This is a genomic window from Plasticicumulans acidivorans (assembly GCF_003182095.1).
GTDB classification, from domain to species: Bacteria; Pseudomonadota; Gammaproteobacteria; order Competibacterales; family Competibacteraceae; genus Plasticicumulans; species Plasticicumulans acidivorans.
In genome coordinates this window covers 114,462-170,941 of sequence record NZ_QGTJ01000004.1, presented here as the reverse complement: position 1 = coordinate 170,941, position 56,480 = coordinate 114,462, and the positions used below count along the sequence as shown (strand labels likewise).

Annotated in this window: 55 protein-coding genes (2 of these 55 cut by a window edge); 36 read left to right on the top strand and 19 right to left on the bottom strand. The window is 67.4% G+C overall.

The window, feature by feature from the left end; all coding sequences use genetic code 11:
• The 7 genes from C7443_RS08590 to C7443_RS08560 form a co-directional block, all read right to left on the bottom strand.
• Positions 1-1,363 carry the 5' portion of a propionate--CoA ligase gene (locus C7443_RS08590; protein ID WP_110018187.1) on the bottom strand. Its footprint begins 530 nt before the window's first position, so only the first 1,363 of its 1,893 coding nucleotides appear in the window; its start codon is at positions 1,361-1,363; its stop codon lies beyond the left edge, outside the window.
• Positions 1,364-1,817: 454 nt separating this feature from the next.
• Positions 1,818-2,801, bottom strand: a complete 984-nt coding sequence (locus C7443_RS08585) for a malate dehydrogenase (protein ID WP_110018186.1) — start codon at positions 2,799-2,801, stop codon at positions 1,818-1,820.
• A gap of 216 nt (positions 2,802-3,017) precedes the next feature.
• Positions 3,018-3,872 carry a posphoenolpyruvate synthetase regulatory kinase/phosphorylase PpsR gene (ppsR, locus tag C7443_RS08580; RefSeq protein ID WP_110018185.1) on the bottom strand — a complete coding sequence of 285 codons (855 nt, stop codon included), beginning with the start codon at positions 3,870-3,872 and terminating at the stop codon, positions 3,018-3,020.
• A 72-nt stretch (positions 3,873-3,944) separates the two neighbouring features.
• The gene (locus tag C7443_RS08575; protein WP_110018184.1) at positions 3,945-7,517 is read right to left on the bottom strand and encodes a P-loop NTPase fold protein; all 3,573 of its coding nucleotides are present in this window, start codon (positions 7,515-7,517) and stop codon (positions 3,945-3,947) included.
• A gap of 50 nt (positions 7,518-7,567) precedes the next feature.
• Positions 7,568-7,966: a VOC family protein gene (locus tag C7443_RS08570; protein ID WP_110018183.1), complete on the bottom strand. Its 399-nt coding sequence runs from the start codon at positions 7,964-7,966 to the stop codon at positions 7,568-7,570.
• Positions 7,967-8,019: 53 nt separating this feature from the next.
• A complete protein-coding gene (gene greB, locus C7443_RS08565; protein WP_110018182.1) occupies positions 8,020-8,529 on the bottom strand; it encodes a transcription elongation factor GreB in 510 nt (169 codons plus the stop codon).
• 6 nt (positions 8,530-8,535) lie between these two features.
• A complete protein-coding gene (locus C7443_RS08560) occupies positions 8,536-9,873 on the bottom strand; it encodes a glutamine synthetase family protein (RefSeq protein WP_110018181.1) in 1,338 nt (445 codons plus the stop codon).
• 209 nt (positions 9,874-10,082) lie between these two features.
• Here C7443_RS08560 and C7443_RS08555 point away from each other — a divergent pair, with 209 nt between their 5' ends.
• Entirely contained in the window at positions 10,083-11,366 is a 1,284-nt protein-coding gene (locus C7443_RS08555) for an NAD(P)/FAD-dependent oxidoreductase (protein WP_110018180.1), read from the top strand.
• A gap of 18 nt (positions 11,367-11,384) precedes the next feature.
• On the opposite strand, the gene C7443_RS08550 is transcribed toward C7443_RS08555, so the two are convergent.
• Positions 11,385-11,573 (bottom strand): hypothetical protein, encoded by a 189-nt coding sequence (locus tag C7443_RS08550; protein WP_110018179.1) that lies wholly within the window; start codon positions 11,571-11,573, stop codon positions 11,385-11,387.
• A 122-nt stretch (positions 11,574-11,695) separates the two neighbouring features.
• Between C7443_RS08550 and modA the strand changes: the two genes are divergently transcribed.
• Positions 11,696-12,472, top strand: coding sequence for a molybdate ABC transporter substrate-binding protein (gene modA, locus C7443_RS08545; RefSeq protein ID WP_110018178.1), 777 nt, complete (start codon positions 11,696-11,698; stop codon positions 12,470-12,472).
• Between the two features lie 94 nt (positions 12,473-12,566).
• A complete protein-coding gene (locus C7443_RS08540) occupies positions 12,567-13,637 on the top strand; it encodes a 3-deoxy-7-phosphoheptulonate synthase (RefSeq protein WP_211346184.1) in 1,071 nt (356 codons plus the stop codon).
• 12 nt (positions 13,638-13,649) lie between these two features.
• On the opposite strand, the gene murU is transcribed toward C7443_RS08540, so the two are convergent.
• Both murU and C7443_RS08530 read right to left on the bottom strand, forming a co-directional pair.
• Complete coding sequence (gene murU / locus C7443_RS08535; RefSeq protein ID WP_110018177.1) at positions 13,650-14,321, bottom strand: N-acetylmuramate alpha-1-phosphate uridylyltransferase MurU; 672 nt, start codon at positions 14,319-14,321, stop codon at positions 13,650-13,652.
• On the bottom strand, positions 14,318-15,316 hold the full coding sequence (locus C7443_RS08530) for an aminoglycoside phosphotransferase family protein (RefSeq protein ID WP_246004598.1): 999 nt from the start codon (positions 15,314-15,316) through the stop codon (positions 14,318-14,320). The genes murU and C7443_RS08530 overlap by 4 nt, the downstream gene beginning before the upstream one ends.
• A 103-nt stretch (positions 15,317-15,419) precedes the next feature.
• Between C7443_RS08530 and C7443_RS08525 the strand changes: the two genes are divergently transcribed.
• The 12 genes from C7443_RS08525 (at position 15,420) to C7443_RS08470 (ending at position 26,217) form a co-directional block, all read left to right on the top strand.
• Complete coding sequence (locus C7443_RS08525) at positions 15,420-17,717, top strand: LPS-assembly protein LptD (protein ID WP_146213269.1); 2,298 nt, start codon at positions 15,420-15,422, stop codon at positions 17,715-17,717.
• Between the two features lie 11 nt (positions 17,718-17,728).
• Positions 17,729-18,754: a peptidylprolyl isomerase gene (locus C7443_RS08520; RefSeq protein ID WP_170123549.1), complete on the top strand. Its 1,026-nt coding sequence runs from the start codon at positions 17,729-17,731 to the stop codon at positions 18,752-18,754.
• A gap of 16 nt (positions 18,755-18,770) precedes the next feature.
• Positions 18,771-19,766 (top strand): 4-hydroxythreonine-4-phosphate dehydrogenase PdxA, encoded by a 996-nt coding sequence (pdxA, locus tag C7443_RS08515; RefSeq protein WP_110018174.1) that lies wholly within the window; start codon positions 18,771-18,773, stop codon positions 19,764-19,766.
• A 14-nt stretch (positions 19,767-19,780) separates the two neighbouring features.
• Positions 19,781-20,590 (top strand): 16S rRNA (adenine(1518)-N(6)/adenine(1519)-N(6))-dimethyltransferase RsmA, encoded by an 810-nt coding sequence (rsmA, locus tag C7443_RS08510; RefSeq protein WP_110018173.1) that lies wholly within the window; start codon positions 19,781-19,783, stop codon positions 20,588-20,590.
• Between the two features lie 29 nt (positions 20,591-20,619).
• The gene (tal, locus tag C7443_RS08505) at positions 20,620-21,726 is read left to right on the top strand and encodes a transaldolase (RefSeq protein WP_110018172.1); all 1,107 of its coding nucleotides are present in this window, start codon (positions 20,620-20,622) and stop codon (positions 21,724-21,726) included.
• Between the two features lie 2 nt (positions 21,727-21,728).
• Positions 21,729-22,115, top strand: coding sequence for a Co2+/Mg2+ efflux protein ApaG (gene apaG / locus C7443_RS08500; protein WP_110018171.1), 387 nt, complete (start codon positions 21,729-21,731; stop codon positions 22,113-22,115).
• A gap of 4 nt (positions 22,116-22,119) precedes the next feature.
• Entirely contained in the window at positions 22,120-22,749 is a 630-nt protein-coding gene (locus C7443_RS08495) for a class I SAM-dependent methyltransferase (protein WP_110018170.1), read from the top strand.
• A gap of 56 nt (positions 22,750-22,805) precedes the next feature.
• Positions 22,806-23,654 (top strand): symmetrical bis(5'-nucleosyl)-tetraphosphatase, encoded by an 849-nt coding sequence (locus C7443_RS08490; RefSeq protein ID WP_110018169.1) that lies wholly within the window; start codon positions 22,806-22,808, stop codon positions 23,652-23,654.
• Between the two features lie 20 nt (positions 23,655-23,674).
• A complete protein-coding gene (locus C7443_RS08485) occupies positions 23,675-23,968 on the top strand; it encodes an Lrp/AsnC family transcriptional regulator (RefSeq protein WP_425467074.1) in 294 nt (97 codons plus the stop codon).
• A 16-nt stretch (positions 23,969-23,984) separates the two neighbouring features.
• Positions 23,985-24,470: a dihydrofolate reductase gene (locus tag C7443_RS08480; protein ID WP_110018167.1), complete on the top strand. Its 486-nt coding sequence runs from the start codon at positions 23,985-23,987 to the stop codon at positions 24,468-24,470.
• 487 nt (positions 24,471-24,957) lie between these two features.
• On the top strand, positions 24,958-25,737 hold the full coding sequence (locus tag C7443_RS08475) for a DUF2092 domain-containing protein (protein WP_110018166.1): 780 nt from the start codon (positions 24,958-24,960) through the stop codon (positions 25,735-25,737).
• Positions 25,738-25,749: 12 nt separating this feature from the next.
• Complete coding sequence (locus tag C7443_RS08470) at positions 25,750-26,217, top strand: hypothetical protein (protein ID WP_110018165.1); 468 nt, start codon at positions 25,750-25,752, stop codon at positions 26,215-26,217.
• Positions 26,218-26,341: 124 nt separating this feature from the next.
• Here C7443_RS08470 and C7443_RS08465 read toward each other — a convergent pair whose 3' ends face one another.
• Complete coding sequence (locus tag C7443_RS08465) at positions 26,342-27,136, bottom strand: thymidylate synthase (protein WP_110018164.1); 795 nt, start codon at positions 27,134-27,136, stop codon at positions 26,342-26,344.
• Positions 27,137-27,145: 9 nt separating this feature from the next.
• Positions 27,146-28,354, bottom strand: coding sequence for a class I SAM-dependent rRNA methyltransferase (locus tag C7443_RS08460; protein WP_110018163.1), 1,209 nt, complete (start codon positions 28,352-28,354; stop codon positions 27,146-27,148).
• Between the two features lie 153 nt (positions 28,355-28,507).
• Here C7443_RS08460 and C7443_RS08455 point away from each other — a divergent pair, with 153 nt between their 5' ends.
• Positions 28,508-29,074: an FHA domain-containing protein gene (locus C7443_RS08455; RefSeq protein ID WP_110018162.1), complete on the top strand. Its 567-nt coding sequence runs from the start codon at positions 28,508-28,510 to the stop codon at positions 29,072-29,074.
• A 12-nt stretch (positions 29,075-29,086) separates the two neighbouring features.
• On the top strand, positions 29,087-31,153 hold the full coding sequence (locus C7443_RS08450; RefSeq protein ID WP_110018161.1) for a thioredoxin domain-containing protein: 2,067 nt from the start codon (positions 29,087-29,089) through the stop codon (positions 31,151-31,153).
• Positions 31,154-31,166: 13 nt separating this feature from the next.
• Here C7443_RS08450 and C7443_RS08445 read toward each other — a convergent pair whose 3' ends face one another.
• The 6 genes from C7443_RS08445 to C7443_RS08420 all read right to left on the bottom strand — a co-directional run bounded on the left by C7443_RS08445 (position 31,167) and on the right by C7443_RS08420 (position 40,412).
• Positions 31,167-31,622, bottom strand: coding sequence for a chemotaxis protein CheW (locus C7443_RS08445; protein ID WP_110018160.1), 456 nt, complete (start codon positions 31,620-31,622; stop codon positions 31,167-31,169).
• Positions 31,619-36,904 (bottom strand): hybrid sensor histidine kinase/response regulator, encoded by a 5,286-nt coding sequence (locus C7443_RS08440; RefSeq protein ID WP_110018159.1) that lies wholly within the window; start codon positions 36,902-36,904, stop codon positions 31,619-31,621. Before C7443_RS08440 ends, C7443_RS08445 begins: the two co-directional genes overlap by 4 nt.
• 27 nt (positions 36,905-36,931) lie before the next feature.
• Positions 36,932-38,989 (bottom strand): methyl-accepting chemotaxis protein, encoded by a 2,058-nt coding sequence (locus tag C7443_RS08435; protein WP_110018158.1) that lies wholly within the window; start codon positions 38,987-38,989, stop codon positions 36,932-36,934.
• A gap of 67 nt (positions 38,990-39,056) precedes the next feature.
• Positions 39,057-39,596, bottom strand: coding sequence for a chemotaxis protein CheW (locus tag C7443_RS08430; protein WP_110018157.1), 540 nt, complete (start codon positions 39,594-39,596; stop codon positions 39,057-39,059).
• 14 nt (positions 39,597-39,610) lie between these two features.
• The gene (locus C7443_RS08425) at positions 39,611-39,982 is read right to left on the bottom strand and encodes a response regulator (protein ID WP_110018156.1); all 372 of its coding nucleotides are present in this window, start codon (positions 39,980-39,982) and stop codon (positions 39,611-39,613) included.
• A 70-nt stretch (positions 39,983-40,052) separates the two neighbouring features.
• A complete protein-coding gene (locus C7443_RS08420) occupies positions 40,053-40,412 on the bottom strand; it encodes a response regulator (RefSeq protein ID WP_110018353.1) in 360 nt (119 codons plus the stop codon).
• Positions 40,413-40,695: 283 nt separating this feature from the next.
• Here C7443_RS08420 and gshB point away from each other — a divergent pair, with 283 nt between their 5' ends.
• The 12 genes from gshB to C7443_RS08360 are packed head-to-tail and all read left to right on the top strand — an operon-like array spanning position 40,696 to position 50,368.
• Entirely contained in the window at positions 40,696-41,643 is a 948-nt protein-coding gene (gene gshB, locus C7443_RS08415) for a glutathione synthase (RefSeq protein WP_110018155.1), read from the top strand.
• The gene (locus tag C7443_RS08410) at positions 41,640-42,686 is read left to right on the top strand and encodes an FAD:protein FMN transferase (protein WP_110018154.1); all 1,047 of its coding nucleotides are present in this window, start codon (positions 41,640-41,642) and stop codon (positions 42,684-42,686) included. The genes gshB and C7443_RS08410 overlap by 4 nt, the downstream gene beginning before the upstream one ends.
• Complete coding sequence (locus C7443_RS08405) at positions 42,683-43,042, top strand: NusG domain II-containing protein (protein WP_110018153.1); 360 nt, start codon at positions 42,683-42,685, stop codon at positions 43,040-43,042. Before C7443_RS08410 ends, C7443_RS08405 begins: the two co-directional genes overlap by 4 nt.
• Positions 43,043-43,056: 14 nt before the next feature.
• On the top strand, positions 43,057-43,599 hold the full coding sequence (locus C7443_RS08400; RefSeq protein ID WP_342774218.1) for a Gx transporter family protein: 543 nt from the start codon (positions 43,057-43,059) through the stop codon (positions 43,597-43,599).
• The gene (locus tag C7443_RS08395; protein WP_110018152.1) at positions 43,596-44,486 is read left to right on the top strand and encodes an energy transducer TonB; all 891 of its coding nucleotides are present in this window, start codon (positions 43,596-43,598) and stop codon (positions 44,484-44,486) included. Before C7443_RS08400 ends, C7443_RS08395 begins: the two co-directional genes overlap by 4 nt.
• 44 nt (positions 44,487-44,530) lie before the next feature.
• Positions 44,531-45,091, top strand: coding sequence for a YqgE/AlgH family protein (locus tag C7443_RS08390; RefSeq protein ID WP_110018151.1), 561 nt, complete (start codon positions 44,531-44,533; stop codon positions 45,089-45,091).
• An 11-nt stretch (positions 45,092-45,102) separates the two neighbouring features.
• Entirely contained in the window at positions 45,103-45,555 is a 453-nt protein-coding gene (ruvX, locus tag C7443_RS08385) for a Holliday junction resolvase RuvX (protein ID WP_170123548.1), read from the top strand.
• Positions 45,534-46,031 carry a bifunctional pyr operon transcriptional regulator/uracil phosphoribosyltransferase PyrR gene (gene pyrR / locus C7443_RS08380; protein ID WP_110018150.1) on the top strand — a complete coding sequence of 166 codons (498 nt, stop codon included), beginning with the start codon at positions 45,534-45,536 and terminating at the stop codon, positions 46,029-46,031. The genes ruvX and pyrR overlap by 22 nt, the downstream gene beginning before the upstream one ends.
• Positions 46,028-47,008, top strand: coding sequence for an aspartate carbamoyltransferase catalytic subunit (locus C7443_RS08375; RefSeq protein WP_110018149.1), 981 nt, complete (start codon positions 46,028-46,030; stop codon positions 47,006-47,008). The genes pyrR and C7443_RS08375 overlap by 4 nt, the downstream gene beginning before the upstream one ends.
• Positions 47,008-48,291 (top strand): dihydroorotase, encoded by a 1,284-nt coding sequence (locus C7443_RS08370; RefSeq protein WP_110018148.1) that lies wholly within the window; start codon positions 47,008-47,010, stop codon positions 48,289-48,291. Before C7443_RS08375 ends, C7443_RS08370 begins: the two co-directional genes overlap by 1 nt.
• The gene (locus C7443_RS08365; protein WP_146213268.1) at positions 48,278-48,967 is read left to right on the top strand and encodes a ferredoxin reductase domain-containing protein; all 690 of its coding nucleotides are present in this window, start codon (positions 48,278-48,280) and stop codon (positions 48,965-48,967) included. The genes C7443_RS08370 and C7443_RS08365 overlap by 14 nt, the downstream gene beginning before the upstream one ends.
• Positions 48,968-48,970: 3 nt before the next feature.
• A complete protein-coding gene (locus tag C7443_RS08360) occupies positions 48,971-50,368 on the top strand; it encodes a diguanylate cyclase domain-containing protein (RefSeq protein ID WP_110018146.1) in 1,398 nt (465 codons plus the stop codon).
• On the opposite strand, the gene C7443_RS08355 is transcribed toward C7443_RS08360, so the two are convergent.
• Complete coding sequence (locus tag C7443_RS08355; RefSeq protein WP_110018145.1) at positions 50,355-51,398, bottom strand: type IV pilus twitching motility protein PilT; 1,044 nt, start codon at positions 51,396-51,398, stop codon at positions 50,355-50,357. The genes C7443_RS08360 and C7443_RS08355 overlap by 14 nt on opposite strands.
• Before the next feature lie 75 nt (positions 51,399-51,473).
• On the opposite strand from C7443_RS08355, the gene C7443_RS08350 reads away from it, so the two are divergent.
• The 7 genes from C7443_RS08350 to C7443_RS08320 form a co-directional block, all read left to right on the top strand.
• The gene (locus tag C7443_RS08350) at positions 51,474-52,154 is read left to right on the top strand and encodes a YggS family pyridoxal phosphate-dependent enzyme (RefSeq protein WP_110018144.1); all 681 of its coding nucleotides are present in this window, start codon (positions 51,474-51,476) and stop codon (positions 52,152-52,154) included.
• 14 nt (positions 52,155-52,168) lie between these two features.
• Positions 52,169-52,471 (top strand): hypothetical protein, encoded by a 303-nt coding sequence (locus C7443_RS08345; RefSeq protein WP_110018143.1) that lies wholly within the window; start codon positions 52,169-52,171, stop codon positions 52,469-52,471.
• Entirely contained in the window at positions 52,468-54,177 is a 1,710-nt protein-coding gene (locus tag C7443_RS08340) for a tetratricopeptide repeat protein (protein ID WP_110018142.1), read from the top strand. The genes C7443_RS08345 and C7443_RS08340 overlap by 4 nt, the downstream gene beginning before the upstream one ends.
• 73 nt (positions 54,178-54,250) lie before the next feature.
• Entirely contained in the window at positions 54,251-55,081 is an 831-nt protein-coding gene (gene proC, locus C7443_RS08335; RefSeq protein WP_110018141.1) for a pyrroline-5-carboxylate reductase, read from the top strand.
• Positions 55,078-55,662: a YggT family protein gene (locus C7443_RS08330; protein WP_110018140.1), complete on the top strand. Its 585-nt coding sequence runs from the start codon at positions 55,078-55,080 to the stop codon at positions 55,660-55,662. The genes proC and C7443_RS08330 overlap by 4 nt, the downstream gene beginning before the upstream one ends.
• A gap of 5 nt (positions 55,663-55,667) precedes the next feature.
• Complete coding sequence (locus C7443_RS08325; protein ID WP_110018139.1) at positions 55,668-55,979, top strand: DUF167 family protein; 312 nt, start codon at positions 55,668-55,670, stop codon at positions 55,977-55,979.
• A 117-nt stretch (positions 55,980-56,096) separates the two neighbouring features.
• Positions 56,097-56,480, top strand: partial view of a bifunctional diguanylate cyclase/phosphodiesterase gene (locus tag C7443_RS08320; RefSeq protein WP_170123546.1) — the start only. The gene runs 2,043 nt beyond the window's last position; 384 of the gene's 2,427 nt are visible here — the first part of the coding sequence; it begins with the start codon at positions 56,097-56,099; its stop codon lies beyond the right edge, outside the window.

Below are 56,480 nucleotides of genomic sequence, written 5' to 3'. Positions count from 1 at the left end.
CCGTCGACAGACAGCCCGGCGGCAGCGGCGGCACGACGACCAGCACGCCCTTTTCATTCGGCTCGGCGTCGGCACCGGTCGCCTCGTTGATGACACGGATGTTGAAGCCGTAGTTGGCGAAGCCCGGCGAGCCGAAGCGGTTGGGCTTGAGCTCGACGCCCGGCAGATAGGTCAACATCGCCCAGCCGGTCTCGGTCTGCCAGTAGTGGTCGATGACCGGCACGCCAAGCGCGTCGCTGATCCAGCGCGACGTCGGCTCATCGAGCGGCTCGCCGGCGAGGAACAGGTAGCGCAGGCTGGAAAGATCGTATTTGCGCAGGTATTCCGGATCCTGCTTCTTCAGCACGCGCACCGCGGTCGGCGAGCTGAACATCGTCGTGACCTGATAGTCCTCGACGATCTTCCACCAGATGCCGGCATCGGGCCGCGTCGGCATGCCTTCGTAGCAGATCGTCGTCATGCCGTGGATCAACGGCCCGTAGACGATATAACTGTGGCCGACGACCCAACCGATGTCCGATGTGGTGAACATCGTCTCGCCGGGATTGGCGTTGTAGACGTACTTCATCGACGCCGCCAGAGCGACGCAGTAGCCGCCGGTATCGCGCTGCACGCCCTTGGGCGTGCCGGTGGTGCCGGAGGTGTAGAGGATGTAGCTCGGCTCGTTCGACTCGACCCAGGTCACCGGCACATCGGCATCGGCATACTCGGCACACAGGCTGGCGAAGTCGAGGTCGCGGCCGGCGGTCAACGGCATCGCCTGATCGAGGCCGCGGTTGGCGATCAGCACGTGCCGGGGCGGGAACTTCGCCAGCTGGCAGGCTTCATCGACGAGATGCTTGTACGGCACCGGCTTGCCGTTGCGCATGCCGGCATCGGCAGTGACCAGCAGCGCCGGCTTGGCGTCGTCGATGCGCACGGCCAGATTCGGCGCAGCAAAGCCACCGAACACCACCGAGTGCACCGCGCCGAGGCGTGCGCAGGCCAGCATCGAAATGATCGCCTCGGCAATCATCGGCATGTAAATGACGACGCGGTCGCCCTTGCCGACACCGAGCGCGGCAAAAGCAGCCGCCACTGCGTTCACCTCACGATGCAGCTGCGCATACGAGTATGAACGCGTCTGCTCGGTCTCGGTCGAGATGCAGACCAGTGCCGCCTGCTCGGCCCGCGCGGCAAGATGGCGGTCGACGGCGTTGTAACAGAGATTGGTTTCACCACCGACGAACCACTTGCGAAACGGCGGCTGCGAAAAATCGAGGATCTGCTGTGGCGGCTTGTGCCAGTGGATCAGCCCGGCCTGCTCACCCCAGAAGCCCTCCATGTCGGTGACGGAACGCTGGTGGAATGCTTCGTAATTCATCCGTTATTCCCCTCACACCCTACGCGCTTTGATGGAATGCCGTCGTATCGACGGCGCAAACACCCGCGTCCCGCGGTTTGACTGCGTTTTTTTGCAGTCACCACTACCCTGCCGGAACGGCCGGAGCGGCATTTGTTAGAAGTATTTTTTCGTTGAGCGAAAATCCGTTTGCCAACGGTCAATAAATCTACTCAATTCTGACGGATGCGTCATATTGGTTATACCAATACAAAGCATTGGGCTGCAGTCCCGCTGCTGCTGCACCGCGACATCAACACCAGCTTGAAAACATAGTTTGGCGCCAATGGCCGATCCAGCTGTGCCGCGACTTCATCGATGCGGCAGCACAGCATCGGCGACAACCGTTACCAGCCTCGGAGCAACAAAAAGGGGCGCCAAAGGCGCCCCTTTTTACAAGCTCACGGGCCGTAACCAGCCCTGCTGCAATCGTCGATTACGGCTTCAGCAGATGCTCGACCGCAGCGCGCTCTTCGCGCAGCTCGGTCTCGGTCGCCGCCATCTTGGCCTTCGAGAACTCGTCGACCGTCAGGCCCTGGACGATCTCGTACTTGCCGTCCTTGCAGACGCAGGGATACGAGTAAATGATGCCCGGCGCGACGCCGTAGGAACCGTCGGACGGTACGCCCATCGACACCCAGTCACCCTCAGCGGTGCCGAGCGCCCAGCTGCGCATGTGATCGATCGCCGCCGAAGCCGCCGAGGCCGCCGACGAGGCGCCGCGTGCCTTGATGATCGCCGCGCCGCGCTGCTGCACTTCGGGGATGAAGGTGGCTTCGTACCAGTCGCGCTCGACCAGGCTCGGCGCCGCCTTGCCGTCGACGGTGCACTGAGAGATGTCCGGATACTGCGTGCTGGAGTGGTTGCCCCAGATCGTCATCTTCTTGATGAAGTTGAAGTGCACGCCGGTCTTCTCGGCCAGCTGCGACAGCGCGCGGTTGTGGTCGAGACGGGTCATCGCGGTGAACTGCTTCGGATCGAGGTCCGGAGCGTTGCACTGGGCGATCAGCGAGTTGGTGTTCGCCGGGTTGCCGACGACCAGCACCTTGACGTCACGCGAAGCGCAGTCGTTCAGCGCCTTGCCCTGCGGTCCGAAGATCGCGCCGTTGGCGGTCAGCAGGTCCTTGCGCTCCATGCCCGGGCCGCGCGGACGGGCGCCGACCAGCAGCGCATAGTTGACGTCCTTGAAGGCCTCTTCGAGCTTGTCGGTGGCGACGACGCCGGCCAGCAGCGGGAACGCACAATCGTTGAGCTCCATCACCACGCCCTGCAGCGCCGGCAGCGCCGGAGTGATTTCGAGCAGGTGCAGAATGACCGGCTGATCCGGACCCAGCATGTCGCCGGCGGCGATGCGGAAAGCCATGGCGTAGCCGATGTTGCCGGCGGCGCCGGTGATGGCAACGCGAACCGGATTCTTCATATCGTGCGCTCCTTTATCGTCTGTCGAGCAGACTCTACAGAACCGGCGCCGGCGATCGCGCGACGCCGCTGTGATGCCGGTGACCCGACACCCCCCTCAAATACGCCTGAACGGGAGCGCCCCGCACGGCAGGGCCCCCCGAACCGCGGCATATCGTGCATGATGCTCCGTCAATTGCAAGCTGCATGGCCGCCGCCTCGCCCCCGCCGCCGGCGCTCAAATGTGGGCCTGCGGATGGTGCGGGCGCATCTTGCGCCGCTCCAGGCCGGCCATGTCGATGATGGTCGTGGCGATCTCCTCGACCGACTTCATCGTAGTCCGCAGATATGGCACGCCAAGCTTGCGAAACAGTGCCTCGGCCTGCCGGGTCTCGTAGTCGCACTGCTCGATCGAGGCGTACTTGCTGTTCGGCATGCGCTCATGACGGATCTGCGCCAGACGCGCCGGATCGGTGGTCAGGCCGAACAGCTTGTCGCGATGCGGCTTGAGACTGTTCGGCAGCTGCATCTCTTCGAGGTCGTCCTCGGTCAGCGGGAAGTTCGCCGCGCGGATGCCGTAGTGCAGCGACAAATACAGGCAGGTCGGCGTCTTGCCGGTGCGCGAAATGCCCACGAGGATGATGTCGGCCTCGGCGAGGTGGCTCGTCGTCGAGCCATCGTCATGATTGAGCGTGAAGTTCACGGCGTCGATGCGCCGTGAATACTCCTCGACATCGTTCATGCCGTGCGAACGCCCGGCGGTCAGCTCTGACTTCACGCCCAGCTCATGCTCCAGCGGGCCGATGAAGGCTTCGAAGAAGTCGATGAACAGACCGGTCGCCTCCTTGACGATCGCCCGTGTCTCGGTGGCGATCAGCGTCGAAAACACCAGCGGCCGCAGACCGTCTTCCTGATGATGGCGGTTGATGCGATCGCGCAGCGCCCGCGCCCGCTCCGGCGTGTCGACGAAACGCACCGCCTGCTTCTCGATGTTCAGGGCATCGAACTGCGTCAGCAGGCTGTGGCCCAGCGTCTCCGCGGTGATGCCTGTGCGGTCCGACACGAAAAAGGCCATGCGCTTGGGCTGTGACATCGGCGGGCTCCTCTCGCCACTCAATCGACCAGACCGCCGATCCTAGCCGATCGCAGCCGACGCGGCATTGATTCAGTGCCGGGTCGCCGGCGTGAAACTGAAGCGGGCAATGTCTTCCTGCGCCAGCACGTCGGCCAGCGCCAGCACCTCGTCTTCGATACCGTCATGAGCCAGTGCCAGCGCCGAGAGCACGACATCGAGCCGTGCCTGATGGCCGGGACGTTGCTGCAGCGAATTGCGTGCTTCGCGGCGCAGATCATGCGGTTTCGGCAGGCTGATCTCGCGCTGTTCGCGCAGCACGCGGCGCACGGTTGGGCAGTCGTCGGCCAGACCGACCAGCAGCGCCAGCGCTGCCAGCACCGCCCGGTAGCGGCCGCTGCTCAGCAGCTCCTCACGCTCGGCCGGGCGCAGCGAAGCCTTGTAGACACGATAAGTATTGACGAAGCGGCGCACCCGCCGCGGCGAACCGCCGAGCGCACCGAGCAAACGCACCATGAACGCCTGTTCGTCGTCACTGACGGCCAGAGCGGCACCAACCTCGGCGCGCGTCGTCAGCGGCGGCGCACCGGGTGCGCCCGCTGCCACACCCGCAGTGGCCGGCGCCGCCGGCACCGGGGCCGCCACGTCACCGGAGGCAGGAGGCATCGCCGGCGTCACGGTGCCCACCTCCGCCGCCGGCGCGTTTACGGCAGCGGTCCGCTCCGGCACTGCGGCACCCAGCAGTCCGCGCAGCAGCTGCCCGGCGGCGTCCGGGTCGGCCGGCGGCAGGCTGAACGGCAGCTGGAAGATCTTTTCCAGATAATCGGTCGGTGTCGCCGTTGCGTGTGCCCCGCCCTCGCCGGCGAGCAGGCCGGCGTAGCGCCGGCACAGCGCCGCCGACACCCAGCGCACATCGACGCCGACGACGACGACGAACAGGGGCAGCGCCAGCAGCAGGTGCACCGCCTCCAGCACTTCCACCACCCGCTCGGGCGGACAGCGGTCGAGATCGTCGACGAACAGCACGATGCGCTCGACCGGCCGCGCACGCAGCGCCACACCAGCCGCACGCAGCGCCTCGACGGCGGCGATCTCTTCGGCGCGCGCATCGGACGGTGGCTTGAGCGGCGCCTCGGAGCCGGGCGAGGCTGCAGCCCACGCCGGCGGCTGCAGGAACACCGCCAGGGTGTTGAGATCGCGGCGGATCGTAGCGATCAGACCGAGGCGGCTGCGGTAGTCATCACTGGCCAGGCGCGCGCGCAGATAGTCACCGAGCTGCTCGGCACGCAGCCGGCTGCGCAGCGCCTCGGCCGCGTCAGCGACGGCACGCTCGGCCGCTTCGACCTGCTGTCGTGCCTGTTCGGCCGCCGCCTGCCTGGCAGCCTCCGCGGCCCGTGCCTGCTCAAGCGCCTCGCGGGCAGCGCGGACCTGCGGGTCGGTCTCGATCGCCTGCGTCAGCCCCGTATCGAGTTCCGCACGCAGACTGTCGAGCTGGTCGAGCGCCGCCCGCACCTGCGCCAGACGCCGGCGCGCCCAGGCCAGCGCCGGCGTCAACGTGCCCGCCAGCAGCGTCGCCAGCGCGCCGAGCGTCGGGAAGCCGCCGGGCGGCAGCCAGTGCACCGCCGCCCGATACACCAGCGCCGCCGCCACCAGCGCGCCGGCACCGATGCCCAGCCATTGCCAGCCGCGCAGGCCGAGTGGCGCACTCAGCAGCCAGTCGAAGCCCGAACGCGCCCGCGCCGCCTGCACCCGCGCATCGCTGAGCAGGCCGCGCAGTTGTTCGACGCCGTGTTCGGCGGTACCGGTGACGCGCGCCACCTGCTCGGCAGCGGTCGCCAGCAGCGGCAGATCGAGTGCGCGCGCCCGCGCAGCGATGCCATACGCCACGGCCGCCACCGGCGCGGCCGGAGCCTGACCGGCGGCCAGGTCACGCGCCAGCCGGCCGAGCCCGACCGCAACGACCTGGCGGCGGGCGGCGACCCAGGTCGCCTCCCTGCTCGCGGTCGCCTGACGTGCCGCGGCCAGCGCATTTTCCTGATGGGCGGAGGCGACCTGCGCCGCGACCAGCGCCTGCTGCGCGGCACCGCTCGCCGCACTGGCCTCGGCACGAAACTGCACGGCCAGATCCAGCGCCTGACGCAGTTTCGCCAGATCGGCGGTATCGACCGATTGCGCCGCTACATTGACGTGAGCGTCAAGCGCTTCGAGCAGCGTCTGCATCAGGCTCGCCCACAGATTGGCGTCAGCGTAATGCCAGGCGTTGAACCACACCGACAGCAGATGGCGATGGAAGCGCGCATCGCCGCCGGCGGCCAGCGCGCGCATTTCGAGCTCCATCAGCCCCATGAAATAGCTCTTGCCCGAGCCCCAGTCGCCGAACACACCGATCGCCAGCGGCGGTTCGGTAGGACGGGCGAGCGCGGTCGCGGCGAGCGCACGGGCGTAGCAGAGCACACCGAGGCAGTCGTCCTCGGCACGTGCCGGCCGCGCGATATCGGCACCATAAACCGGCGCCTCCGGCAGGTGCTCACCATACAGCCAGCGGGCGAGCACCTGCGGATCGACCGTACCGGTGCGGCCGCTGCGGATCGCGGCCAGCCAGCGCGCGCGCGCCGCGGGTGCATCGAGCCCGAGCGCCGCGCGCGTACCCGCACTCTCCGGCGCCCGCTCGGCATGCAGCGCGGCCGCCAGCATCAGCAGCGTAATCAGCGCCGCCGGCGAAACATCCGCCGCGAAACCGCGGGCGCGCAACAGCACGGCCGGCACCGGCGCGGCCAGCGGCGGCAGTGTTTCCTGCGCACTGAAAGGCGCGAGGCTGCCCGGCGCCGGCAGCGTCGAGCTGTTGATCACCTCACTGCCGACGCCGCTGCGGTAGCCGTCGCCAACCGCTTCGCGCAGGGCCCGGGCGCGCTCAAGCGGCCCGGATGACGGATCACCGGCTTCGAGCAGCGCGTAATACAGATGGCGCAGCGTCAACTGCGGTGACGCGTCGCCCGCCTGCAGGGCGACGTTGACGGCGAAGCGCAGCACGAACAGCACGTCCTCGTCGCAGCGCAGGCTCGCCAGCAGTGACTCGCCGGGCGCCGCCGCTCCCGGCTGACGCGCCTCGAACTCGCTGCGCAGCCGCGACAAGTCGAAGCCCCAGCCGACCATCTGCTGCTCGTGGCCGTGGCTGTCGAACAGAAACGCGGCGGTCAGATCGGTGAGCGTCACCGCACTGCGCCCCTGCTCACGCGTGCGATTGCCGGCGAAGCGCAGCAGGCTGGCAACGGAGGCGGTCAAGGGTTCGCGCGGTGTCCGTGAAGCCGGAATCGCGGTGTTCGCGGAGGTATCGGCGCTGCCCGGCCAGTCTTCATCGGGCCAGCGCGCATACCCGTCGGTGCACTCGCTCACCGCCTGCCATTCCGCATCGCTCAAAGGAGGATCGATCAGCTGCGCCAGCCAGCGCCGCGGATCGCCGAACAGGGCGCCGCACTGTTCCCCGACCACCCCCTCGACACCGCTGCCGGCCAGCGCCGCAAACAGGCTGGTGAACGAGACGTGGTAGTCGCCACGGCGCATCGCACTGAGCCAGGCGGCCCAGCGCGCGACGCGTTCGAGCTCGGCATCGAGCGCACTGCCGGCGGCAGCCGCCAGCGATTCGCGCAGACTCATCGGCCCGGCCATCGGCGCTCTCCCCGCCCGCTGCAGTCTTTCGACTGTAGACGCTCAGCTGCTCACTCGATCCAGAAGTGCGGATTCCACGCCACCTCCCAGAGAAAGCCGTCGGGATCGGCGAAGTAACCGGAATAGCCGCCCCAGCTGGTGTCCTGTGCCGGCTTGACGATGCGCCCGCCGACGCCGGCGACGTGGGCCAGCAGTGCATCGACTTCTTCACGGCTGCGCAGATTGTGCGCCAGGGTGATGCCGGCAAAGCCGCTGCCGACCTCGACACCGGCATCCGCCGCCAGCTCGGCGCGTGGAAACAGTGCCAGCCAGACACCGTGCAGGGCGAAGAAGGCAACGTTGTCGTTGCTCGGCGGCTGCAGCGGCAGGCCGAGACCTTCGGCATAGAAGCGGCGCGCGCGCGGCAGATCGTCGACACCGAGCGTGATCAGGCTGAGGCGGGGTTCCATCGCGAGCGCTCCACGGGCTGACGGGCACACGACCGGGCCACCGGCGACGGCGCTCAGTCGACGGTTTCGGTATAGCGGATGCCGACGATCCAGTAACTGGCCTCGCCGTCCGGCAGCGGTACGCGCACCTCGTCGCCCTCCTGACGCTTGAGCAGCGCGCGGGCCATCGGCGAGTCGATGCTGATCCAGTCGCGCTCGGGTTCGAACTCGTCGGGGCCGACGATGCGCACGGTGCGCGTCGCGCCGTCTTCATCCTCGATCTCGACCCAGGCGCCGAAGAACACCCGCGAGGTGTCATCGGGGATGCGGTCGACCACGGTCAGCGCATCGAGGCGTTTGGAGAGAAACCGCACGCGGCGGTCGATCTCGCGCAGCATCTTCTTGCCGTAGGTGTACTCGGCATTCTCCGAGCGGTCGCCCTGCGCCGCGGCCTCGGCGACGGCGCGGGTGACTTCGGGGCGGCGCACCTTCCATAAGTGTTGCAGCTCGGCGTTGAGGCGCTCGTAGCCGGCGCGGGTGATGTACGGCGAACTCGGGGCGGACGGCGGACGGTAACGGGACATGGCGCTTCAGACGTTGAGCAGCAGGAACTCGCGCTCCCAGGAGCTGATGACCTCGAAGTACGCCTCGTACTCGACTTCCTTGACCGTTTTGTAGACGGTGACGAAGCGCTCGCCGAGCACCTTCTGCAGCGCCTCGCAGGCGCTCAGCTGGCGCAGCGCCTCGTGCACCGAGCGCGGCAGCGCGTAGGGCGCATTGTAGGCACTGCCTTCCGAAGGCGGCGTCGGCTGCAGGCCCTCGACCATGCCGAGGTAGCCACAGGCCAGCGAGGCGGCCATCGCCAGATACGGGTTGGCATCGGCTCCCGGCACGCGGTTTTCGACGCGCCGCGCCTGCGGGCTGGCGAAGGGCACGCGAAACGCCGCGGTGCGGTTGTCGTAACCCCAGGCGACGTTGATCGGCGCGATGTCGCGGCGGTTGATGCGCCGGTAGCTGTTGACGTTGGGCGCCAGCAGCGCCATCGCCGCCGGCAGGTACTTCTGCAGGCCGGCGATGTAGCCATAGAACAGCGTGGTCGGCTCGCCGCTTTCGTCGCTGAAGATGTTCTGCCCGCTCTTCAGATCGACGATGCTCTGGTGAATGTGCATCGCCGAGCCGGGCTCGTGCTGCATCGGCTTGGCCATGAAGGTCGCATACATCTGATGGCGCAGCGCCGCCTCGCGCATCGTGCGCTTGAAGCGGAAGGCCTGATCGGCCAGCACCAGCGCATCGCCGTGCAGCAGGTTGATTTCGAGCTGCGCGGCGCCGGCCTCGTGGATCAGCGTGTCGATGCCCAGGCCCTGCTTCTCGCAGTAGTCGTAGACATCCTCGAACAGCGGCTCGAATTCGTTGACGGCATCGATGCCGTAGGACTGGCGGCCGGTCTCACAGCGCCCGGAGCGGCCGACCGGCGGCTCCAGCGGATAGTCGGAATCGGTGTTCGGCTTGACCAGAAAGAACTCCAGCTCGGGGGCGACCACGGGCTTCCAGCCGCGCTCCTCGAAGGCCTTGAGCACGCGGCGCAGCACGTAGCGCGGAGCGATGTCGACACTGCGACCGTCGGCATAGAAGGCATCGTGGATGATCTGCGCGGTCGGCTCGGTCGCCCACGGCACCGGGCACAAGGTGTTGAGGTCGGGCTTGAGGATGATGTCGCCATCGGTGGTGCTGATGACGTCGAAGTACTCATCGGGCGCGTCACCGGTGACGGTCTGCAGGAAGATCCCTTCGGGCAGACGCAAGCCCTTGTCCTGATAGTACTTCTCGGCTGGCAGGATCTTGCCGCGGGCGACCCCGGACATGTCCGGGATGATCGCTTCGACCTCGACGATCCGGTTCTCCTTGAACCAGCTCTTGATGGAACTCATGGTGGCCTCCGCGGCGCCCGGGCAATGGTCAGTTCGTGGATACTGCGTTTCCAGCCTATGCGAGGCCGCGCGCGGGCGGCAAGCTAGTATCAGGATAAGCGACTGTTTCCGTAGCGGATTCCGGCAAGCCAGCGGACCACGCCGTGGCCCGGGTGCCAGCAAGCTGCGGAAACGCATGACCTTTTCTTCACCTTTCCCGGGAGCCATGCATGAATCCGCCGCAGCACGTCGCCTCCTGGTACGCCGACTCCGTCGCCGACTGGCATGCCGGCCCCGCGCTGTGCGGCACCGTGCGCGCCGACGTCGCCGTCGTCGGTGCCGGTATCACCGGCCTGTCGGCCGCCCTCGAACTCGCCCGGCGCGGCTACTGCGTACACGTCGTCGAAGGCATGCGCGTCGGCTTCGGCGGCTCGGGGCGCAGCGGCGGTCAGGTACTCGCCGACTACGCCTGCGGCATGGAACTGCTGCGCCACCAGCTCGGCCTCGATGCCGCACAGCAGCTGTGGGCGATGTCGATCGAAGCCGTCGACATCGTCCGCGACAACATCCGCCGCTACGGCATCGACTGCGACTGGCGCGACGGCTGCGCGACGCTGGCGCTCAAACCGCGCCAGCAACACGCGCTCGCCGCCTGGCAGGAAACGCTGGCCCGCGACTACGGCTACAGCGCCACGCGCCTGCTCAGCGGCGCGGCGCTCGCCGAGCTGATCGCCAGTCCGCGCTACTGCGCCGCGCTGCTCGATGAAGGCGGCGCCGGCCATCTGCACCCGCTGAAGTACACGCAGGGCCTCGCCCGCGCCGCGCTCGCCGCCGGCGTCACCCTTCACGAGGGCTCGCCGGTGACGCATCTCGACACCGGCCCGCAGCGGCGCGTGCATACCGCGCAGGGCCAGATCGAGGCCGAACACATCGTGCTCGCCGGTGGCGCCTGGCTCGGCCGGCTGGCGCCGACGCTGGCCAGGAAGATCATGCCGGTCGGCACCTACATCGTCGCCACCGAGCCGCTCGGTGCCGAACGCGCCGCGGCGCTGCTGCCCGGCGACGCCGCTGTGTGCGACGCCAACTTCGTGCTCGATTACTTCTGCCGCTCGGCCGATCACCGGCTGCTGTTCGGTGGTCGCGTCAGCTATTCCGGCCTGGAGCCGCCGCGGCTGGCGGCCGGCATGCAACGGCGACTGCAGCAGGTGTTCCCGCAGCTCGGCCGGGTGGCGGTCACCCATGCCTGGGGCGGCAACGTCGATATCACCGTCAACCGCGCCCCGCACTTCGGCCGCCTCGGCTCACACGTCTGGTACGCACAGGGATTTTCCGGCCACGGCATGGCACTGACCAACCTCGCCGGGCGCGTGCTGGCCGAAGCGATCGCCGGGCAGAACGAACGCCTGGACCTGTTCGCCCGCATCCCGCACCGCGACTTCCCCGGCGGCACGGCGCTGCGCACGCCGCTGCTGGTGCTGGCCATGCTGTGGTTTCGGCTGCGCGACTGGCTGTAGCGCGGATCGCGCAGCAATTCAGTGCATGCGGCCAAAGCCCATGAACAGGCCGGTGAACAGCATTGCCACCAGCCAGTAGATCACCGAGACGATCAGCATCGCCGGAATCGAGGCGAGAGCGAACTTGACCATGATCATCACCAGCCGTGCGAACGGGATGTCGGTGATGGTGATCGGGTGCGAACGCGGCGGTTGCGGAAGGCTCATCGTCGATACTCCGGCGGCAGAGGAAATTTCTTCGCCAAGACTAGCGCTTGCGCTTGCCCGTGACACATGACCGTTCCTTATACTGGGCAGCAATGTAAGGGCATACGGCGAGAAAAATTCACATGTTTTTTCATAAAACAAAATTACATTGCCTCTTCGCAAGCCTCCTCCTGCACACCCTGCCCGCAATCGCCGCCACCCCGCTGATTGCCATCGATGACAACGTCGCCACGCCGCTCCGCGAGATCGCCCAGGCCTTCGAGCGCGACAGTACGCACAAGCTGGAACTGCAGACGGCGTCGGCCGGCGTACTGATGCGCCGGATCGTGCAGGGAGAGCCCATCGAACTGCTGATCTCGACGGACCACGAGGCGACAGCCCAGCTGCAGGCGGCCGGGCGTGCCGGTGAACACGATCGCGGCCAGCTGTTTGCCGTCGGCCGGATCGCCATCTATGCCCGCGCCAGTGCAGCATGGGAAGCGCCCAGCGGCCTCGATGGCCTGGTTGCCGCGCTGAAGTCGCAGCGCATCGAAACACTCTATATCGGCACCCTCGGCGAGGCTGCCTTCTACCGTGCAGCCGAACAAATCCTGCGCGCCAGCTGGATCTGGGCGGACATGCGCAATCGCCTGCAGACGCTGGACTCACGCGACACCACCCTGCAGACGCTCAGCACAACGCAGGGCGCAGTGGCCCTGCTGCCGGCAACGCTGGCCGCTACCGCTCCGCTGCCCGAACTCGGCAGCAGCACGCTGGTGCCAACGATGTTCTATGCGCCGCTCGAACTGTCGGTGATGTCGCTGGACGGTGCGAGTGAGGAAGCCATCGCTTTTCGCAGCTATCTGCTGGGGCCGCAGGCACAGGAAATCCTCGCCCGTTATGGCTACGGTGCGCCGTGAAGAAACCCTCGCGACCGCGCCGGTTGACGCTGCCCAAGCGAACGCGTAAAACCGCGAGCCCTCGCCGCTCAACACGTTAAGGAAGGCGCCGGCCATGACCATGCCCGAGATCGAAAACGTCAACGTCGCATCGATCGAGATGCTGCTGACGCCGCAGGAGCTGCTCAAGCGGCTGCCGCTGACGCTGGCGGCACGCGACACGGTCGTCGCCGGCCGCAAGACCATCGAGGACATTCTCGATCGGCGCGATCCGCGCCTGCTGGTCGTCGTCGGCCCCTGCTCGATCCACGATCCGGCCGCGGCGATGGACTACGCCCGCCGCCTCAAGCAGCTCGCCGACGAGCTCGCCGACACGCTGTATCTGGTGATGCGCGTGTACTTCGAAAAGCCGCGCACCACCACCGGCTGGAAGGGGCTGATCAACGACCCGGACATGAACGACTCCTTCAACATCCAGAAGGGGCTCGGCATCGCCCGCCGGCTGCTCACCGACATCAACGAACTCGGCCTGCCGACCGGCACCGAGGCGCTCGACCCGATCAGCCCGCAGTACGTCTCCGACCTGATCAGCTGGGCGGCGATCGGCGCGCGCACCACCGAATCGCAGACGCACCGTGAAATGGCCTCGGGCCTGTCGACACCGGTCGGCTTCAAGAACGGCACCGACGGCAGCCTGACGGTGGCGATCAACGCGCTGCTGTCGGTCTCCAAGCCGCACAGCTTCCTCGGCATCGACGGCCAGGGCCAGTGCGCGATCATCCGCACCCGCGGCAACCGCTACGGCCACGTGGTACTGCGTGGCGGCCCGCAGCCGAACTATGACTCGGTGACGATCGCGCTGTGCGAGCAGGAACTGGCGAAGAACGGTCAGCCGGCCAACATCGTCGTCGACTGCAGCCACGCCAACTCCAGCAAAAAGCCCGAGCTGCAGCCGCTGGTGATGCATGACATCGTCAACCAGATCGTCGAGGGCAACCGCTCGATCGTCGGCGTGATGATCGAAAGCAACATCAACGCCGGCAACCAGTCGATTCCGGCCGATCTCTCGCAGCTCAAGTACGGCGTCTCCGTCACCGATGCCTGCGTCGACTGGGCGACGACGGCAACGATGCTGCGCGAGGCGCGCGCCAAACTCAGAGACGTGCTGCCGCAGCGTATCGCCTGAGACGCACTGCGCTCAGCGCGCGCGCAGCTCGGCATCGAGCGCCGCCAGGCGCTCGCGCGTGCCGATGTCGCGCCAGTCGCCGCGGTAATGGCTGCCGCCGACCTGCCCGCACGCCATCGCCGCCCGCAGCAGCGGCACCAGGGAAAACCGCCCCGGCGTGCAGCCGGCGAACAGCGGCGGCTGCAGCACGGCGATGCCGCTGTAGGTCAGCCGCGCCGCGCCCTCGGCCTGCACCCGCCCGTCGAGCAGCACGAAATCCCCCTGCGGATGCTGCGGCGGATTGTCGACCAGCAGCAGATGCGCGAGATCGCCTGCCGCGAGCAGCGTGCGCAGTCCGCCGAACGGCAGGTCGGTCCAGACATCACCGTTGACCAGCAGGAACGGCGCCGTGCCCAGCAGCGGCAGGGCGTGATGGATGCCGCCACCGGTTTCGAGCGCGCCCGGCGGCTCGGGCGAATAGGCGATGCGCACGCCATAGCGCGCGCCATCCCCCAGATACGCTGGAATCTGCTCGCCGAGATGGCCGAGGTTGATGACGATGTCGGTAAAACCGGCGGCGGCAAGGCGCTCCAGGTGGTACTCGATCAGCGCCCGCCCGCCGACCGTGAGCAACGGCTTGGGCAAGGTGTCGGTCAGCGGCCGCATGCGCTCGCCACGCCCGGCGGCCAAAATCATCGCTTTCATGCACCCAGCTCCGTGAGTCGCGGTTCGACGCGCGTGCGCAGGAATTCGCCGAGGGCGTGCAGCTCGGCATGGCGGGCACAGGCCCGCGTCAGGTACCGGAAGGTCAACGGGATGTCTTTGAGGTAGCCGCGCTTGCCGTCACGGTGCCAGAGTCGGGCGAAGATGCCGCAGACCTTGAGCTGACGCTGTGCGCCCATCAGGTCGACGTCGCGCAGGAAGGCCTCGCGGCTGCCGGTATCGAGGCCGCCGGCGCGCAGGCGCAGACGGTAATCTTCGACCCAGCCCTCGACCCGCTCGACCGGCCATTCGATGTAGGCATCGCGCAGCAGCGACACCAGATCGTAGGTGACGGCACCGACCACGGCGTCCTGGAAATCGAGCACGCCCGGGTTGCCGGCCGCGAGCCGCATCAGGTTGCGCGAGTGGTAATCGCGATGCACCCAGACCTGCGGCTGCGCCAGTGCCGCCTGCGTCAGCAGGGCAAAACTCGCATCGAGCAGGTGTTGTTCATCGGCGCGCAGCTCAAGGCCGAGGTGACGGCCGAGGAACCAGTCACGAAACAGCGCCATCTCGCGCTGCAGCAGCGCTGCATCGTAGGGCGGCAGCGCGCCGGCCGCCGGGTCGCCACCGAGCGCCAGCCGCGCCAGCACATCGAGCGCATCCGCGTACAGGGCGTCGGCATTGGCGGCGTCGAGCACGCTCAGGTACTGGGTATCGCCGAGATCGCTGAGCAGCAGCAGGCCCTGTTCGAGGTCCTGCGCCAGCACGCGCGGCACGTTCAGGCCGAGCCCGGCGAAGGCCGTGGCAATGTGCACGAACGGGCGGCAATCTTCGTGTTCGGGTGGCGCATCCATGACGATCGCCGAGCCGCCGTCCCAGCGCACGCGGAAGTAACGGCGGAAACTGGCGTCTGCCGACGCCGGGGAGATCTCGTAGGGCCGGACCGAAACCTGGCTGTCGACCCAGTTACAGACACGCGTGTAGCGTTCGCTCACGATCGATTGATCCCGCAGACGGCCCTGCAAGCGGGCCCGGTGAATTGAAGCGGTAAGGGATTTCTGCGATGGTTAAGCGCTTTTCCGGCCAGACTCCGCGCCCGTGAACCAACGCCCGTCCATCATATCAGCCCTCTGCCTCTCCCTTGCCGCGATGCCGGTGCTGGCGCAGTCGAGTGGCGGTAAGAAGCACGGGGCCACTGCCGAACAGCCGACCCAGCAGGACGACCAGGGCCGCATCACCGGCTGGGCGCTGTGCGAAGCCGATCCGCTCGCGGCGCTGATCCTGCCCAGGACCAATGCGCCGGCCGACGGCCCGACCGAATATCTCGCCGACTCGGCGATGTCCTCGGCCGAGGAGGCACGCCTCGAAGGCAATGTGCAGGTGCACCGCGGCGACACCCAGCTCGAAGCGCCGCTGCTGACGCTCGATCGCCAGGCCAACGTCGCCCATGCCCCCGACGGCCTGCGCGCCGGTACGCCGAGCCTGGCCGTCACCGCCAAGCGCGGCGCCTATGCGGTCGACGAGCACGTCGGCGATTTCAGCGATGCGCAGTACTACGTGCCGCAGCGCAACGCTCAGGGTGAAGCGGCGCACATCGTCGATCGCCGCGACCAGCAGACCACCGAGCTTGAGCAGGTGACCTATTCGACCTGCGCCCGCGGCAAGGAATTCTGGCGGGTGCGCGCCAGCGAGATGAACCTCGACCACGCTGCCGGACGCGGCGAAGCCTGGCATGCCAAGGTCGACTTCGGCGGCGTGCCGGTGCTCTACCTGCCGTACCTGTCGTTTCCGATCAACAACGAGCGCCAGTCGGGCTTTCTGGCGCCTTCGCTCGGTTTTGACACCACCAGCGGACTCGATCTCGCCGTCCCCTATTACTGGAACATCGCGCCGAACCAGGATGCGACGTTCACACCGCGCATCATCGCCCAGCGCGGCCTGCTGGTCGGCAGCGAATACCGCTTCCTCAATCCGAGCAACAGCGGCGAAATCGGCTTCGAGTACCTGCCCAACGACCGTGAAGCCGAGCGCGAGCGCAGCTTCCTCAATCTCAACGCCCGCGGCCAGTGGGGCATCCTCAGCAGCTCGCTGAAGTACGAGTGGGTTTCCGACAGCGACTACTTCCGTGATCTCGGCAACGGCCTCAACGTCGAGGACACCGCCTATCTCGAACGCCGGCTCGACACCTATATCGCCAACCCCTACGGCAACCTGCTGCTGCGCTTTCGCGGCTACCAGACACTCGACGGCGAGGACTTCACCCGCACCAAGCAGTATTCGCAGCTGCCGCAGCTGGTGTTCTGGAACAACTGGGGCAACGTCAACGAGCTGAATTACGAACTGCGCGCCGAGGCCGTGCGCTTCACGCACCCGACCTTCGTCGAAGGTACGCGCTTCGACCTCGAACCGGCGGTCAGCCTGCCACTGAGCTGGTCGTACGCCTTCCTCACACCGCGAGTGGCACTGCGTCAGACCAACTGGCAGCTCGACTACCCCGGGGCCACCCCCACCGGCTACCGCGACAGCCCCAACCGTACGGCACCGGTCATCAGCGTCGACAGCGGCCTGATCTTCGAGCGCGACGTGAGCTTCGGCGGCCAGGGCTACGTGCAGACGCTGGAGCCGCGGCTGTACTACCTGCGCGTGCCCTATCGCAAGCAGAGTGATATCCCGATCTTCGATACCACGCTGTACACCGAAAATTTCAACTGGCTGTTCTATGAAAACCGCTTCGCCGGGGCCGACCGTCTCGGCGACGCCAACCAGCTGACCACTGCCATCAGTACCCGCGTGCTCAGTGCCGAAGACGGCCGCGAACGCATGCGCGTGTCGATCGGCCAGATCAATTACTTCTCCGACCCGCGCGTGACGCTCGGCGCGGACTCCACCGTCGACGGCAATCGCTCCGACTTCGTCGCCGAAGCGACGATGACGCTCGATCGCCACTGGTATGCACGCGCCTCGACACTGTGGGACCCGGATTCACAGTCGGCCAAGCGCTACGCGGCCGATCTGCGTTATCGCGGCGACAGCGGCCAGATCCTCAATCTGTCCTACCGCTACAGCGATGATCCGACGCAGAAGACCATCCAGGACACCGATCTCGAACAGATCGACCTGTCGAGCGCCTGGCCACTGAACGCCAGCTGGAAACTGTTCGGCCGCTACAGCTACTCGCTGCTCTACGACAATCCGACCGACGTCTTCGCCGGCGTCGAGTACGGCGACTGCTGCTGGGCGGTACGCCTGCTGGCGCGCCAGTACCGTAACTATCCGACCGATGTCGAGTCGAAGAACGCGATGTTCCTTGAACTGGAGCTCAAGGGCCTGTCGTCAATTGGCGCCAGCGCCGACAAGTTCCTCTCGAAATCCATCCTCGATTACTCACGTCAGTGATGTCAGCCACCATGAAACCCCTGCTGCTCGTCCTTTCCCTGGCCACCGCCCTCGGCGCCCAGGCCCAGGAGCTGCGTTTCGGCCCGAGCACCCAGGGCGCCCCGGGAGCCGAACACCGGCTCGACTCGGTGGTCGCCGTCGTCGAAGACGACGTCATCACCCGCGCCGAACTCGACCAGGCGGTGCGCAGCGCGACCGCGCAGTTGCGCGCCCGCGGTGGCCAGCTGCCGCCACCCAACGTCATCGAACGTCAGGTGCTGGAACGTCAGATCCTGCTCAAGCTCGAAGAAGGCGCCGCCAAGCGCTCCGGCATCACCGTTGACGATCTGGCGCTGAACGCCACCATCGAAAACATCGCCAAGCGCAACAACGTCTCACTCGATGCGCTGCGCCGCAGCGTCGAGCGCGAAGGCTTCAGCTTCGAGCGCTACCGCGAGGAAATCCGCCGCGAAATGCTCTCGGCGCGCCTGCGCCAGAAGTTCGTCGATTCGACGATCCAGATCTCCGACCAGGAAGTCGACCTGGCGATGGGCCACGGCAGCATCACCAGCGCCGCCGCGGCCGCCGGTGAGCGGCGCGAGCTGCACCTGGCGCAGATCCTGGTCGCGGTACCGGAAAACGCCGCACCCGAACGCGTCGAACAGGCCAAGGCCAAGGCCGAGACCATCCTCGCCGAGCTGCGCCGCGGCGGTGATTTCCACCAGCTCGCCGCAGCGGTGTCGGATGCGCAGAACGCGCTCGACGGCGGCGATCTCGGCTGGCGCCCGAGCGAGCAGATTCCCTCGGCGCTCAGCGGTGTCGTCCAGGCCCTGTCACCTGGGCAGATTTCCGAGCCGATCCGCACGCCGAGCGGCTTCGTGCTGATCAAGCTGATCGAAGCACGCAACGCCGGCGGCACGACAACCAGCGGCCCGCAGGCCGACGAGCAAAAGCGCAACGAGGTCCGCGAGGCACTGTTCCGTCGCAAGGTCGAGGAGGAATGGGATCTGTGGCTCAAGCGCCTGCGCGACGAAGCCTACGTCGAGATCCGCCTGTGAGCGGCGGCCCGCGCCCGTGAGCGCCCGTGCCCGCCTCGTCCTCAGCGCCGGCGAACCCGCCGGTATCGGCCCCGATCTGTGCGTGCAGCTGGCGCAGTCGCCCGCCGACTGCACGCTGGTCATCGTCGGCAGTCGCGCGGTGCTGCAGGCCCGCGCGGCGGCCCTCGGCCTGCCGCTCACCATCGATGACTACGATCCGGCGCAGACGCGGCCGGCCGTGGCCGGACGGTTGACGCTGCTCGATCTGCCCTGTGCTGCGCCCGTCACCGCCGGCCGGCTCGATGCGGCCAACGCCGCCCACGTGCTCGCTGTGCTCGCGCGCGCCTGCGACGGCTGCGCCAGCGGCGAATTCGATGCGCTGGTCACCGCGCCGGTGCACAAGGGCATCATCAACGATGCCGGCACGCCGTTCAGCGGCCACACCGAATTCTTCGCCGAGCGCCTCGGCGGCTGCCTGCCGGTGATGATGCTGGCCGCCGGGCGGCTGCGCGTGGCGCTGGCGACCACGCATCTGCCACTGCGGGCAGTGGCCGATGCCATCACTGCCGACGGCCTCGGCCGCGTGCTGCGCATTCTCGATGGCGATCTGCGCCGGCGCTTCGCGATCGCCCGGCCGCGCATCCTGGTCTGCGGCCTCAACCCGCACGCCGGTGAGGGCGGTCATCTCGGTCACGAGGAACGTGATGTCATCGAGCCGGCACTGGAACAGCTGCGCAGCGAGGGGCTGCAGCTGATCGGCCCGCTGCCGGCCGATACGCTGTTCCAGCCGAAGTACCTCGATGAGGCCGATGCCGTGCTGGCGATGTACCACGATCAGGGTCTGCCGGTGCTCAAGTACGTCGGCTTCGGCGCGGCGGTGAACATCACGCTCGGCCTGCCGATCATCCGCACTTCGGTCGACCACGGCACTGCGCTCGACCTGGCCGGCAGCGGCCATGCCAGCGACGGCAGCCTGCGCGCGGCGATCGCCTGCGCACTCGACATGGTCGAGCGCGGCCGCCGCGCCGCCTGAATCAGCGAGCCGCCATGTCCACCGCCCCAACCCCGCATCAGGCCCGCAAACGTTTCGGCCAGCACTTCCTGCACGACCCTTCGGTGATCGCCCGCATCATTGCGGCGGTCAGGCCGCAGCCCGGCGAGCACCTGATCGAGATCGGCCCGGGCCTCGGCGCCATCACCCGCCCGCTGCTCGCGGCCTGTGGCCGGCTCGAAGCGGTCGAACTCGATCGCGACGTCATCCCGCACCTCGAAGCGCGCTGCGCCGGCGCCGGCGAACTGCTGATCCACCGTGCCGACGCACTCGAAGTCGACTTCGCCACGCTGCGCCAGGATGAACGCCCGCTGCGCCTGGTCGGCAATCTGCCGTACAACATCTCGACGCCGTTGCTGTTTCACTTCCTCGCCGCCGCCGACCACATCCGCGACATGCACTTCATGCTGCAGAAGGAAGTCGTCGAGCGCATGGCAGCCGGCCCGGGCAGCAGCGACTATGGCCGCTTGTCGGTGATGCTGGCGGCACGCTGCCGCGTGGTGCCGCTGTTCGAGATCGGCCCCGGCGCTTTCAGCCCGCCACCGAAGGTCGACTCGGCGGTGGTGCGCCTGCAGCCGCTGGCCACGCCCGCGGTACCCGCAGCACTGGCACCGAACTTCGCCGAAGTGGTACGCCTGGCCTTCGCGCAGCGCCGCAAGACGCTGCGCAACACCCTGCGCCCGCTGCTCGACGCGGCAGCGATCGAAGCCGCCGGCGTCGATCCGGGCGCGCGCGCCGAAACCCTCGACCTCGCCGCCTTCGTGCGCCTGGCCAGCCGCGCCGCCGGCGCATCCAGTCCCGATTAGCCCAGCTTTAGCACTGTGAGGACACGTCGATGAGCGTACAGGACAATCCCCTGCGGCAACTGAACGCGAGCGGCCAGAGCGTCTGGTACGACAACATCCAGCGGGCGATGCTGGCGAGCGGCGAGCTGCGCCGGCTGGTCGAGGACGATGACCTGCGCGGCGTCACCTCAAACCCGTCGATCTTCGAAAAAGCCATCGCCGGCAGCCACGATTACGACACCGCGATCCGCCAGCTGCTGGGCAGCCGCCCGGCGATCGACAGCCGCGAGCTGTTCTTCGAGCTGGCGATCGACGATATCCGCGCCGCCGCCGATGTGCTGCAGCCGGTGTACCGCGCCAGCGAGGGCCGCGACGGCTTCATCAGCCTCGAAGTTTCACCGGATCTGGCCGACGATACGCAGGCGACGGTGCGCGAAGCGCGCGAGCTGTTCGCCCGCCTCGATCGACCCAACGTCATGATCAAGGTGCCGGCGACCCGTGCCGGGGTGCCGGCGGTCGAGGAGCTGATCGCCGACGGCATCCACATCAACGTCACGCTGCTGTTTGCCGTCGAGCGCTACATCGAGGTCGCCGAGGCCTACTGCCGCGGCCTGGCACGCCGGCTCGATTGCGGCCAGCCGATCGACCGTATCGCCTCGGTGGCGAGCTTCTTCGTATCGCGCGTCGACTCGGCGCTCGATCCGCTGCTCGCCGAGCGTGCCCCGGAGCTGGTCGGCCGCATCGCCATCGCCAACGCCAAACTGGCCTACCGCGAAGCCGCCCGCCTGTTCGGCCAGGCGTTTGCTCCGCTGGCAGCCGCCGGCGCACGGCCGCAGCGGCTGCTGTGGGCGAGCACCAGCACCAAGAATCCGGCCTACCGCGACACGCTCTACGTCGAGGAGCTGATCGGTCCGGACACCGTCAACACCGTGCCGCCGGCCACTTACGACGCCTTCCGCGACCACGGTATCGTCGCGCCGACGCTGGCGCGCGACATCGATGCCGCGGCCGCAGCGATCGAACGCCTGCCGCAGCTCGGCATCGACCTCGCCGCGGTGACCGCGCAGCTCGAAGCCGACGGTGTCGCCGCCTTCGCCAAGTCCTTCACCACGCTGCTGGCTGCCATCGAGGCGAAGGCACAGAGCGTCAGCGCCTGACCATGTCCGCGTCCGATCCGCGTTATGACGTGCACGTCGACGTGCAGACTCAATACATCGCCGCGCAGTCGATGCCCGATGCCGAGCGCTTCGCCTTCGCCTACGCGGTGACCATCGTCAACCGCGGGGCGCTCGCCGCCCGGCTGCTCAGCCGGCACTGGATCATCACCGATGCCCACGGCAAGACCACCGAGGTGCGCGGTGAAGGCGTCGTCGGCGAGCAGCCCTATCTGCGTCCTGGCGAAACCTACCGCTACACCAGCGGTACGCTGATCGAAACACCGGTCGGCAGCATGCAGGGCAGCTACCGCATGCGAGCCGACGACGGCACCGAGTTCGACGCACCGATCCAGCCGTTCACGCTGGCGGTGCCGCGCACGCTGCACTGAACCGATGAGCCTGCGGGCAAGCTACACGCTGTTCGCTCCGCTCTACGACCGGCTCGTGGCGCGGGCGACCGAGCCGGCGCGCCGCGCCAGTCTGGCCCGCCTCGCGGTGCCGGCCGGCGGCTCGGTGCTGATCCTCGGCATCGGCACCGGGCTCGACATCCCATGGCTGCCCGCCGGTCCGCTCTATCGCGGCATCGACCTGACGCCGGCGATGCTCGAACGCGCCCGCCCGCGCGCGGCGGCCCGCGCCGAACTCAGACTCGAACTCGCCGTTGGCGATGCCCAGGCGCTCGAACTGCCGGCCGCCAGCGTCGATGCCGTCGTCGCGCATCTGATCATCGCCGTGGTACCCGACCCCGCCCGCGCCCTCGCCGAGGTCGCACGCGTATTGCGGCCGGGCGGACGGCTGCTGCTGCTCGACAAGTTTCTGCGCCCGAACCAGCGCGCACCGCTGCGCCGCCTGGTCAGCCCGCTGTTCGCGCGCTTCGCCAGCCACACCGACGTGGTGTTCGAAACGATCCGACCGCCGGAATTGCGTGTGCTGCACGATGACCCGGCGCTTGCCGGTGGCTGGTTTCGCCGTTTCGTACTGGAAAAGGAACAACTGCCTGATGCATGCTGCAGCACAACATAAAGCGAAGCGACATCGCTGCCGCTTCGCTGCCTGCGTCTCTTCCGGAGTCCGTTTCCATGGCCGTCTACGCGATCGGTGACGTGCAGGGCTGCTTCGAGCCCATGCGCCGTCTGCTCGACAAACTGAAGTTCGACCCGGCGAAGGATCGCCTGTGGCTGACCGGCGATCTGGTCAACCGCGGTCCGCAGTCGGTCGAAACGCTGCGCTTCGTGCGCCAACTGGGCGATGCGGCGATCAGCGTGCTCGGCAACCACGACCTGACTCTGCTCGCCGTGGCGGCCGGGCACGTCAAACCGGGCAAGAAAGACACCTTCCACGACGTACTCGACGCCCCGGACGCGCAGGAGCTGCTCGATTGGGTGCGCAGTCTGCCGATGATTCACCACGATGCGAAACTCGGCTACACGATGGTGCACGCCGGCCTGTCGCCTTTGTGGGATCTCGACACCGCGCTGGCCTGCGGCCGTGAAGTCGAAGCCGTATTGCGCGGCCCCGGGCTGCAAGACTTTCTCGCGCACATGTTCGGCTCGGAACCGCGTATCTGGCGCGACGAGCTGCAGGGCCACGAACGCCTGCGCTGCATCGTCAACACCATGACGCGCATGCGCTTCGTCGGCCCCGACGGCTCGCTGTGCCACGATCAGAAAGGCCCGCCCGGCAGCCAGCCGGCCGGGCTGGTGCCCTGGTTCCAGATCGGCTGGCGCCGCAATGCCAGCCTCAACATCATCACCGGCCACTGGGCAGCACTCGGCTACTATCGTGCGCCCGGCATCTATGCTCTCGACTCGGGCTGCATCTGGGGTCAGCATCTGACGGCCCTGCGGCTCGATGCCAATGAAGCGCCGTGCTGCGTCGACTGCGCGGCGATGCGCAAGGTCAAGAATCACGCCGACAAAGGCATTTGATACCGGATTCCGAGGAAGGCATGACAATGGTCACCGCACTGGTGCTGCTGAACACCGAGAAGGGTCGCATCAACGAAGTCGCTGAAGCGCTCGCTGCGCTGCCCGGCATCACCGAGGTCTATTCGCTGGCCGGCATCCATGATCTGGCGGCGATCATCCGCGTCGGCAGCAACGACGAACTGGCCGACGTCGTCACGCACCACATGCTCAAGGTCGACGGCATTCGCGACTCACAGACCCACGTCGCGTTTCGCGTGCACTCCAAGCACGATCTCGACGACATGTTCGCAATCGGCAACGAAGAAGCGGGCTGAAACCGTGTCGTTGTCGATGATCGTCGCCGCCGGCCGCAACGGTGTCATCGGCCGCGACAACGACCTGCCCTGGCGACTGCCGGACGATCTGGCGCACTTCAAACGCCTGACGCTCGGCAAGCCGATCGTCATGGGGCGCAAGACCTGGGAATCACTCGGCCGGCCGCTGCCGGGACGGCACAACATCGTCGTCAGCCGCAACCCGGCGTTCAGCGCCGTCGGCGCAAGCGTCGTCGGCTCGCTCGATGCAGCGCTGATGCTGGCGCATGAGGCCAACGAAGTCATGCTGATCGGCGGTGCCGAGCTGTTCGCCCTCGGCCTGCCGCACGCCCAGCGGCTGTATCTGACCGAGGTCGACGCTGCACCGGCCGGCGACGTGTATTTCCCGCTGCTCGATAAAACCCAGTGGTGCGAAACCCACCGCGAGCACCACCCAGCCGATGCTCGACACGCAGCAGCATTCGACTTCGTGACGTTGGAGCGCCTGCCCCGAGCGGCATGAGGCACCGCCCGACGCCGTCCCGGTACACCTGCCCCCGGCACTCCCGCGGCGCGTGCATCGATGCCCGTCGCCATCGCTCAGGCGCCCGCGGCAATCGCAGGGCGCATGCAAGCGCCGACCCGACCGGCGCGCGCCGTCCCCGCGCGACCACCGCCTCGATGATCAGTCCCTGTAATTGCAGCAGATCAGGGAACGCGGCAGAACCAGGCACCTACACTCACTGCGGTCGGGCCGACGTCGTCCGTCGATCAATGCCAGCCAACACCATGCACCGGCACGCCGCGACGGCTGCTGGCTGGTCAACGTGGCGGGTAAGTGGCGGCTCGGCGCTTGAGGCACTTGGCGTGATCGAAAGCGAAGCACTGTCAAAAGCTGCCACGGTTTCAGTCCAACGGACGAACCGACTGTCATGTCTGCACGGGACACTGCGCGGGCGTTTTGCCATTCAATGGCTTGCCATCAAAGGGACATCAAGTTGAGCAACGTGATGAACACCAAGACACTTGTCACAGCGCTGTGGCTGGCCCTGGCGCTCACGGCCTCTGCCGGTCACGCCGAAGACACGGCACCGGCAGCGCCGCAGCAACCGGCGATGGAGAATGCCGTCGATCCTGCCTCGATCAAGGCGCTCAAGAACATGGGTGCCTTTCTGCAGACGCTGAAACGCTTCCAGATCACCAACTCGCTCACCGGCGAGCGGGTCCTCGCCGACGGGCAGAAACTGCAGCACGAGGCGCATGCCGACATCGACGTCGTGCGGCCCGACAAACTGTACGCGAACCTCGCCACCGCGCGCTCGCAGCGTGAGATCTTCTATGACGGCAAGCAGGTCACGCTCTACGCGCCGCAGCAGAAGTACTACTCGACGGCTGAATTCAGCGGCACGCTGGCGACGCTGGTGAGCAAGATGGAACAGCGCTACGGCATCGAGCTTCCGTTGTCCGATCTGTTCCTCTGGGGGACCGAGGCGGCGCCGACCGATGGCATCGAATCGGCGATGAACGCCGGCCAGGATTTCATCGGCGACGATCTCTGCGACCACTATGCCTTTCGCCAGGGCGACATCGACTGGCAGATCTGGATCCTGAACGGTGACAAGCCGCTGCCGCGCAAGCTGGTGATCACCAACCGTGCCGACGAGGCACGCCCGCAGTCGGTATCGCTGATCGAATGGAACCTGAAGCCGACGTTCAAGGAGACCGAGTTCACCTTCAAACCACCGAAGGACGGGGTCGCTGTCGAATTCCACACCGTGGACAAACAATAAGGGAGCGCCCACATGAAAGCTTCTTTCGGCAGGACACTGGCGGCCGCGCTGGCGGTTTTCACACTGAGCGGTGTCGCGCTGGCGCCGGTGGCGGAGGCACGTGGAGGCGGCCGTTTCAACGGCGGCGGCGGGATGCGCGCCAATGACGGCATGCGCGACATGCGCGTCAACAGCGTGCGCGGCACCAGCGTCAACAACGTCAACATCAACCGCAATGTCAACGTCAACCGCGACGTGCATGTCGACAATCGCGGCGGCTGCTGCCATGGCGGCTGGGACTACGATTACCACCCGGTCGCCACGGCCGCCGCGGTCACCGCGACGGTCGCCGTCACGTCGGCAGTCATCGGCTCGATCGTGCGCACCCTGCCGCCGAGCTGTGTGCCGATCAATTACCGTGGCATGTTCTATCAGCAGTGCGGCAGCGTCTGGTACCAGCCGCAGGGCACGCAGTACATCGTCGTCACCGCACCGTACTAAGCGCCGCCAACCTCGCCGCAGCGATCGTCACCCCGGGTGAACGTCGCTTCGGCGATGCGGCGGCGGCCGTTGCAGCCAGGCACTCGCGGCAGGTGCAATGCATCTGCCGCGAGCAGCCCCGGCGCTAAACCGCGACGGGCGCCCTGATCAGCGGGTGCGGATCGTAGTCTTCGAGCCGGATGTCGTCCGGCGTGAACGCAAACAGGTCACGGACGTCAGGGTTCAGGACCACGCGGGGCAACGCGCGGGGCTCGCGTGCCAGCTGGGTGCTCACCTGCTCGGAGTGGTTCGAGTAGATGTGGCAGTCACCACCGGTCCAGATGAACTCGCCGGGCGTGTAGCCGCAGACCTGCGCCAGCAGCAGCGTCAGCAGCGCGTAGCTGGCGATGTTGAACGGCACACCGAGGAACAGATCCGCCGAGCGCTGATAGAGCTGACAGGACAGGCGGCCGTCGGCTACGTAGAACTGGAACAGCGCGTGGCACGGCGGCAGGGCCATGTGCTCCAGCTCGCCGACGTTCCAGGCACTGACGATGATGCGCCGCGAATCCGGGGTGTTTTTCAGCTGGCTGACGACCTCGGCGATCTGGTCGACATGGCGACCGTCGGCCGTCGGCCAGCTGCGCCACTGCGCGCCGTAGACCGGGCCGAGATCGCCGCTGGCATCGGCCCATTCGTCCCAGATGCTGACGCCGTGCTGGTGCAGGTAGCCGATGTTGGTGTCGCCGCGCAGAAACCACAGCAGCTCGACGACGATCGACTTCATGTGCACCTTCTTCGTCGTCACCAGCGGGAAGCCGGCAGCAAGATCGAAGCGCATCTGATGGCCGAACAGCGAGCGCGTGCCGGTACCGGTGCGGTCAGCCTTGTCGGTACCGTGCTCGCAGACCTGACGCAGCAGTTCGAGGTACTGGCGCATGAGCGTCTCTCAGGCTGGCAGCACGCGGCTGAAGAAGGCTTTCAGGTATTCGGTCTCCGGGATCGCCGGCGGCACCGGGTGATCCGGCCCCTGCCGTCCCTGCTCCAGGAATACCAGCGAGCGATCGAGATGGCGCGAGGCGGCGAGCAGCGTTTCGGCCAGTGACTCACGCGCCATGTGGTGCGAGCACGAGCAGGAAATCAGGATGCCGTCACGCTCCAGCAGACTCATCGCCAGCTCGTTGATGCGACGGTAAGCGAGCGCACCTTCCTTGAAATCCTTGCGCCGCTTCACGAAGGCCGGCGGATCACAGACGATGACATCGAAGCGTTCGCGCTCCTGACGCAGCGCTTTCAGCGCCTCGAAGGCATCGCCTTCCAGCGAGCTGAAGCGCTCGGCGATGCCGTTGAGTTCGGCCGCGGCATGCGCGTGCTCCAGCGCCGGCGCCGAGCTGTCGATGCACATCACCGACTCGGCGCCGTGCATGGCCGCCTGGATGCCCCAGCCGCCGACGTAGCTGAACACGTCGAGCACGCGCGCGCCGCGCACGTACTTGAACATGCGCGCGCGATTGTCCTGCTGATCGTAGAACCAGCCGGTCTTCTGGCCGCCGAGCAGCGGCGCCAGATGACGCACACCGTTTTCGCTCAGCTCGATCACCTCCGGCACCTGGCCGATCGGCTCGACGTAGCTGTCGAGCTCTTCGAGCTTGCGGCTGGCGGTGTCGTTGCGCAGCAGGATGCCGACAGGCTTGAGAACCTTGTCGAGCGCGGCGATGACGCCATCCTTCATCCGCTCCATGCCGGCGGTGGTGATCTGCACGACGACGACATCGCCGAAGCGGTCGACGATCAGTCCCGGCAGGCCATCACCCTCGCCGTGCACCAGGCGATAGAACGGCCCCGGATACAGACGCTCGCGCAGGCCGAGAGCAACTTTCAGACGATGCACCAGCAGCGAATCCGACAACGGATGCGCAGGATCGCGGCTGACTAGGCGGGCGCAAATCAGCGAATGCGGATTGATGTAGCCGGTACCGAGCGGCTTGCCGTTATGTGCCTGCACCTCCACCGGCTGCCCCGGCTCGAAGCCGGCAAGTGGCGTCACCGCCGTGTCCACTTCATTGCTGTAGACCCAGAGGTGGCCGGCACGCAGGCGGCGCTCCTCGTTCTTTTTCAAGCGCAGGGGGGCAAAACTGGGGGTGGACGACAAACTCATGACTCGGCTCCGACAACGGACTGTCCCCGCCTGCCGGCATGATGCACGGCGCTTTGGCGAACGGCGGCGAACGAAAAAAGCCGGCAGCGTAAACCGTCACGCCGGCGAGGTAAACTGCGGCCAGCACAGCATTATTCCTCCGCATTCGCCACAATGCTGTCATCCTTTATTGCAGGATCCGACACCACGGAGGTCACGATGAACCAGACGCCACCCGATGCCGATGCCACTATCATCCGTCCCAGCCTGAAAAACAGCGGCGAAGCGCCCGCCCCCACGCCCAACCGCACTCCGCTGCGCGGTCTGCTGCGCGGCGTCAGCGGCGAGATCTTCGGCAAGCAGTATCAGGTGCGCGACAAGACCCTGATCGGCCGCGACGCTTACTGCGACATCGTCCTGCCGTACCCGGAGGTTTCGCGCCACCATGTGCGCCTCGATGCGGCGGCCGATGGTGTGCGCCTGTATGACCTGGGCTCCTCGAACGGCACTTTCGTCAACGGCCAGCAGGTACGCGAAGCCCTGCTCAGCAACGGGGACGAAATCGCCATCCACGTCGCGCGCTTTCGCTTCGAGGTGCCTGGTGCATTGCCCGACCCCAGATCCGCACTGAACGCATCGCAAACGCCGGCCCGCCAGGGCACACCGGTATGGCTCTGGGGCGTGGCGGCCGGCGCAGTGGTGGCGCTGATCGTGGCTGGCGTCGCCTTCAGCCTCGGCTGACCCCCGCACTGCATGGCCAATCGCCTGCAGGCCGCCGCCAGCCCCTATCTGCAACAGCACGCCGCCGACCCGGTCGACTGGTATCCCTGGGGCAGCGAAGCCCTGGCACGGGCACGCACCGAACAGCGCCCGATCCTGCTGTCGATCGGTTACGCCGCCTGCCACTGGTGCCACGTGATGGCCCACGAGTCATTCGCCGACGCAGGGATTGCCGAGCGGATGAATCGCCTGTTCATCTGCATCAAGGTCGATCGCGAGGAACGCCCAGACCTCGATCGCATTTACCAGCAGGCCCACCAGCTGCTCAATGGCCGCCCCGGTGGCTGGCCGTTGACCGTCGTGCTGACACCCGATGACCTGCTGCCATTCTTTTGCGGCACCTACCTGCCGAAGTCGCCACGCCACGGCCTGCCGGGTTTTGGCGAGCTGCTCGAACGGATACATACCTTCTGGCAGCAGCGTCCGGAACTCATCCGCACGCAGAATGCGCAGCTGGCAGCCGCACTGCACACCATCGCGGCCAGCGCGCCCAGCGATCGCCCGCACCTGACACCGGCACCGCTCGCCGCTCTGCGCCCCGCGCTGCTGCGCGCCGTCGACCCGCTCAACGGCGGCTTCGGATCAGCACCGAAATTTCCACAGGCCAACCTGCTTGCCCGCCTGCAGCGCATCGCCTACGACGCCCGTTGCGCCGGCACGGTCGACGTCGAGGTAGAAGACAGTTTGCGACGCACGCTGCGAGGCATGTGTTTCGGCGGCCTCTGCGACCAGATCGGCGGCGGCTTTTTCCGCTACTCGGTCGATGCCCGCTGGGAAATCCCCCACTTCGAAAAAATGCTCTATGACCAGGCGCTGCTGATCCCGCTGCTCGCCGACGCCGTCGCCAGCCAGCTATGCCCCGAGCTGAGTGATACGCTCGAACGCAGCGTCGACTTTCTGCAACGCGAGCTGCTTGCGGCCGGCGGTTTGTGTGCGACGCTCGATGCGGACAGCGACGGTGGGGAAGGCCGCTACTACCTGTGGACACCCGAAAGCGCCCGCGCCGCCGGGCTCGATGCCGAACACTACGCGCTCGCCGCCGCCTGCTGGGGACTGGACGCTCCGGCCAACTTCGAAGGCGTCTGGCATGTGCGTCAACGCCGCTCGACGGCGGAACTGGCCACCACATTCGGCCTTGATCCCCCCACCGTGGCGACGCGCCTGGCGCACGCCCGCATGCAGCTGCTGACGGCCCGCGCCCGGCGATCGCCACCGGCACGCGATGACAAACAGCTGACGGCATGGAATGCGCTGGCGATCAGCGCACTGGCACGCAGCGGCCGCCTGCTGGCACGTGAAGACTGGATCGAACTGGCGACGAAACTGCACGCGCAGCTGCGCGGTGAGGCCTGGCGTAACGGCCGACTCTATGCCGTACGCCGGCACGGCCAGGCCTATCAGGCGGCCTTCCTTGACGACTATGCCTTCCTGCTCGACGCCAGCCTGGAACTGCTGCAGTGCCGCTGGAATGCGGAAACGCTCGGCTTCACCGTCGCGCTCGCCGATCGCCTGCTCGACCAGTTCGAGGATCGAGACGCCGGCGGCTGCTACTTCAGCCCGCACGACGCCGAACCGCTGCCGGCACGCCCCAAACCGCTGCACGACGAAACCCTGCCGTCGGCTAACGGCATCACCGCACGCTGCCTGCTGCAGCTCGGCCACCTGCTCGGCCAGCCGCGCTACCTGCGCAGTGCGGAACGCATTCTCGAATGGGCCTGGCCGGCACTCGAAACCCAGCCGCTGAGCTGCGCCACGCTGCTGACCGCGCTGGAGGAATATTGCCAGCCGGCCCTGCAGGTACGCCTCCACGGCGAGGCAGCGGCATGCCGGTCATGGTGGGAATTCGCCGTGCGCCAGCCGGCGGCACGGCGCTGCGTGTTCGCCATCGGCGACGCAAACGCTGCGCTGCCGGCGGTATTGCAAGCTCCGCGGATACAGTCGGCCGCCGTCTGCGCGCAGATCTGTCGTGGCGCGCACTGCGATGAGCCGCTGACCGATTTCGACGCCTTCACTGCCGCACTGAGCGTCAGCCAGCCCTGAAACACAACACCGCTCAGCTGCGATAGATACCGAGTGCCGCCAGCTCAGTGCAGAACCAGTCGAAATCCGGGATATAGGTACGTCCACCCTGCCACAGCACAGCGCGCAACATGCCCTGCGGACAGGGCGTGTCGTCATCGGCCCGCAAATGCTCACGCGTGACAAGAGTCAGCTGTGGCACTTCCTGAGCAACGAAACCGAGATACTCGACACGCTCGCTCGGCGTCTTCAGCACGACGATACGCGAGCGCACACCCGGCTCGGTTTCCCGCCCAAGCAGCAGCGGTTCTACACCGAGCAGCGGAATCGTGCGTGCCCGCCACAACAGACTGCCGAGCACCCACCCGGGGGCGTTCTGCACGCGTAAGGGCTGCGCATAGGGCAGCACCTCGATCACCAGCGAACCCGGCGCGATCAGGCGACCGCCCGCCACGCCGATGACCAGGCAGCGCAGTTCCTGTTCGCTCATGCCGGCTCTCCTCCCCCATCACGCAGCGCCCGCGCGCCAAGCACCTGGCGCAACACATCGAGCAGCTGCTCCTCCTGGTACGGCTTACCGAGGTAGGCACTGACACCGAGCCGGTTGGCGCGCTCGCGATGTTTGTCACCGGTACGCGAGGTGATCATCACCACCGGCAGGTGACGCAGCCGCGACTGGTTACGGATGTGCGCCAGCAGTTCGAAGCCGTCCATGCGCGGCATTTCGATGTCGAGCATGATCAGATCCGGCATGAAAGTGTCGAGCTGTTCGATCGCGTCGACGCCGTCCTTCGCCAGCTGCACGGTGATGCCCTGCCGTTCGAGGATACGTGCCGCCACCTTGCGCATCGTGATCGAATCATCAACCACCAGCACCGAGGCCGGTTGGCCTTCGTCGCCGAGCCGCGCCGCGCGCAGCGTTGCTGCTTCCTGCGCCCGCCGCGTCGCCGACACCAGACTGCGCACCAGCACCGGCATATCAAGGATGACGACCACGCGGCCATCAGACAGCACCGTCGCCCCGGAAATGCCGGGCACCTTGGCCAGCTGCGGGCCGACCGGCTTGACGATGATTTCCTGGCGACCGATCACGGTGTCCACCTGCATCGCCGCGCGAGTATCCGCGGAGCGGAACAGCAGCACCGGCGGCCGCGACTCGGCAGTCGTCGCCGACGGCGGCGTACCACCGAACACTGCCGCCAGGCTGTGTACGGCGAAGCCGTCACCGGTGTACTCGTGCTCGACCGGCGAGCCTGCCAGATACTCGCGAAACTCTCGGGCACCGAGTCGGCTGATCGCCTCGACCGACAGCAGCGGCACGGCGTAGACCTCGTCACCGGCGCGAACCAGCAGTGCCTGTGTCACCGACAGCGAGAACGGCAGGCGCAACTGGAAGGTGGCGCCCAGTCCGGTCTGCGACTGGATGCTGAGCGCACCGCGCACCGCCGAAATCGCACTGGCAAGCACGTCGAGACCGACGCCGCGTCCCGACAGCTGCGTGATCGACTTCGCCGTGGAAAAGCCCGGCAGCAGCAGCAGATTGGCCAGCTCGACATCAGATGCCGGAGCACCGGGTTCGAGCAGACCGCGGCGCTCGGCGGCGGCACGGATCGCCTGATAGTCGAGGCCCCGGCCATCGTCAGCGACGGTCAGCAGGATCTCGGCCCCCTCGCGGCGCAGCGTAATGGTGATCGTGCCGCCTTCCTCCTTGCCGGCAGCCTGCCGCTCCTCGGGCAGCTCGATACCGTGTGACACGGCATTGCGCAGCATGTGCTCCAGCGGCGCCACCAGCGCTTCCAGCAGATTGCGCTCCAGCTCGGCCTCGGCACCGCGCAGTTGCAGATCGACCTGCTTGCCAGTTTCCTCGGCCGCCTGGCGCACGACGCGACGCAGACGCGGCACGATGGTCTCGAAGCGCACGACACGCGTCTGCATCAGACCCTGCTGTAGTTCGCGGTCGACCTTGCCCTGCTGTTCGAGCAGCGTGCCGATGTCGGTACTCTGCTCGACGAGCACGCTCTGGATGTTGGTCAGATCCTCGACCGCTTCGAGCAGCTGACGGGACAGCTGCTGCAGCTCGGAGAAACGGTCCAGCTCCAGCGGGTCGAAGTCGGCATTCGGATCGACACCGCCGCGGTCGAAGCGGAACAGAATCTGTGCTTCGGTCTCGATCTCCAGACGGCGCATCTGCGCACGCAGGCGCGAGGCGATCTGCTCCAGCTCGCCCAGGTTGAAGCGGAACGCCGACACACCCTGTTCGATGCGGGCGCGGAAGATACTGCTCTCGCCCATCTGGTTGACGAGGTTGTCGAGCAGGGTGCTGGAGACACGCACCGACTCCGAACCGGCATGTGCAGCCCCAGTCTGCATCGGCATCTCGACCGGTTCGGCGTGCGCCGCCTCGGTGCTCGGATGACTCGACACGCTGCCCTGCTCAAGAATTTCCTGCAGATCGCGGATCAGGCCCTCGGCCGGCTGCGGTATGCCGCCCGCCTCGATGCGCGCCACCATTTCGCTGAAGCGGTCGAGCGCATGCTGCAGTCCGTCAGCGAAAATGTCGGTCGGCTCCGCCCGCCCGCTGGCACAGGCATCGAGCAGGAACTCCGTGGCATGCGCGAGATCGCCGATCTGCGTGAACCCGGCCATCCGCGAACTGCCCTTGAGCGTATGCATCTCGCGGCGCAGGTCATTGAGCAGGGCACTGCTGCTGCGATCCTGACGCCAGCGCGCCAGCGTCACGTCGGCGGCATCGAGAATATCCGCCGCCTCGGCCAAAAATACTGCCGCCAGCTCGCGATCGATCACCGTGCTCGGCGACACCAGTGCCGGTGCGGCGCTGAGGGCGGCGGCACGCTTGGCGATGGCCTGCAGCAGGGATTCAAAATCTCCCATGTCCGGCGTGCGATTACGCAGCATCACTTCGAATGCGCCGACGCAATCCTCACACAGCAGGATGTCATTGGCGTCCAGGCCACGACCGAGCGCCTGCAACTGCGTCAGATATCCCTTGAGCATCTGCGCCAGACGCTCCACCAGCGGAGGCGCATTGCGCAGGGCATCCTCAAGGGCGAGCACCATCGCGTCGCGTGAACTCGTGCTGCCCTCCCGGCAATCATCGAGCACCAGCAACAAGGCTTCGAGCCAGGCCGGCGTCTCGGCCGGCGGCTCCGTCGGAGCGGGAGCCGGCGGTGCGGCAACGGCCGCCCCGGGCTCAACCATGGCGATCGGTTCAACCAGCACCGGTGCGGGCTCAGTGACTGGTTCGGCCATGGGTTCGACGACCGCCGGTTCCTCCGCAGCCACCACGACGGCAGGCTCGACCATCTCCGGGGCAACCGGCGGCTGCGGAGCAGCCTCAGCCTCGCCGCTGCGAATCCGCTCAGCCAGCTCGTCGATACGCCCGCCCAGCGTCTCCAGCAACGCTCTGGCACCCGGCGTGCGTTTGCCTTTCAGCAACCAGCTCGAAAGCGCTGCAGCCGCTTCAGCCGTCAGCTCAAGCACCAGGGGTGTGGGTGGCGAGCGGCTGTCGAGCACGCGGTTGAGCAGATGTTCGACCGACCAGGCAAATTCGCCGGCAACGGTCTCACCCACCATGCGCGCACCGCCCTTGAGCGTATGGAAGGCGCGACGCAGGGTGCGCAGATTCTCCAGATCGTCCGCCTTGAGCGCGAGCGCAGCCAGCATCTCGCGCACGGACTCGAACTCGCCGCCCGCCTCTTCGAGGAAAATGTCGTGCAGTTCCGGATCGATGCCGTCCGGTACGACAACGGTGGCCGGCTCCTCAGCCACCTCAGCCACCTCCGGCAAATCGGGCGCAGTCGGCTCCACGGGCTCCGCTGCGGGCTCGATCGATGCCGACTGACGCTCCGCCAGCACGTGCCGGAATTCCTCCGGCAACTCGTCGAGTTCGCTGACCTCGACCGGCGCTCCGCTCCCCCAGTCAGGTTCGGTCGCAGGCTCGACGGTAGCCGGCAAATCACCGTGCGGCGCCTCCACAGACGGCGCGGATGGCGACAGGGACGGCGCGAACGGTGCTAACTCGATGACTTCGGGCAATGAGCCCTCGTCAACGACGGCAGAAGGCATCTCCTCTTCGGCAGGAAGCGCCTGCTCCGCGACCGGCTCGGCAAGCGTTTGCGGTGCAACGACCGTTGCGGGTTCGATCGAGGTGACTTGCACACCGGCCGCCGGCCAGTCAGGAGCCACACCACAAACCTCGACCAGCGCCTCACAGGCATTGTCTAGGGTATCGGGCGCGGTGTGCTGCCCCTGGGCCAGACGATCAAAAAAGTACTCGCCAACGACCATCGCCTCGGCCACGGTCGACGGGAAAATCGCCTGATCGAGGCGCCCCGACTCATGCTCCGCGCAATGGATGGCGTACTGCAGCTGATGCAGCAACCGCGCCGCCGCAGGCACCTCAAGCATCGTCACGACACCGGCGACCCGGCCGAGCACGGCACCGACTTCATGCCACACTGCGGTACTGGCATCACCGCGCAATTGCAGGTCGACCTGCTCGCGCGCCTGCTGCATCAGCTCCGAGGCCGCCCGGGCGACCGAAGCACGGGCATGTTGTGCATCCAGCGAATGAATGGCTTCGAAGGGATCCTGACCAGGCGCCAGCGGCGGCGCATAGGCCAGATCGACGATGCCCTCGACGCTGTTCTCGACCAGGACCAGGTCGCGGGCAAGGGCGAGCAGGGTGTCCTCGACCAACGGCTGAGCGCTTTCGATCATCTGATCGAGACGCGACAGCCATTGCTGCAGCAACGCCGCCGGCGCTTCCATGCCGATCAGAGTCAGCACATTGGCGGCATCACGTAATTCAGCGAGCTCGTCACGCAGACCCGCGGCGTCTGCCATGCCGGTACGCGTACGGGTCTCGATCGCCCCCTTCGCCAACCCCAGCATGTCGCCGAGCAGGGCGCCGATGGTGCGCAGTGTGTCGGGATCGGTCAGCACACTGCCGATCAGAGCCCCCTCCGTGACTCCGCTGCCCCCCGGCTGATAGTCGATGCGGTTGTTCAGCCAAGCACGGCCGACCGCCGTTTCACCGAGCACGGTGTCGAGGCGCGTGCTCAGCTCCTCGATCGCAGCCGTCGAGGCGCCGTCCTCGCCGTATTGAGCGAGCAGCCGAAGACGCTGATCGAGCTCACGCAGCAGCAGGTGCTGGGCACGCAAAGGCGGGACACCGGCATCGCGCAACACCTCACCGAAGCCCTGAGCCCGCCACCACAGCTCGTAGTCCGGGCCACCGCCGCAGGCATCCTTGATCCGTGCCAAGACCTCAACCAGCTGTTCGAGGTGATGGGCAAGACCGACGCCCCGCAGCATGCCCAGCAACGTGCGCTGCAGCACCGGCCTCAGCTCATCGGCCACCTCGCGCAAACGGGTGTCATCGGCATGCGGCGGTGCACTGGCCGCGCCCGGCAGATCGGCGCCATAACGCAGCCAGGCAAGCTGCCGCCCGAGGCCGAGCACCTGCTCCAGCAGATGCTCACGCAGCTCCTCCGCCTCACTGCCGGCATCGACTTGCAAACGCAGACCAAGGTCATGCAGCGCTCCGATCTGCGTGGCCAGCGCCGACAATTCGAGCGCGCTGCACACCGCGCTCAGATGCTGCAGACCATCAACGACGTCCGCGAGCGCCGCGGCAGACGCCTGCGGAGCTTCGCAGTAGCGCTCCAGAGCGCTCTGGACCTGGGCGAGTGTGGCCCCCAATTCGGCCGCCACCGAATCGAGCGGCCTGTCGGCGAAGCGAACTGTCATGCGTGTCTCCGACGCGCAGGGCGCGGCTCAGGCGGATTCCTGGCCAGGCAGACGGAAGCCGGCGACTGACTGGCGCAAATCCCGCGCCAGCGAACTCAGGTCGCCGATGGCACGCGCCGTATCCGAACTGCCTTCAGCGGTCTCGGCCGTGATCGCGTTGATCGAGCCCATCATGCCGGCGACGCGCGTGGCCATCGTCGACACTTCCGCGGTGGCGTGCGAGATGTCATCGATCAGCTCGGCCAGGCGAGCCGACACGCTTTCGATCTCGGTCAGGGACTCACCGGCGGTTTCAGCAAGGCCGGCACCATTGACCACCTCAGTGGTGCTCTTTTCCATCGAGATGACCGCTTCGTTGGTATCGGCCTGAATGGTCTTGACCAGCGATTCGATACGCTTGGTGGCGTGGCCCGAGCGCTCGGCGAGGCGCTGCACCTCGTCGGCGACGACGGCGAAACCGCGCCCGGCCTCGCCGGCCGCAGAAGCCTGGATCGCGGCGTTCAGCGCGAGGATGTTGGTCTGGTCGGCGATGTCGTTGATCAGCTCGATGATATCGCCGATTTCCTGCGAGGACTCACCGAGCCGCTTGATGCGCTTAGCGGTTTCCTGGATGTGCTCGCGAATCGCGTCCATGCCCTGGATCGTGCGCCGCACGCGCTCGCCACCCTCGCGGGCACGCTGTGCGGACTGCTGCGCGACCTCGGCCGACGCAGCCGTCTTGCCGGAAACATCGTCGAGCGATCGCGCCATCTGTGCGATGGTGCTGCCGGCGCTTTCGACCTGAGCGGCCTGCTCCTGCGAGGCCGTGGCCAGACGATCAGCGATCGCGCGGGTTTCCTCCGACGCCGCCGCCACACGCGCCGAGGTATCGTTGATCGTGGCGACGAGGTCACGCAAAGCCTCGATCGCGTAGTTGATCGAGTCAGCGATCGCACCGGTGATGTCCTCGGTGACGCTGGCCTGCACCGTCAGGTCACCCTCGGCGAGATCGCCCATCTCGTCGAGCAGGCGCAGGATCGCCTCCTGGTTACGCCGGTTCTGTTCCTCGGTGAGCAGCTTGCGGGCTTCGGCATCCAGCAGACGGTCATGCCCCTCGACCGTCTGTTTACGCAGGATCACCACCAGCAGCACGAAAGCCAGACCACCGAACACGGCAGCCACCGGGTAATTGAGTGGAACACCGGCCACACGGGCATTGCCTTCGAGCCCCTGCAATACCGCCAGCAACTCGTTGGCGGCGTTGGCAAGCTCGGCACTGCGCCCGAGCACCGTCTGGGCCGCATCCTGTGCCTGGAACAGATCGGGCGCCTGGGCAAGCACGCCACCGACGGTGACTTCGAGCTTGCTGCTCAGGCCAGCCAGCTCACCGAGTGCCGAGAGCATCGCCGGCGACATGCCGGCGCGCATGTCGGCAGCCTGCAGGCTGCGTACGGTGCGCGTGAACTGGGCGAGATCGCGCGACAGATGATCGGCTGCGAGCGCCGAGCCGGCCTCACCGCGCATCAGCACGGCGAGTCCGTACTGGATACGCGGCAGCAATGCCGTCAGACGCGTGCTCATCTGCATCAGCCGTGGAGCGACACCACCGTCGACGGCCGCATTGGCCAGATCGTCGGCAAACTTCTGCAGCTGCGGCATCAGTTCATCGAGCCCCGCCTGCTGCTGGCGCACCGCCATGATCGCCGCCTGCGCCTGCAGGACGTTACCGATCGGGCCACGCAGCGTCTGCCAGCGCTGAGCCAGCGCGCTCAGCGACCCGCCCGCCTCGGCAGGCACCACAGGCGCCTCGTCACCACCCTGCTGCAGGGCGGCCAGCGATTGATCGAAACGATCGCGGGCGGCGGCCAGACGACGGTAGGAATCCTCATGCCCCTGCACCGCTTCCAGCGCGAGCGCCGTGAATCCGCGGGCCAGCAGGCGTTGCTCGGACACCAGACCGATGTCGGCGGCGATACCCGACGCGTGTCGGGCCACGACAAACAGCGTCGCCGCCATCAAGACGACCGCGGCCAGCAACAACACGCCATAGATCAGGTAGCGCGACGAACCGGCGGACGATGCTGTCGGGGTGCGGGGTTCGCTCATTTTCTCACTCTTGCTCCCTGTGGAGACGACCGGCACCGGTGCTGCGCCGGATCGCCACGCAAACGGTTTAGAGGGCTGCACTCATGAAACGGGGATCGGCCAGCAGGCGTCCGACATCGAACTCCAGCCACGCCGCCCCATCGATGGCGAACGCTCCGCGCAAATAGGATTCGATTCCCTCGCCAGATTCCGGCAGGCTTTCGAGCCGCCCCCCGGCGGGGGTGGGACGCATACCAATGACTTCGTCGACGAGCAGCCCGTAGCGCGTCTCGCCGCTGCCAACGACGATGACGCGGCTGCGCGGACTGGACACGCTGCGCCGCCCGCCGAAAAACACATTGAGATCGACGACCGAGACGATGCGACCGCGCAGGCTGGCAATGCCGAGCAGCCAGGGCTGCACGCCGGGCACCTTGGTCAGGGCCGGGGTCGGCACGATCTCGCCGGCTTCCGCGAGGCGAAACAGCAGACGCCGGCTGCCGACCCGCAGCGCCAGTGCCGCCGCCGCACCGCTGTGCTCCTGCGTCGCATGGGCCCTGCCGAACTCGCGCGCGCCGCGTTGAGCCAGATCGAGCAACTGATCGAAAGGATGAACGGCTGCGGACATCGCGGCGCGCCCGCTCAGTGGGCTCTGGAGAGCAGCACGTCGACCTTGCCGAGCAGCTCGGCCTCCGACGGCGGCTTGACGATGTACTCCTGCGCCCCCTGGCGCAGCCCCCAGATGCGATCGGTTTCCTGATCCTTGGTCGTCACCATGATGATCGGGATGTGCGCGGTCTCAGGGGACTTGGCGAGCTTGCGCGTAGCCTGAAAGCCGTTCATGCCGGGCATGACGACATCCATCAGGATCAGGTCGGGCTTCTCGCTATGTGCCCTGGCGATGCCCTCTTCGGCATTGCAGGCGCTGGTGATCTGGTGCCCGCGCCCCTCGAGAATCCGCGTGAGCGCAAAGATTTCGGTGGGTGAATCGTCAATGATGAGGATACGGGCCATCGTGATATTCCATGTGCGTCCCCGGTAGCGGCAGCTGGCGTCCATCGCGCAGGACCAGATCACGGCATGCTCAGCGTGTGACGTGGACATGCTGCTGGATGGCATCCAGCAGATCCTCGCGCGTGAAGGGTTTGGTGATGAACTGTTCGGAGCCCGCCAGCTTGCCTCGGGCTTTGTCGAAAATACCGTCCTTGCTCGACAACATGATCACGGGCGTGGCCCGAAACCGGGCGTTGCTCTTGATCACTGCGCAGGTCTGATAACCATCGAGCCGGGGCATCATGATGTCGAGGAACACGATATCGGGCTCGCCGTCGACAATCTTGGCCAATGCCTCGAATCCGTCGTCTGCGGTGATCACGATGAAACCTTCGCGCTCCAACAAGGTCTCTGCCGTACGTCTGATGGTGCGACTGTCGTCGACGACCATGACTTTGATCGCGGAATTCGCACTACCGCCTGCATCCACCTGCTCGCTCCCCCGTACCCAACCACGACTGGGCAGCGGATGCGACCCGGAATCCCTGCCGTCCCCGCCCGCCGTCAGCTCGACTGACTTCCGTTATCATGCCGCTCCGCGGACAACGGCTCCCCCCGTCGACGCAACAGCCCGAACCAACCAACGACCCTGCACGGGACGCTGACCATACCCGAATTCCTTTTGCACTGGAACGCCCGGCCGCACAGCCGGCCAGCCCACCGGTGAATCCGCCATGAACAGACATCTCGGCGTGGTGATGGACCCCATCGCCACCATCACCGTCAAAAAAGACACCACGCTCGCCATCCTGCTCGCCGCCCAGGCGCGCGGCTGGGTGCTGCATTACTTCGAACAGGCTGACCTGTACCTGCGCGACGGCCGAGCCTTCGGCCGCAGCCGCCTGCTCAGCGTCCGCGACGATGCGCAGGACTGGTTCACGCTCAGTGAAGCACAGGAACGGCCACTTGCTGAACTCGACGTCATCCTGATGCGCAAGGATCCGCCATTCGACATGGAGTACGTATACACCACGTACCTGCTTGAACGCGCGGAAGCTGAAGGCACGCTGATCGTCAACCGCCCGCAATCGCTGCGCGACGCCAACGAGAAGCTCTTCACCGCGTGGTTCCCGCAGTGCTGTCCGCCGACGCTGGCCAGCCGCGACATGGCGCGCCTGAAGGCATTCGTCGTCGAACAGGGCGATGCGGTGCTCAAACCGCTCGACGGCATGGGCGGAGCCAGCATCTTCCGCGTGCGCGCCGACGACGCCAACCTCAACGTCATCCTCGAAACGCTGACCGAACGCGGCCGGCGCAGCGCACTGGCACAGCGCTTCATCCCCGAGATCAACGCCGGTGACAAACGCATCCTGCTGATCGATGGCGAGCCCGTGCCCTATGCGCTCGCCCGTATCCCCGCCGCCGGCGAAAGCCGCGGCAATCTGGCTGCCGGCGGACGCGGTGTCGGCCAGCCGCTGAGCGAACACGATCGCTGGATATGCACGCAAGTAGCCACCAGTCTGCGTGAACGGGGCCTGATGTTCGTCGGTCTCGACGTCATCGGTGATTACCTTACCGAGATCAACGTCACCAGCCCGACCTGCGCACGCGAACTCGACAAGCAGTTCGGTCTCGACATCGGCGCCGATCTGATGCGCGCGATCGAGGCCCGTCTGGCATGAGGCTGCGCAAGCCGCTGCACGGCCTGCTCGCGATGCTGCTCGCCTGTCTGCTCGCCGCCTGCGAAAAACCGGACCCCCTGCAGACCACACGCATCCTGGCGATGGGCACGGTCATCGACATCACCACCTGGGGCGTTTCGCCGCGGGACGCGCGGGCTGCGTTCGAGGATCTGCAGACGCTGTTCCAGCGCTGGCACCAGGAGTGGCACGCCTGGCTCGACTCGCCGCTGTCGCGTGCCAACCAGGCATTTGCCGAGGGCCGCGAGGCGACGCTGACGCCGGACCTGCTGACGATGCTCGAACACGCCCGTGCCGCGGCACACGCCAGCGAGGGACTGTTCAACCCCGCCATCGGCCGTCTGATCGAGCTGTGGGGCTTCCATGCCGACGAACGCCCGGACGGCCCACCGCCGTCGCAGGCGGCGATCATGGAGCTGCTGCGCAAGCAGCCGAGTGTCGACGACATCATCGTCGACGGCGACCGCGTCCGCTCGACCAATCCGGCGGTCGCACTCGACTTCGGTGGCCTCAAGGGCTACGCCGTCGATCGCGCGATCGATTACCTGCGCGCCCATGGCATCCAGAACGCCATCGTCAACGCCGGCGGCAACCTGCGTGCGATCGGCAGCAAGGGCGGCCAGCCCTGGCGCATCGGCATCCGCAACCCGCGCGGCCCCGGCGTGCTGGCGTCGATCGAGCTGAGCGGTGACGAGTCCGTCGCCACCTCCGGCGACTACGAGCGCTTTTTCGAGTGGCATGGCGTGCGCTACCACCACATCCTCGATCCGCGCAGCGGCTTTCCATCGATCGGCACCACCGCCGTGACGGTGCTGGCACCCACCGCCGAGCTGGCCGACATCGCCGGCAAGCCGCTGATGATCGCCGGCCCGGCGAAATGGCTCGAACTCGCCCACCGCCTGGGCATCACGCAGGCGCTGCGTGTCGATGAGTCGGGCCGCGTCGAGATCACGCCCGCCCTGTCCGCACGCCTGAAGTGGGAGATCGAACCGGCGCCGCCGGTCGAGGTTACCGCCGCGCCATGACCACCGCCGATCGCTGCCTCATCGCCCTGTCGTTCGCAGCGCTGGTACCGCTGTACGTGCAGCTGTGGGGCCGCGACACGCAACCGCAGGAGGCCCGCGTCACCGTCGACGGCCAGGAGGTCCTGCGCGTGTCACTGTTCGAAAACCACCGCTACGACGTCAAGGGGCCGGCCGGCGTCACGGTCGTCGAGGTGGCCGACGGGCGTGTGCGCTGCGTCAGTTCACCCGGACCGCGCCACCTGTGCGAGCGCGCCGGCTGGCTGTCGGCGAGCGGTGACTCGGCGGTCAACCTGCCCAACCGCGTCAGCATCGAAGTGCTCGGTCGAGACCGGCGCTTCGACAGCGTCAGCTACTAGTGCGTGGCGGCGACGTGAACGGCATACGCCAGGCCGCCGGGGCCCGTGAACTCGAACTGCCGGTCAGTGCCGAGGACCGTCTGGTCGCGCGCTACGCCGCGCTGGCGATCGCGATCCACCTGATCGAGGCCACGCTGCCCAGTCCGCTGCCCGGCATCAAGCCCGGCCTCGCCAACGTCGTCGTCCAGCTGGTGCTCGCCCGCCACGGCTGGCGGGCCGCTGCCTGGGTCGCCGTGCTGCGCGTGCTGGTGTCGAGCCTGCTGCTCGGCACCTTCCTGTCGCCGACCTTCCTGCTGTCGGCCGCTGGCGCCGCCAGTGCGCTGCTGGTGCTGGCACCGGCGCACGCCTGCGGCCGCTTCGGCCCGGTCGGACTGTCGCTGCTCGCCGCGCAGGCGCACATGGCGGCACAATTCACCCTTGCCTACACCTTGCTGATTCCACATGCGGCGCTGCTGGCGCTGCTGCCGGTGCTGATGACGGCCGCGGTCGTCACCGGGCTTGCCGGCGGCATCATCAGCGAAGCCGTACAGCGCACCGCCACGGGACCCGGCCGATGACCACGCAAGCGCTCCGCGACCAGCCCGAACAGCGCTTGGCTGCGACCCTGATCCTCGCCGCGCTGCTGCATGTCGCCGTGCTGCTCGGCGTGCGTTTCAGTACGCCGACGCCCCCGTTCGAGCCGGTCCTGTCCTTCAACGTCGAACTGGTCGAGCGCGCCGGGACCACCGAGGCCAATCGCCCGCTGGGCGAACAGCACACCACCGTCCACCCGCCTCAGACACCACCGCCGACACCCGCTGCGCCCCCCGAACCGCCGGCACCGGAGGTCACCCCGCGACCAGCGCCAAGCCCCAGCGAAATCGTCAGCCACGCACACAAACCCGCGCCCGCGGCGCAGGTTCAGGCGCCGCCGCCCGTCGCCAAGCCCCTGCCACGCCCTTCGCCGCCGCGCCCGCAGGAGGAAGCAGCACCGCCGCGTCCCGCGCCGCCAGTACGGGCACCACGCGCCCTGAGCGCCGCGGAGCTGATGGGTTCCGGCATCGACATGGTGCAGAACAGCGCGCCGGTACCGCCGAGCTCCAGCCGCGGACGCAGCAAGCGTGCCGACCCGAACGATGCCTCGTCACTGGAGGGCTATTACGCCGCCGCCTGGGTGGCCAAGGTCGAACGCATCGGCGCACTGAACTTCCCGGATGAGGCCCGCCGGCGCAACCTCACCGGCAGCCTGACGCTGGCGGTCGTGATCGCCGCCAATGGCAGCGTGCGCGAGATCACCGTGCTGCGCTCTTCGGGCATCCCGGCGCTTGATGAGGGTGCCCGCCGCATCGTCGAGCTCGGTGCGCCGTATGCGCCGTTCCCGGAGGCCCTGCGTCGGCGCTACGACACGCTGGTGATCACCCGTGGCTGGCAGTTTCTGCAGGGCGCGCAGCTGCGCGCGCGCTGAGTCCCCGCCTTGTGTTGCCCCCGAGCGCCCACGATACTTGCGCCATGCATGAACAGACCTTTCTGTCCAACCAGTTCCTGATCGCGATGCCGGGTCTGCACGACCCGAATTTCGAGCGGACGGTGACTTACCTCTGCGAGCATGGGCCGCAGGGGGCGCTCGGCATCATCGTCAACCGGCCGCTGGAACTGAGCCTCGCCGACCTGTTCGGCAATCTGGGCATGGGCGTGCCGGACGGCGCCAAACTGCAGTCGCTGTTTTTCGGCGGCCCAGTGCATCCCGAGCAGGGCTTCGTGCTGCATCGCTCCGGCGGCCACTGGCAGTCGTCGCTGAGCACCGGCGACGGGCTGTCGATCACCACCTCGCGCGACATTCTCGAAGCAATGGCGCGCGGTGAAGGCCCCGAGGAAGTGCTGGTCGCCCTCGGCTACGCCGGCTGGGGTCCCGGCCAGCTGGAGCGTGAACTCGGTGAAAACAGCTGGCTATCAGCACCGGCGGACACTGACGTGATCTTCCACCGACCGCCGACCGAACGCTGGGACGCCGCCGCCGCCCTGCTCGGCGTCGACCTGCGCCTGCTCGCGCCCGCCGCCGGTCACGCCTGAGGCAGCGCACCGTGACCGCTCTGCTCCCCTCGCCACGCACGGTGCTGGGCTTTGACTTCGGCACACAGCGCCTCGGTGTCGCCGTCGGCTCCGAACTGACCGGCGCCGCCCGCCCGCTGACCACGCTCGCTGGCCGCGACTGGACGGCGATCGGCCGCCTGCTGGAAGAATGGCAGCCCGATCTGCTGGTCGTCGGCGTGCCGCGCCACGCCGACGGCAGCGCCTCGGAAACCACCCTCGCCGCCGAGCGCTTCGCCCGGCAGCTCGCCGGACGCTACCGCCTGCCGGTCGAAACCATCGACGAACGACTGTCTTCCCATGCCGCCGCCGAACGCCTGGCGACGGCACCGCGCCGCCGCCGCGCCGATCCCGGAGCACTCGATCGGGCCGCCGCGGCGCTGATTCTCGAAAGCTGGTTCTCCCACGCACGGACCCCGTCGCCATGCTCGACCCCGAACAGCTGAGCTCCACGCTCGCCGAACGCCTACGCGTCCTTCTCGCCAGCCGCGGGATCACCGCGCCGGCGCTGATCGGCATCCGCAGCGGCGGCGCCTGGATCGCGGCGCGCCTGCAGGCCGCGCTGGACCTGCCCGGAGAACCCGGCACGCTGGACATCTCTTTCTACCGCGATGATTTCTCCCGCGTCGGCCTGGACCCGCAGGTACGTCCCTCGCAGATCCCGTTCGACATCGACGCGCGTGACATTGTGCTGGTCGACGACGTGCTGCACACCGGGCGCACCATCCGCGCCGCGCTCAACGAGATTTTCGACTACGGCCGGCCGCGCTCGGTGGTACTCGCCGTGCTGGTCGAACGCGATGGCCGCGAACTGCCGGTGCAGGCCGACGTGGCCGCCACCCGGCTGACGCTCGGCGCCGACGAATACGTGCGCCTCGACGGCCCGAACCCGCTTTCCCTGACGATCCAGAAACGCCCATGACTCCCGCCATGATTCAGCTCTCCGCCGACGGGCGGCTGCAGCACTTCCTGACCATCGAGGGGCTGCAGCGCAAGCACCTCATCGAGATTCTCGACACCGCGGAAACGCTCTCCGGGGTCGCCGAGCGACGCGTCAAGAAAGTGCCGACGCTGCACGGCAAAACCGTCGTCAACCTGTTCTTCGAGAACTCGACGCGCACGCGCACGACCTTCGAGCTCGCCGCCAAGCGGCTGTCGGCGGACGTGCTCAACGTCAACATCGCCACCTCGTCGACCAACAAGGGCGAAACACTGCTCGACACCATCCGCAACATCGAGGCGATGCAGGTCGACATGTTCGTCGTGCGCCACGCCGTCAGCGGTGCGGCGGAATTCATCGCCCGCCATGTCGCGCCGCACATCGCCGTACTCAACGCCGGCGACGGCCGCCATGCGCACCCGACGCAGGCGATGCTCGACATGATGACGATCCGCCGCCACAAGGGCGAGTTCGCCAATCTGCGTGTGGCGATCGTCGGCGACGTGCTGCATTCGCGCGTGGCGCGCTCGAACATCCACGCACTGAACGTGCTCGGCACCGGCGAGGTGCGCATCGTCGGCCCGAAGACGCTGTTGCCGGCCGATGCCGAAGGGCTCGGCGTGCACGTCTACCACGACCTCGCCCACGGTCTGCGCGATGTCGACGTCGTCATCATGCTGCGCCTGCAGCGCGAGCGCATGAGCGGTGCGCTGCTGCCCTCCGCGGCCGAATATTTCCAGCAGTACGGCCTGACCGAAGAGCGCCTGGCGCTCGCCGCCCCCGATGCCATCGTGCTGCATCCGGGGCCGATCAACCGCGGCGTGGAGATGGACTCCGCCGTCGTCGACGGCCCGCGCGCGGTGATCCTCGAACAGGTCACCAACGGCATCGCCGTGCGCATGGCCGTCATGTCCATCGTGCTGGGCAACCGTGCCCACCCCCAGGAGGATTTCGCGTGATGCGCATCAGTCTGCGCAACGGCCGCCTGATCGATCCGGCCCACGGCATCGATACCGTCACCGATCTGCACCTCGCCGACGGCCATGTCGTCGGCATCGGCAAGACGCCCGACGGCTTCAGTGCCGAACGGGTCATCGACGCCAGCGAACACATCGTCTGCCCCGGTTTCGTCGACCTGTGCGCGCGCCTGCGCGAGCCGGGAGCCGAACACAAGGGCACCATCGCCTCGGAAACCCGCGCCGCGGCCGCCAACGGCATCACCACGGTGGTCGTGCCGCCGGACACCGATCCGGTCATCGACGAGAGCGCCGTCGTCGAGCTGATCCGCCGTCAGGCCGGCGCCGCCGGTTTTGCCCGCGTGCTGACGCTCGGCGCGCTGACCCGCGGCCTCGGCGGCGAGATCCTCGCGGAGATGGCGGCCTTGAAGGAGGCCGGCTGCGTCGGTGTCTCCAATGCCCAGGTGGCGGTGCCGAACTCGCTGGTGATGAAACGCGCACTGGAGTACGCCGCTTCGCACGAGCTGACGGTGCACCTGCAGGCGATGGACCCGTGGCTGTCGGCCAGCGGCCAGGCGCACGACGGCCAGGTCGCCGCGCGGCTCGGCCTGGTCGGCATCCCGGTAGCGGCGGAAACCGCCGCGATCGGCCGCGAGCTGGCGCTGATCGAGGAAACCCGCACCCACGTCCACTTCGGCCGCCTGTCGAGCGCACGCGCGGTGGCGATGATCGCCCGTGCCCGCGAGCGCGGTCTGCCGGTCAGCTGCGACGTCGCCGCCCACCAGCTGCATCTGACCGAGATCGACCTCGGTCGCTTCGACTCCGAGGCGCATCTGCTGCCGCCGCTGCGCACGATGCGCGACCGCGACGCGCTGCGCCGCGGCGTGGCCTCGGGCGTGATCGGCGCGATCTGCTCCGATCACCAGCCGCATCAGGCCGATGCCAAGCTCGATCCTTTCGGCATGACCGAGCCCGGCGCCTCGGCCCTCGACACCCTGCTCGGCCTGACGCTGAAGCTGGTCGATGAGGACGTCTGCGACCTCGTCACCGCGATCGAGCGCCTGACCGCCGGCCCGGCGCGGCTGCTCGGCATCGACGCCGGCCACCTCGGCATCGGCGCCGTGGCCGACGTCTGCGTCTTCAATCCGCAGGCGTATCGCATCATCGACGCCGGCAGCATGGCCAGCCGCGGCCACAACACTCCGTTCTTCGGCTGGGAGCTGCGTGGCGTCGTCTGCCACACGCTGCTCGCCGGCTGCCCGGTCTATCACCATGATGAACTCTGAAACCCTGCAACTCGCCCGGCGTACACAACAATCGGCGCTGCCCGGCGGCTGGCGCGTCGAGCGCTGGCAGGTCGATACCCTCGCCGGAGCCGCCCGGCCCGGACAGCACCTGGAAGTCGCCGGTTACCGCCGGCCGATCCTGCGCGCGCACACCGAGCGCGCCGAGCTCGAATGCCTGGTGCATGACGACGAATCCGGGCTGATGGACGGTCCGGCACGCCTGCTCGGTGACGGCTTCGACCTCGACACCGAGGCACCGTCACCGCGTGTGCTGCTGCTCGGCGAAATCGACAGCCTGGCGCCGCTGGTTTTTCTCGCCGACCGCCTGCGCGGCCTGCCGCAGCGCGTCAAGATCCTCGCGCTGCTGACGCTGGACGGCGAAATACCGTTCCGGCCGGTACCCTCGCGCATGATCGTGCCCGGCCTGCCGGCCTGGGTGATCGGCACTCTGCCGCTGTTCGAGGACTGGGGCATTGCCGCGCGTCTGGCCTGCCCCGACCAGGAGCGCCCCGGCTGCTTCGAAGGGCAGGCGGTGGAGCTGGCCCGCTACTGGCTCGAAACCCTGCAGGGGGCGGCGGACGTCTCGATCTACGCCTGCGGCCGCCCGGCAACGCTGGATGCGGCTGCAACGCTCGCAGCCATCCACCAGCTGCCCTGGCACGGATTGCCGGCGTAGGCCGTGGATGACGACCACCCCCATCATCCTTGGCGCCAGCAGACCACCACGGCACGGCTGCTGCTGGTGCTGGTCGGCGTCGTGCTGCTCGCCAGCGGCACGCTGCTCGGCTGGCTGATCCTCACCGACCGTGCGCGCACCCTGCTGGCCGCGCAGCAGGCCAATACCGTGCTGGCACGCTCGCTCGCCGAGCAGGGCGAGCATGTATTCGAATCCATCGACGTGCTGCTGCGCTACCTGGCCAACCAGAGCGATCCGGCGCCGCTGGCCGGTTTTCGCGCCCGCTACGCCGAAAGCGTGCCGTTCCTGCGCAATGTCGCCCGCCTCGATACCCGCGGCATCATGGTCACCAGCAGTCATTTTCCGGCGGTGATCGGCCGCAGCTTCGCGATACGCGATTACTTCATCGCCCATCGCGACCATGCCGCGCTCGGCCTGCTGGTGTCACCGCCGCTGGTGTCGCCAGCGGACCAGCACTCACGGATCCTGACGCTGTCGCGACGGCTGAACACACCGCAGGGCGCGTTTGCCGGCGTCATCGTCGCCAGCCTGTCGCTGGACCGGCTCGAACAGTTCTACCACTCACTCGATCTGCTCGACGGCCAGAGCATCACACTGCTGGAACGCGACGGCGCGGCGGTCGTGCAGATCGGCCAGCGGGATGACGCCAGCCCGCTGCGCAGCGAACACTGGCTGACGGCAGCCCCCTACGGCATCGTCATCAACCGCACGCTCGACAGCGCGCTGGCCGACTGGCGCGAGCGCTGCCGCTTCAGCGTGCTGGTAGCCCTTGCCGCCAATGGCCTGATCCTCAGCCTCGCACTGCTGCTGATCCGCCGCCTGCGCCGGGAAGCCAACCTGCACCAGCAGATCCGTCACCAGGCGACGCACGACCCGCTGACCGGGCTGTACAACCGCGCCGAATTCGATCTGCGCCTGCAGCACGCCTGCGCCGCGGTCGAGGCCAGCGACGAAACGATCGAGCATGCGCTGCTCTACATCGATCTCGATCACTTCAAGGCGGTCAACGACCGGGGAGGTCATCTCGCCGGCGACGAACTGCTGCGCCAGATCGCCCAACGGCTGCACGCCCACGCCCGCAGCTCCGACGTCGCAGCGCGCATGGGTGGCGATGAATTCGCCCTGCTGCTGCATGACTGTCCGCACGCCAAGGCGGTGGAGATCGGTAACGCGCTGGTCGCCACGCTGCGCGCCTACCGCCTGCACTGGGGCGAGCAGCATTTCAGTGTCGGCGCCAGCGTCGGCGTGGCGACGATCATCGCCGGCTGCGGCGGGCCGCAGACGGTGATGCGCCAGGCCGACAGCGCCTGTTATGCCGCCAAGGCCCGCGGCCGCGGCCAGGTCGCCCACGGCGCCGGCGACGACCTCAAAGCGACTTGAACTCGGTTTTGTTCTGCGCCTTGCCCATCGCCTCGTCGCGGGTGATCACACGGCGCTTGACCAGATCCTGCAGGCACTGATCGAGCGTCTGCATGCCATAGGCGGCGCCGGTCTGGATCGAGGAATACATCTGCGCGACCTTGTCCTCGCGGATCAGGTTACGGATCGCCGGCGTGCCGACCATGATCTCGTGTGCTGCGACGCGCCCGCCGCCGATCTTTTTCATCAGCGTCTGCGACACCACCGCGCGCAGTGACTCCGACAGCATCGAGCGCACCAGGGCTTTTTCACCGGCCGGGAACACATCGATGATGCGGTCGATGGTCTTCGCCGCCGAGCTGGTGTGCAGCGTGCCGAACACCAGATGTCCGGTTTCGGCCGCGGTCAGCGCCAGGCGGATGGTTTCGAGGTCGCGCAGCTCGCCGACCAGGATGATGTCCGGGTCCTCACGCAGCGCCGAGCGCAGCGCGTTGGAGAAGGCATGCGTATCGCGGTGCACTTCGCGCTGGTTGATCAGGCACTTCTTGCTTTCGTGAACGAATTCGATCGGGTCTTCAACGGTGAGGACATGGCCGTATTCGTTTTCATTTTTGTGGTTGATCATCGCCGCCAGCGTCGTCGATTTGCCCGAGCCGGTCGGTCCGGTCACCAGTACCAGCCCGCGCGGTACATTGATCAGCTCCGTGAACACTGACGGACAGTTGAGCTCTTCGAGCGTCTTGATCTGATCGGGAATCGTACGGAACACCGCGCCGGCGCCGCGATTGTGATTGAAGGCGTTGACGCGAAAACGCGCCAGCCCCGGAATCGCAAAGGAAAAGTCGGTTTCGAGGTTTTCCTCGTACTCCTTGCGCTGGCGGTCATTCATGATGTCGTAGATCATGGCGTGCACTTCCTTGTGCTCCATGTTCGGCAGATTGATACGGCGGATATCACCGTCCACGCGCAACATCGGCGGCAAACCTGCGGACAAATGCAGGTCGGATGCGTTGTGCTTGACGCCAAAGGCCAGCAGTTCGTCGATGTTCATGCAACCCTTCCCTTGTTGTGGTGTACGTACGGACGCCGGTTCACTATAACCGGTGGCAAACCAGCGGAGATCGGTATGACTCTGAGCGAGCGACTGGCGCGTGTGCTTGAGCGCATACGTAATGCCGAGGCGCAATATGGTCGCCAGGAGGGCAGCGTACGCCTGCTCGCCGTCAGCAAGACTCAGCCGGCACAGGCCGTGCGCGAAGCGGCCGCCTGCGGGCAGCGCGCTTTCGGTGAAAACTACCAGCAGGAAGCTCTGGCCAAGCGCGAGGCGCTCGCCGAACTCGGCCTCGAATGGCATTTCATCGGTCCGCTGCAGGCCAACAAGACGCGGCGCATCGCCGAGTGCTTCGACTGGGTACACAGCGTCGATCGCCTGAAGATCGCCGAACGCCTCTCGGCCCAGCGCCCGACCACCCTGCCGGCGCTCGACGTCTGCCTTGAGATCAACATCAGCGGCGAGGCGAGCAAGTCCGGTCTGACGCTGGCCGAGCTGCCGGAGGTGGCGCACCGCGTCGCCACGCTGCCGGGACTGCGCCTGCGCGGCCTGATGTGCATCCCGGCTGCAGAGGCTGATTTCACCGCGCAGCGCGTACCGCTGGCGCGTCTGCATCAGGCCCTCGATGCACTCAACGCCGATGGCCTGGCGCTCGATACGCTGTCGATGGGCATGTCGGCCGATCTGGAAGCCGCCGTCGCCGAAGGCGCGACGATCGTGCGCATCGGTACGGCGATCTTCGGGCCGCGACATTGAGCCGGCGCCTCCCCATGCTGGTGCTGGTACTGTGCAGCATCGGTGCACAGGCCGCCGATGACCCGCTCGCGGCGTTTGTCGACGAGACCGCCCGTGACGTCTCGCGGCCGGCAGCGCCGTTCCTCGACGCCGAGCTGATTCCCCCGGGACTCGATGCCGGCGGCCTGGAAAACTGGCTGCGCCGCGAGCAGCCCGGTCTGGCTGCGGAGTTTGCACAGCTCGACCGCGACGCCCGCATCCAGGTTTTCGTGCTCTACCGTACAGAACCGCGGCTGACCACGCTGCGCCAAGGCATCCTCGAACGCTCGCGCCCATGACTTTCCGCCCTGCCCTCGCCCTCATTCTGTTGACCAGTCTGGCCCAGGCCGCCCCGCTGAAATGGCAGGACGCCCAGGGGCGCTGGCAATACGGTGACCATCCGCCGCCGAATACCTCGCGCGCCGAGGCGCTGCTGTCGGCCGGCGACGCCTCCGGCGCCGCCCGTGAATACGAAAACTGGGCCCGCGTCGGCGATCCGCGAGCCCAGACCCGCCTCGGCGAACTGCTGCTCGAAGGCCGCGGCGTGGCGCGCAATCCGCAACGCGCACGCGAACTGTTCCAGAGCGCGGCCGAAGCCGGCTTCGTCGAAGCCCGCTACCGGCTGGCCGAAATGCTGCGCCAGGGACTCGGCGGCTCCAGCGATGAGGCGGCCGCCATGCGCTGGTACACCAGCGCCGCCGAGGCCGGCTACCCGCCTGCACAGGTACGGCTCGGCGAAGCGCTGCTCGACGGTGACGGCAGCGCGCGGGATACATCCCGCGGCATCTACTGGCTGCAGCGTGCCGCCGAAGCCGGTGAAGCCGAAGCCGAATACCGCATCGGCCTGTGCTACATGCGTGGTGAGGGCCTCGCCGCCAATCCGCTCACTGCGGCGGAATGGCTGCGCCGTGCGGCCAGCCGCGGCCATCCCGGCGCCCAGCAACAGCTGGCCGAACTCGCACAGACCGGCGGTGTGCCCGGCCTGGAGCTGCGCGAAGTGATGCCGGGGCTGATCCACGCCGCGCAGAGCGGCTATCCACCGGCGGAGCTTTCCCTGGCACTGATCTATCTGCACGGACTGATCGGCGCTCCCGAACTCGACAAGGCGGTGCAATGGCTCAAACTGGCCAGCGCCCACGGTCAGGCGCTGGCGCAATTCACGCTGGCAGGGCTGTATGCCGAAGGCCAGGGCGTGCCGCAGAACGACATGCAGGCAACGGCCCTGTACCGCGCAGCGGCGGAAAGCGGCCATGCCCGTGCCCAGTTCGAGCTCGGTGAACGCCTGGCGGAAGGCATCGGTGCCCCGCGTGACGACGCTGAAGCCATCACCTGGTACAGCCGCGCCGCCAAGCAGGGACTGGCCAGCGCCCACACCCGTCTGGGCGAGCATTACCAGCGCGGGCTTGGCGTCACCGCCGACCTGTTGCTGGCGGTGCGTGAATACCGCGCTGCCGCCGAAGCCGGCCATCCGCCGGCCCAGCTGGCGCTCGGCCTGCTGCTGCGCGCCGGCCAGGGCATCGAGCGGGATGCCGAAGCCGGCACGCTGTGGCTGCGCCGCGCCGCCGAACAGGGGCTGCCGCTGGCCCAGGTCAACCTCGGGCTGATCTACGCCGGCGGCGACGGTGTCGGTCGTGATGACGCCCAGGCCGCCCAGTGGTACGCACAGGCGGCCCGCGCCGAATTCGCGCCGGGGCGGCTGCTGCTCGGCATCGCCGCGCTGCGCGGCGCCGGCGTGCGCAAAGATGTGGCACAGGGGGTCGAGCTGATCCGTCATGCGGCACAACAGGGCTACGCCCCGGCCCAGGGTGCGTATGGCGTGCTGCTGCGCGACGGTGTCGGTACCGCCGCCGATCCGCTGGCGGCCTACCACTGGCTGGACCTGGCCGCTCTCGGCGGCAGCACCGAGGCGCTGGCCCTGCGTGACGAGCTCGCGCCCCACCTCGATGCCGCACAGCTCACGACGATACGGCGCAGCGCCCGCAACTGGCGCCCGGCGCCACCCTGAGGCGCCGCGGTTGCCAAAGCCGTAAGCGCCTGTTTAGCTTCTTGCCGACCCATCCCGCAGAGGATCAATTCGCATGACCCGTTCTCCCATCACGTTCATCGGCGGCGGCAACATGGCTCGCAGCCTGATCGGCGGTTTGCTCGCCGACGGCTTTCCGGCCGCAGCGCTGCGCGTGGCGGAACCACTGGCTCAAAGTCGTGAAACGCTGCGCGCGCAGTTCGGCGTGCAGACCTTCGAACACAATCAGGAAGCGATCGCCGAAGCTGGTGTCGTCGTTTTCGCCGTCAAGCCACAGATCCTGGCCGAGGTCGCTCGCGAACTGGCGGAACCGATCCAGCACGCCCGCCCGCTGGTGGTATCGATCGCCGCGGGTGTGCGCCTCGGTGATCTCGACCGCTGGCTGGGCGGCCATGTCGCACTGGTGCGCGCCATGCCGAACACCCCGGCACTGGTCAAGAGCGGCGCCACCGCGCTGTTTGCGGCAGCAGGCGTCAGCGCCGAACAGCGTCAGCGCGCCGAGTCGATCCTGCGTGCGGTCGGCCTGACGGTCTGGGTCGATGAGGAAGCCCAACTCGACGCCGTCACCGCTTTGTCAGGCAGCGGACCGGCTTATTTCTTCCTGTTGATGGAAGCGATGGAGGCCGCTGCCCGCGAGCTCGGTCTGCCGGCGGCAACCGCACGCCTGCTGACACTGCAGACCGCCTTCGGCGCCGCCAAGATCGCACTGGAAAGCAACGAGAGCCCCGCCGACCTGCGCGCTCACGTCACCTCGCCGAAGGGCACGACCGAAGCCGCGATCAAGGAATTTCAACAGGCCGACACCGCCGGCATCGTCACGCGGGCGCTCGGCGCCGCCGCGCGGCGTTCGCGCGAGCTCGGTGATTTGTTCGGGGGCGACGCATGAATGGCGCCCCCTACTTCAACAACGCCGGCATCTTCCTGATCCAGACGGCCTTCGGTTTCTACATCCTGGCGCTGCTGCTGCGCTTTCTGCTGCAGTGGGTGCGCGCCGATTTCTATAACCCGCTGGTGCAGTTCCTGGTCCGCGTGACCAACCCGCCGCTGATCCCGCTGCGACGCTCGATTCCCGGCCTGTTCGGGCTGGATCTCGCCTGCCTGCTGCTGATGCTGGCACTGCAGATCATCGAATGGCTGCTGGTCCTGAACCTCGGCGGCCTGCCGAGCAATCCGTTCGGTGTGCTGGTGCTGGCACTCGCCGAGCTGCTCGGCCTGACACTGCAGGTGTTTCTCTGGGCGGTGATCATCCAGGCGCTGATGAGCTGGTTCGTTCGCGACCCGCGCAATCCGCTGTACGGCGTGCTCTATCGCCTGACAGCGCCGGTGCTGCGTCCGGTGCAGCGCGTACTGCCGTTGTTCGGCGGCGTCGACCTGTCACCGCTGATCGCCCTGGTAGTGCTGCAGCTCATGCACATGCTGCTGATCGCGCCGATCCGCGACCTCGGCTTTGCCCTGCTGCGCAGTTGATGCCGATGAGCGCCTGGTATCGCTGGGACGGCGCAGATCTGATCGTGGAGGTACGCGTCCAGCCGCGTGCCGGCCGCGACGCCTTCGGCGAAGTGCAGGATGGACGCCTGCGCGTACGCCTCGGTGCCCCGCCGGTCGACGGCCAGGCCAACGCCCGGCTGTGTGCATTGCTCGGTGATGCCTTTGGTGTGCCAAAATCAGCCGTAATGCTGCTGGCGGGCGACCACTCCCGCGAGAAGCGTCTGCGCATCCGCGCGCCGCGCCGTCTACCCGATGGCGTGACGGCAGACGACTCCGTCAACCGTACGGTGAATTGAGGCTCGACACCTCCACTCTCCTTCTGGATCCAATGACATGGAATGGTCCACACCGCAGCCCCGCGATCCACACGCCGCCGAGGGCCAACACGTACTACCAGCCACGGGCGCCATGTCATGAAGACCGTGCCCACACTGCCCGCATTGCTGCTGCTGGTCATCGGCGGCACCAGCCTGATCAGCGGTCTGGTCAGCTGGAGCATGGCTCGACAAAGCGCAACGCATACCGCACAGCAGGAACAGATCGCACTGCGCGAACGCTTCACCCTGCTGGTCAGGGCGCTCGAACCGGCCGTCGCGTCAGTCAACCCGACAGCGGCACTGGAAACACTGTCGCTGCTGCAGCATTCACCCGACGTCGTCCGGGCAGCGATCTACACCCCCGAGCGCCAGCTGTTCGCCGCACTCGGTAGTGCCCCCGCGCAGGTCGCGGAGCAACCCTCGGATCTCGAAATCAAACCGGTCGCCGACGGCCTCGTTCTGAGCGGCCCCCTGCGCATC

Bases quoted from the DNA above. Each gene is read 5' to 3' on its own strand.
- C7443_RS08585 (WP_110018186.1), bottom strand. From the start codon at position 2,801: ATGAAGAATCCGGTTCGCGTTGCCATCACCGGCGCCGCCGGCAACATC.
- ppsR (WP_110018185.1), bottom strand. From the start codon at position 3,872: ATGTCACAGCCCAAGCGCATGGCCTTTTTCGTGTCGGACCGCACAGGC.
- C7443_RS08575 (WP_110018184.1), bottom strand. From the start codon at position 7,517: ATGGCCGGGCCGATGAGTCTGCGCGAATCGCTGGCGGCTGCCGCCGGC.
- C7443_RS08570 (WP_110018183.1), bottom strand. From the start codon at position 7,966: ATGGAACCCCGCCTCAGCCTGATCACGCTCGGTGTCGACGATCTGCCG.
- greB (WP_110018182.1), bottom strand. From the start codon at position 8,529: ATGTCCCGTTACCGTCCGCCGTCCGCCCCGAGTTCGCCGTACATCACC.
- C7443_RS08560 (WP_110018181.1), bottom strand. From the start codon at position 9,873: ATGAGTTCCATCAAGAGCTGGTTCAAGGAGAACCGGATCGTCGAGGTC.
- C7443_RS08555 (WP_110018180.1), top strand. From the start codon at position 10,083: ATGAATCCGCCGCAGCACGTCGCCTCCTGGTACGCCGACTCCGTCGCC.
- C7443_RS08550 (WP_110018179.1), bottom strand. From the start codon at position 11,573: ATGAGCCTTCCGCAACCGCCGCGTTCGCACCCGATCACCATCACCGAC.
- modA (WP_110018178.1), top strand. From the start codon at position 11,696: ATGTTTTTTCATAAAACAAAATTACATTGCCTCTTCGCAAGCCTCCTC.
- C7443_RS08540 (WP_211346184.1), top strand. From the start codon at position 12,567: ATGACCATGCCCGAGATCGAAAACGTCAACGTCGCATCGATCGAGATG.
- murU (WP_110018177.1), bottom strand. From the start codon at position 14,321: ATGAAAGCGATGATTTTGGCCGCCGGGCGTGGCGAGCGCATGCGGCCG.
- C7443_RS08520 (WP_170123549.1), top strand. From the start codon at position 17,729: ATGAAACCCCTGCTGCTCGTCCTTTCCCTGGCCACCGCCCTCGGCGCC.
- rsmA (WP_110018173.1), top strand. From the start codon at position 19,781: ATGTCCACCGCCCCAACCCCGCATCAGGCCCGCAAACGTTTCGGCCAG.
- tal (WP_110018172.1), top strand. From the start codon at position 20,620: ATGAGCGTACAGGACAATCCCCTGCGGCAACTGAACGCGAGCGGCCAG.
- apaG (WP_110018171.1), top strand. From the start codon at position 21,729: ATGTCCGCGTCCGATCCGCGTTATGACGTGCACGTCGACGTGCAGACT.
- C7443_RS08495 (WP_110018170.1), top strand. From the start codon at position 22,120: ATGAGCCTGCGGGCAAGCTACACGCTGTTCGCTCCGCTCTACGACCGG.
- C7443_RS08490 (WP_110018169.1), top strand. From the start codon at position 22,806: ATGGCCGTCTACGCGATCGGTGACGTGCAGGGCTGCTTCGAGCCCATG.
- C7443_RS08485 (WP_425467074.1), top strand. From the start codon at position 23,675: ATGACAATGGTCACCGCACTGGTGCTGCTGAACACCGAGAAGGGTCGC.
- C7443_RS08480 (WP_110018167.1), top strand. From the start codon at position 23,985: ATGATCGTCGCCGCCGGCCGCAACGGTGTCATCGGCCGCGACAACGAC.
- C7443_RS08475 (WP_110018166.1), top strand. From the start codon at position 24,958: ATGAACACCAAGACACTTGTCACAGCGCTGTGGCTGGCCCTGGCGCTC.
- C7443_RS08470 (WP_110018165.1), top strand. From the start codon at position 25,750: ATGAAAGCTTCTTTCGGCAGGACACTGGCGGCCGCGCTGGCGGTTTTC.
- C7443_RS08465 (WP_110018164.1), bottom strand. From the start codon at position 27,136: ATGCGCCAGTACCTCGAACTGCTGCGTCAGGTCTGCGAGCACGGTACC.
- C7443_RS08460 (WP_110018163.1), bottom strand. From the start codon at position 28,354: ATGAGTTTGTCGTCCACCCCCAGTTTTGCCCCCCTGCGCTTGAAAAAG.
- C7443_RS08455 (WP_110018162.1), top strand. From the start codon at position 28,508: ATGCTGTCATCCTTTATTGCAGGATCCGACACCACGGAGGTCACGATG.
- C7443_RS08450 (WP_110018161.1), top strand. From the start codon at position 29,087: ATGGCCAATCGCCTGCAGGCCGCCGCCAGCCCCTATCTGCAACAGCAC.
- C7443_RS08445 (WP_110018160.1), bottom strand. From the start codon at position 31,622: ATGAGCGAACAGGAACTGCGCTGCCTGGTCATCGGCGTGGCGGGCGGT.
- C7443_RS08440 (WP_110018159.1), bottom strand. From the start codon at position 36,904: ATGACAGTTCGCTTCGCCGACAGGCCGCTCGATTCGGTGGCGGCCGAA.
- C7443_RS08435 (WP_110018158.1), bottom strand. From the start codon at position 38,989: ATGAGCGAACCCCGCACCCCGACAGCATCGTCCGCCGGTTCGTCGCGC.
- C7443_RS08430 (WP_110018157.1), bottom strand. From the start codon at position 39,596: ATGTCCGCAGCCGTTCATCCTTTCGATCAGTTGCTCGATCTGGCTCAA.
- C7443_RS08425 (WP_110018156.1), bottom strand. From the start codon at position 39,982: ATGGCCCGTATCCTCATCATTGACGATTCACCCACCGAAATCTTTGCG.
- C7443_RS08420 (WP_110018353.1), bottom strand. From the start codon at position 40,412: ATGGTCGTCGACGACAGTCGCACCATCAGACGTACGGCAGAGACCTTG.
- gshB (WP_110018155.1), top strand. From the start codon at position 40,696: ATGAACAGACATCTCGGCGTGGTGATGGACCCCATCGCCACCATCACC.
- C7443_RS08410 (WP_110018154.1), top strand. From the start codon at position 41,640: ATGAGGCTGCGCAAGCCGCTGCACGGCCTGCTCGCGATGCTGCTCGCC.
- C7443_RS08405 (WP_110018153.1), top strand. From the start codon at position 42,683: ATGACCACCGCCGATCGCTGCCTCATCGCCCTGTCGTTCGCAGCGCTG.
- C7443_RS08395 (WP_110018152.1), top strand. From the start codon at position 43,596: ATGACCACGCAAGCGCTCCGCGACCAGCCCGAACAGCGCTTGGCTGCG.
- C7443_RS08390 (WP_110018151.1), top strand. From the start codon at position 44,531: ATGCATGAACAGACCTTTCTGTCCAACCAGTTCCTGATCGCGATGCCG.
- pyrR (WP_110018150.1), top strand. From the start codon at position 45,534: ATGCTCGACCCCGAACAGCTGAGCTCCACGCTCGCCGAACGCCTACGC.
- C7443_RS08375 (WP_110018149.1), top strand. From the start codon at position 46,028: ATGACTCCCGCCATGATTCAGCTCTCCGCCGACGGGCGGCTGCAGCAC.
- C7443_RS08370 (WP_110018148.1), top strand. From the start codon at position 47,008: ATGCGCATCAGTCTGCGCAACGGCCGCCTGATCGATCCGGCCCACGGC.
- C7443_RS08365 (WP_146213268.1), top strand. From the start codon at position 48,278: ATGATGAACTCTGAAACCCTGCAACTCGCCCGGCGTACACAACAATCG.
- C7443_RS08355 (WP_110018145.1), bottom strand. From the start codon at position 51,398: ATGAACATCGACGAACTGCTGGCCTTTGGCGTCAAGCACAACGCATCC.
- C7443_RS08350 (WP_110018144.1), top strand. From the start codon at position 51,474: ATGACTCTGAGCGAGCGACTGGCGCGTGTGCTTGAGCGCATACGTAAT.
- C7443_RS08345 (WP_110018143.1), top strand. From the start codon at position 52,169: ATGCTGGTGCTGGTACTGTGCAGCATCGGTGCACAGGCCGCCGATGAC.
- C7443_RS08340 (WP_110018142.1), top strand. From the start codon at position 52,468: ATGACTTTCCGCCCTGCCCTCGCCCTCATTCTGTTGACCAGTCTGGCC.
- proC (WP_110018141.1), top strand. From the start codon at position 54,251: ATGACCCGTTCTCCCATCACGTTCATCGGCGGCGGCAACATGGCTCGC.
- C7443_RS08330 (WP_110018140.1), top strand. From the start codon at position 55,078: ATGAATGGCGCCCCCTACTTCAACAACGCCGGCATCTTCCTGATCCAG.
- C7443_RS08325 (WP_110018139.1), top strand. From the start codon at position 55,668: ATGAGCGCCTGGTATCGCTGGGACGGCGCAGATCTGATCGTGGAGGTA.